The 49432-nt window shown below is 72.7% G+C and carries 42 protein-coding genes and 2 pseudogenes (1 of these 44 cut by a window edge); 18 read left to right on the top strand and 26 right to left on the bottom strand.

What is annotated here, in order from left to right; genetic code table 11:
• Window positions 1-153: 153 nt before the first annotated feature.
• Window positions 154-918: a hypothetical protein gene (locus AB0C59_RS20165; RefSeq protein WP_363006368.1), complete on the bottom strand. Its 765-nt coding sequence runs from the start codon at window positions 916-918 to the stop codon at window positions 154-156.
• A gap of 209 nt (window positions 919-1127) precedes the next feature.
• Between AB0C59_RS20165 and AB0C59_RS20160 the strand changes: the two genes are divergently transcribed.
• Window positions 1128-1940: a class I SAM-dependent methyltransferase gene (locus AB0C59_RS20160; protein ID WP_363006386.1), complete on the top strand. Its 813-nt coding sequence runs from the start codon at window positions 1128-1130 to the stop codon at window positions 1938-1940.
• A 101-nt stretch (window positions 1941-2041) separates the two neighbouring features.
• Here the strand turns inward: AB0C59_RS20160 and AB0C59_RS20155 are convergent, their stop codons facing one another.
• The 4 genes from AB0C59_RS20155 to AB0C59_RS20140 form a co-directional block, all read right to left on the bottom strand.
• Window positions 2042-2707, bottom strand: a complete 666-nt coding sequence (locus AB0C59_RS20155; RefSeq protein WP_363006366.1) for a response regulator transcription factor — start codon at window positions 2705-2707, stop codon at window positions 2042-2044.
• A complete protein-coding gene (locus tag AB0C59_RS20150; protein ID WP_363006364.1) occupies window positions 2704-3915 on the bottom strand; it encodes a histidine kinase in 1212 nt (403 codons plus the stop codon). The genes AB0C59_RS20155 and AB0C59_RS20150 overlap by 4 nt, the downstream gene beginning before the upstream one ends.
• A 2-nt stretch (window positions 3916-3917) precedes the next feature.
• The gene (locus AB0C59_RS20145; protein WP_363006362.1) at window positions 3918-4460 is read right to left on the bottom strand and encodes a hypothetical protein; all 543 of its coding nucleotides are present in this window, start codon (window positions 4458-4460) and stop codon (window positions 3918-3920) included.
• 141 nt (window positions 4461-4601) lie between these two features.
• Window positions 4602-5795: a sulfotransferase gene (locus AB0C59_RS20140; protein ID WP_363006360.1), complete on the bottom strand. Its 1194-nt coding sequence runs from the start codon at window positions 5793-5795 to the stop codon at window positions 4602-4604.
• Between the two features lie 204 nt (window positions 5796-5999).
• Here AB0C59_RS20140 and AB0C59_RS20135 point away from each other — a divergent pair, with 204 nt between their 5' ends.
• The 4 genes and pseudogenes from AB0C59_RS20135 to AB0C59_RS20120 all read left to right on the top strand — a co-directional run bounded on the left by AB0C59_RS20135 (window position 6000) and on the right by AB0C59_RS20120 (window position 8280).
• Window positions 6000-6986, top strand: coding sequence for a helix-turn-helix domain-containing protein (locus tag AB0C59_RS20135; protein WP_363006358.1), 987 nt, complete (start codon window positions 6000-6002; stop codon window positions 6984-6986).
• 57 nt (window positions 6987-7043) lie between these two features.
• Window positions 7044-7307 (top strand): annotated as a pseudogene (locus AB0C59_RS20130) (hypothetical protein); the annotation flags it as partial.
• A 46-nt stretch (window positions 7308-7353) separates the two neighbouring features.
• The gene (locus AB0C59_RS20125; protein ID WP_363006356.1) at window positions 7354-7596 is read left to right on the top strand and encodes a hypothetical protein; all 243 of its coding nucleotides are present in this window, start codon (window positions 7354-7356) and stop codon (window positions 7594-7596) included.
• A gap of 57 nt (window positions 7597-7653) precedes the next feature.
• On the top strand, window positions 7654-8280 hold the full coding sequence (locus tag AB0C59_RS20120) for a hypothetical protein (protein WP_363006354.1): 627 nt from the start codon (window positions 7654-7656) through the stop codon (window positions 8278-8280).
• Between the two features lie 102 nt (window positions 8281-8382).
• Here AB0C59_RS20120 and rox read toward each other — a convergent pair whose 3' ends face one another.
• Together rox and AB0C59_RS20110 are read right to left on the bottom strand one after the other, a co-directional pair.
• Window positions 8383-9807 (bottom strand): rifampin monooxygenase, encoded by a 1425-nt coding sequence (gene rox, locus AB0C59_RS20115; protein ID WP_363006352.1) that lies wholly within the window; start codon window positions 9805-9807, stop codon window positions 8383-8385.
• Between the two features lie 535 nt (window positions 9808-10342).
• Window positions 10343-10828 carry a transcriptional regulator gene (locus AB0C59_RS20110; protein WP_363006350.1) on the bottom strand — a complete coding sequence of 162 codons (486 nt, stop codon included), beginning with the start codon at window positions 10826-10828 and terminating at the stop codon, window positions 10343-10345.
• Between the two features lie 236 nt (window positions 10829-11064).
• Between AB0C59_RS20110 and AB0C59_RS20105 the strand changes: the two genes are divergently transcribed.
• From AB0C59_RS20105 to AB0C59_RS20095, 3 genes are all read left to right on the top strand, one after another.
• Window positions 11065-11298, top strand: a complete 234-nt coding sequence (locus AB0C59_RS20105) for a helix-turn-helix transcriptional regulator (RefSeq protein ID WP_363006348.1) — start codon at window positions 11065-11067, stop codon at window positions 11296-11298.
• A 156-nt stretch (window positions 11299-11454) separates the two neighbouring features.
• On the top strand, window positions 11455-12051 hold the full coding sequence (locus tag AB0C59_RS20100) for a sigma-70 family RNA polymerase sigma factor (protein ID WP_363006346.1): 597 nt from the start codon (window positions 11455-11457) through the stop codon (window positions 12049-12051).
• Window positions 12048-12608, top strand: a complete 561-nt coding sequence (locus AB0C59_RS20095; RefSeq protein ID WP_363006344.1) for a BN159_2729 family protein — start codon at window positions 12048-12050, stop codon at window positions 12606-12608. The genes AB0C59_RS20100 and AB0C59_RS20095 overlap by 4 nt, the downstream gene beginning before the upstream one ends.
• A gap of 231 nt (window positions 12609-12839) precedes the next feature.
• Here AB0C59_RS20095 and AB0C59_RS20090 read toward each other — a convergent pair whose 3' ends face one another.
• Window positions 12840-13349, bottom strand: coding sequence for a DinB family protein (locus AB0C59_RS20090; protein ID WP_363006342.1), 510 nt, complete (start codon window positions 13347-13349; stop codon window positions 12840-12842).
• 235 nt (window positions 13350-13584) lie between these two features.
• Here AB0C59_RS20090 and AB0C59_RS20085 point away from each other — a divergent pair, with 235 nt between their 5' ends.
• Window positions 13585-14499 carry an MBL fold metallo-hydrolase gene (locus tag AB0C59_RS20085; RefSeq protein ID WP_363006340.1) on the top strand — a complete coding sequence of 305 codons (915 nt, stop codon included), beginning with the start codon at window positions 13585-13587 and terminating at the stop codon, window positions 14497-14499.
• A gap of 57 nt (window positions 14500-14556) precedes the next feature.
• Here the strand turns inward: AB0C59_RS20085 and AB0C59_RS20080 are convergent, their stop codons facing one another.
• Window positions 14557-15171, bottom strand: a complete 615-nt coding sequence (locus tag AB0C59_RS20080; protein WP_363006338.1) for a TetR/AcrR family transcriptional regulator — start codon at window positions 15169-15171, stop codon at window positions 14557-14559.
• Window positions 15172-15254: 83 nt separating this feature from the next.
• Here AB0C59_RS20080 and AB0C59_RS20075 point away from each other — a divergent pair, with 83 nt between their 5' ends.
• Window positions 15255-15635: a DUF4440 domain-containing protein gene (locus tag AB0C59_RS20075; protein ID WP_363006336.1), complete on the top strand. Its 381-nt coding sequence runs from the start codon at window positions 15255-15257 to the stop codon at window positions 15633-15635.
• Window positions 15636-15678: 43 nt separating this feature from the next.
• Here AB0C59_RS20075 and AB0C59_RS20070 read toward each other — a convergent pair.
• The 6 genes and pseudogenes from AB0C59_RS20070 to AB0C59_RS20045 all read right to left on the bottom strand — a co-directional run.
• Window positions 15679-16227, bottom strand: a pseudogene (locus AB0C59_RS20070) (GNAT family N-acetyltransferase); the annotation flags it as partial.
• A 116-nt stretch (window positions 16228-16343) separates the two neighbouring features.
• Window positions 16344-17771: an alkaline phosphatase family protein gene (locus AB0C59_RS20065; protein WP_363006334.1), complete on the bottom strand. Its 1428-nt coding sequence runs from the start codon at window positions 17769-17771 to the stop codon at window positions 16344-16346.
• A gap of 263 nt (window positions 17772-18034) precedes the next feature.
• Window positions 18035-20242, bottom strand: a complete 2208-nt coding sequence (locus tag AB0C59_RS20060; protein ID WP_363006332.1) for a xanthine dehydrogenase family protein molybdopterin-binding subunit — start codon at window positions 20240-20242, stop codon at window positions 18035-18037.
• Window positions 20243-20246: 4 nt separating this feature from the next.
• A complete protein-coding gene (locus tag AB0C59_RS20055) occupies window positions 20247-21236 on the bottom strand; it encodes a xanthine dehydrogenase family protein subunit M (protein ID WP_363006330.1) in 990 nt (329 codons plus the stop codon).
• Window positions 21223-21771 (bottom strand): (2Fe-2S)-binding protein, encoded by a 549-nt coding sequence (locus AB0C59_RS20050; protein ID WP_363006328.1) that lies wholly within the window; start codon window positions 21769-21771, stop codon window positions 21223-21225. Before AB0C59_RS20050 ends, AB0C59_RS20055 begins: the two co-directional genes overlap by 14 nt.
• A 168-nt stretch (window positions 21772-21939) precedes the next feature.
• Window positions 21940-22611 carry a lysophospholipid acyltransferase family protein gene (locus tag AB0C59_RS20045; protein WP_363006326.1) on the bottom strand — a complete coding sequence of 224 codons (672 nt, stop codon included), beginning with the start codon at window positions 22609-22611 and terminating at the stop codon, window positions 21940-21942.
• A 167-nt stretch (window positions 22612-22778) separates the two neighbouring features.
• On the opposite strand from AB0C59_RS20045, the gene msrA reads away from it, so the two are divergent.
• Both msrA and AB0C59_RS20035 read left to right on the top strand, forming a co-directional pair.
• On the top strand, window positions 22779-23297 hold the full coding sequence (gene msrA / locus AB0C59_RS20040) for a peptide-methionine (S)-S-oxide reductase MsrA (protein WP_363006324.1): 519 nt from the start codon (window positions 22779-22781) through the stop codon (window positions 23295-23297).
• 101 nt (window positions 23298-23398) lie between these two features.
• A complete protein-coding gene (locus tag AB0C59_RS20035; RefSeq protein WP_363006322.1) occupies window positions 23399-23617 on the top strand; it encodes a hypothetical protein in 219 nt (72 codons plus the stop codon).
• A 135-nt stretch (window positions 23618-23752) separates the two neighbouring features.
• Here AB0C59_RS20035 and AB0C59_RS20030 read toward each other — a convergent pair whose 3' ends face one another.
• The 3 genes from AB0C59_RS20030 to AB0C59_RS20020 all read right to left on the bottom strand — a co-directional run bounded on the left by AB0C59_RS20030 (window position 23753) and on the right by AB0C59_RS20020 (window position 27659).
• A complete protein-coding gene (locus tag AB0C59_RS20030; RefSeq protein WP_363006320.1) occupies window positions 23753-24943 on the bottom strand; it encodes an anhydro-N-acetylmuramic acid kinase in 1191 nt (396 codons plus the stop codon).
• Window positions 24944-25071: 128 nt separating this feature from the next.
• The gene (locus tag AB0C59_RS20025) at window positions 25072-26646 is read right to left on the bottom strand and encodes a sodium:solute symporter (RefSeq protein WP_363006318.1); all 1575 of its coding nucleotides are present in this window, start codon (window positions 26644-26646) and stop codon (window positions 25072-25074) included.
• A gap of 2 nt (window positions 26647-26648) precedes the next feature.
• A complete protein-coding gene (locus AB0C59_RS20020; protein ID WP_363006316.1) occupies window positions 26649-27659 on the bottom strand; it encodes a BadF/BadG/BcrA/BcrD ATPase family protein in 1011 nt (336 codons plus the stop codon).
• A gap of 201 nt (window positions 27660-27860) precedes the next feature.
• Between AB0C59_RS20020 and AB0C59_RS20015 the strand changes: the two genes are divergently transcribed.
• The 6 genes from AB0C59_RS20015 (at window position 27861) to meaB (ending at window position 36407) form a co-directional block, all read left to right on the top strand.
• A complete protein-coding gene (locus AB0C59_RS20015; protein WP_363006314.1) occupies window positions 27861-28808 on the top strand; it encodes a MurR/RpiR family transcriptional regulator in 948 nt (315 codons plus the stop codon).
• Window positions 28809-28871: 63 nt separating this feature from the next.
• Complete coding sequence (gene murQ / locus AB0C59_RS20010) at window positions 28872-29768, top strand: N-acetylmuramic acid 6-phosphate etherase (RefSeq protein ID WP_363006312.1); 897 nt, start codon at window positions 28872-28874, stop codon at window positions 29766-29768.
• A 166-nt stretch (window positions 29769-29934) separates the two neighbouring features.
• On the top strand, window positions 29935-31293 hold the full coding sequence (locus AB0C59_RS20005) for a mycothione reductase (RefSeq protein ID WP_363006310.1): 1359 nt from the start codon (window positions 29935-29937) through the stop codon (window positions 31291-31293).
• A gap of 129 nt (window positions 31294-31422) precedes the next feature.
• Window positions 31423-33231, top strand: a complete 1809-nt coding sequence (locus tag AB0C59_RS20000; protein ID WP_363006308.1) for a methylmalonyl-CoA mutase family protein — start codon at window positions 31423-31425, stop codon at window positions 33229-33231.
• A complete protein-coding gene (gene scpA / locus AB0C59_RS19995; protein WP_363006306.1) occupies window positions 33231-35408 on the top strand; it encodes a methylmalonyl-CoA mutase in 2178 nt (725 codons plus the stop codon). The genes AB0C59_RS20000 and scpA overlap by 1 nt, the downstream gene beginning before the upstream one ends.
• A 12-nt stretch (window positions 35409-35420) precedes the next feature.
• Complete coding sequence (meaB, locus tag AB0C59_RS19990) at window positions 35421-36407, top strand: methylmalonyl Co-A mutase-associated GTPase MeaB (protein WP_363006304.1); 987 nt, start codon at window positions 35421-35423, stop codon at window positions 36405-36407.
• A gap of 30 nt (window positions 36408-36437) precedes the next feature.
• Here the strand turns inward: meaB and AB0C59_RS19985 are convergent, their stop codons facing one another.
• From AB0C59_RS19985 to AB0C59_RS19950, 8 genes are all read right to left on the bottom strand, one after another.
• Window positions 36438-37814, bottom strand: a complete 1377-nt coding sequence (locus AB0C59_RS19985; RefSeq protein ID WP_363006302.1) for an NAD(P)/FAD-dependent oxidoreductase — start codon at window positions 37812-37814, stop codon at window positions 36438-36440.
• Between the two features lie 182 nt (window positions 37815-37996).
• Complete coding sequence (locus AB0C59_RS19980; RefSeq protein WP_363006300.1) at window positions 37997-44440, bottom strand: type I polyketide synthase; 6444 nt, start codon at window positions 44438-44440, stop codon at window positions 37997-37999.
• 55 nt (window positions 44441-44495) lie between these two features.
• Window positions 44496-45809 carry a beta-ketoacyl synthase N-terminal-like domain-containing protein gene (locus tag AB0C59_RS19975; RefSeq protein ID WP_363006298.1) on the bottom strand — a complete coding sequence of 438 codons (1314 nt, stop codon included), beginning with the start codon at window positions 45807-45809 and terminating at the stop codon, window positions 44496-44498.
• Window positions 45810-45848: 39 nt separating this feature from the next.
• A complete protein-coding gene (locus AB0C59_RS19970) occupies window positions 45849-46058 on the bottom strand; it encodes a DUF5988 family protein (protein WP_363006296.1) in 210 nt (69 codons plus the stop codon).
• A gap of 403 nt (window positions 46059-46461) precedes the next feature.
• Window positions 46462-47508 (bottom strand): Gfo/Idh/MocA family oxidoreductase, encoded by a 1047-nt coding sequence (locus AB0C59_RS19965; protein ID WP_363006294.1) that lies wholly within the window; start codon window positions 47506-47508, stop codon window positions 46462-46464.
• Window positions 47509-47550: 42 nt separating this feature from the next.
• On the bottom strand, window positions 47551-47874 hold the full coding sequence (locus AB0C59_RS19960; protein ID WP_363006292.1) for a plasmid stabilization protein: 324 nt from the start codon (window positions 47872-47874) through the stop codon (window positions 47551-47553).
• 176 nt (window positions 47875-48050) lie between these two features.
• Window positions 48051-49049: a type I glyceraldehyde-3-phosphate dehydrogenase gene (gene gap / locus AB0C59_RS19955; protein ID WP_363006290.1), complete on the bottom strand. Its 999-nt coding sequence runs from the start codon at window positions 49047-49049 to the stop codon at window positions 48051-48053.
• A gap of 129 nt (window positions 49050-49178) precedes the next feature.
• Window positions 49179-49432: the 3' portion of a helix-turn-helix domain-containing protein gene (locus tag AB0C59_RS19950; protein WP_363006288.1), read on the bottom strand. Its footprint extends 715 nt past the window's final position; the window shows 254 of its 969 coding nt (coding positions 716-969); its start codon lies beyond the right edge, outside the window; the stop codon is at window positions 49179-49181.

The raw sequence follows: 49432 nt of genomic DNA, 5'->3' as shown, positions 1-49432 counted from the left end.
CGCTAACCCCACCCACCACCCCTCCAGCGCACCCCTAACAACACGCTGACACAGGGACAACGAGCCCCGGACCACACATCCGGGGCTCGTTCACGTAGCTACTCAGTGGAGGTCGCCGCGCGAGCCAGGCGGGAGTCGCTGCGGGGAAGCCGCTCAGTAGCGGCGGTTGGGCCAGTGCGGATCCTCCCAGCGGGCGGGGCCGGTGAGTCCGATGAGCCGTATGCGGTGGAGCAGTTCCTCGGGAACGTCGAGTGCTCGAAGCCGCGTGGGGGGCGTGACGGACCAACCAGGTCGCGAGCTCGGTGCGCAGGGCATCTGCGTTGTCCCATGCCTCCCAGGGGAGTTGGTCACCCAGCAGGTCGTACTCCCAGTGAGCAGCCGCTTCGGCCACATGCCGCTCGGCGATGCGGTGTTCGAGGGCCTCCCAGGCAGCGAGCCAGGGGCTGAGTGTGCCTGACGCCTCGGCGCACAGCGCGAGGAGCGCACGGGTACGGCGGGATCGGGTGTGTCGAGGGTGTGGGCCCACCAGGCGTGCAGAAACTCCCGCACGGCCGCGCTCTGGGGTGTGGGCCACCGGCGCCAGTGGCCGCGAGCGAACGACCGTCCGACCTCTTCCATGCCGGACGTGGGCTCCACGAGACCACCGACCAGGGCCCTGGCGAACTGGGGCAGGACACGGCGCAGTACCGCGCCGTGGTCGTCCCAGTCGGGGGCGTTCCAGGTGCGTCGCAGAAGGTCCGGGTCGAGCGCCACGTCCGGGATCTTCAGCTGTGCGAGTTCTTCTTCGTCGCCCCAGTGGCAGACACACTGGGTCTCGTCGCTTCGGGCGGTCATTCCGCGGAAGGTGACTTCCAGGCGGTCCAGAGCACGGTGGAGCCTGAGTCGGGCGGGAGTGTCGTCGACGGTCATCGTGGGCACAGCCTCAGGGGACTCCGGGTGGCTTCCGCCAACCGAAGACCACGACTTTACTGGCTCCCTCCACGGTCGTCACTGCGGTCACCCTGCGCCCGCGCCACCCCAGCCACGCTCCGTCGCGCATCACGCCACCGGCTTCGCGAACCGCGCCTCGGACAACCGTCTAGGCTGGCGCGGTGACTGATGAGCGGGGGCCGGTGCGGCCGTCAGGGGTGTGGGCCACGGCGGTGGGGGTGGCCAGGGTGCGGGCGCTGGAGAGCCGGCGGGAGAACGCGCTGTTCCGCGACCCACTGGCCCGGGCCTTCGCCACCGCGGGCGGCCTGTGGCCGTCTTCGCCTCCGCCCGGGGACGAGGCCGCGCGCCTCCGCCGACTGGCCGTGTCGTTCTCCATCGTCATCAGGACGAGGTTCCTCGACGACCTGTTGCAGCGGGCCTCCGCGTCCGGGATCCGGCAGGTCGTGCTGCTCGGCGCCGGCATGGACAGCCGGGCCTTCCGGATGGACTGGCCCGAGGGCACCCGGCTGTTCGAGGTCGACACCGCCGCGCCACTGGACTTCAAGGCTTCGGTGCTGCGCCAGGAGCGGGCTGTCGCACGCTGCGAGCGGGTCACCGTCGCGGTGGATCTGCGGGAGGACTGGCCGGCCGCGTTGACCGCCGCGGGGCACGACCCGGCCGTGCCGACCGTGTGGATCGCCGAAGGACTGCTGATCTATCTGCCCGAGGACGCGGTGGAGCTGCTGCTGGCCCGGATCAGCACGCAGTCGGCGGCGGGCAGTCGGCTGGGGCTGACCTTGGGCTCGCGTGGCGTGATCGAGCGCTTCGGCGCGGACGCCGCGCCGGGAACGGCGGCGTCCCTGTGGGTCTCGGAAACGCCCGACGACCCGGTGGGCTGGCTCGCCGGGCACGGCTGGGAGGCCGACAGCCACACCCTGCGCGAGCGTGCCGCCGCCTACGGCCGCCCGATCGTCACCCCGCCGCAGCGCGAGGAGCGCCCCGGCGGACTGGTCTCGGCGGTCCGCCGGTAGAGCGGCTCCCGGTTCCACGGTCCCTGCCGGGACGGGCGGACGGCTTTTGGGGTCAACGCCTCACACGGCGGGGCCGGCGTCGTCCGCCCCGCCAGCAGCCGTCAGGCCAGGCCTGCCGCGAGGGCTCGGCGGACGGCGTCGGCGCGGTCGCGGATGTCGGCCTTGGCGAAGAGGTTGTTGATGTGGGTCTTGACCGTGGCCTCGCTGATGAAGAGTTTTTCGGCGATGGCCCGGTTGGGCAGGCCCTGGCCGATGAGGGTGAGCACTTCGCGTTCGCGGGGTGTGAGGTCGGCGGGCAGTGTCTGTCCGCCCTCCTGTGGGCGGGTGCGGACGGTGGCAAGGAGGCGGTCCTGGACCTCGTGGTCGAGGACGGCCTGTCCGGCGGCGGCCGCGCGGATCGCGCGGATGATGTCCTGGCGTCCCGCGTTCTTCGTCAGGTAGCCGCGGGCGCCGGCGCTCAGCGCGGCGAGGATCGAGTCGTCGTCGGCGAAGGTGGTCAGGACGACGACGGCGGTGGCCGGGTGGTCCTCGCTCAGCCGGCGGGTCGCCTCGATGCCGTCCATGACGGGCATGCGCAGATCCATCAGCACGACGTCGACCGGTGCGGCGGCGACGGCGGCGAGCACCTCGACGCCGTTGGCCGCGGCGGCGACGACGTCGATGTCGTCGGACATGCCGAGCACCGCGGCCAGGGGTTCGCGTACGGCGGCCTGGTCGTCGGCCACGATCACTCGCAACCGCTGCGGGTTGCCGGTCGGTTCGCTCATCCGGGGATCACTGCCTCCACCTGCCAGCCGCCTCGGTCCGGTCCTTCGGTGACCGGACCCGCGTTGATGGTGCCGCCCAGCAGGGCGACGCGTTCGCGCATTCCTATCAGTCCCATGCCGCTGCCGACGCCCGCGGCCCCGGGACGGGTGGCGGGCCCGTTGCGGACCAGCAGGGTCGTGGAGTCGGCGTCGAACACGAGCCCCACCCTCACGGTGCCGCCGGGTGCGTGCCGGGCCGCGTTGGTCAGCGATTCCTGGGCGATGCGCAGCAGGTTCTGGGTGGCCCGAGCGGGCAGCACACGGACCGTCCCGGTGACGGTGAGGGCGTCGCGGTGGCCGGAGGACTCGATCATCGCGGTCAGGCTCTCGACGAGCGGCAGCGAGTCCTCGCGTAGCGCGTGGACGGTCCACTGGGCCTGCTTGAGGCTCTCCCTGACCATGCCGTGCGCCTTGTCATTGGCCTCACGGACCCTGTCGAGGTCGCCGGTGTCGATCAGGGCGTCGACCAGTTCCAGTTGCATGTTGATCCCGGCCAGCGAATGCGCGAGCACGTCGTGGACGTCTCGGGCGATGCGGCTGCGTTCGGTGAGCACGGCGGTCCGTGCCTCGGCTCGCGCGGCCCGCTCCGCGGACTCGGCGGACTGGACCATCGCCTCCACCGCGCGCTGCCTGCTGCGGCTGAGGATCCCGGCCACCACCGGGACGCCGGTGCTGGCACCGACGATCCACGGCAGCAGTTCGTAGCCGGGGCCGAGACGGAAGTACAGGACCGACCCGCACAGCAGGCTGCAGGACGCCGCGAGCGACAGTGCCTGTCGCAGGGGAAGCCGGTAGCCGATGTGGCCGACGAGGAAGTACGCGAACAGGTAGCTGGAGCCGCTGCGGCTGACGGCGATCAGAGCGGCGGCCGCCGGCACCCCGGCGGCCAGCCAGAGCAGGGCCACGCGCGGCGTGAGCCTGGTCTCGGGAAGATGCCGGGCCAGCAGGGCGACGGAGTTGACCACCAGCAGGACGGTCACCGCGAGGCCCCGGCCGCTGACGCCCACCGGCTTCACGGTCACCGCCGAGATGACGATGACCGCCAGGGTGACGGCCCAGTGCAGCCGGGGGTCCTGGCGGGGCACGACCCGTGGGCCGGGCTCCCTCTCGGGAGCCGGCCCGTGGTCGGGGGCACTCTCGGATGCGTGCACGGCGCGACCATAGCCCATGCTCAGAGGCTACGGCCGAGGACCTGTGCGGGGCTCGCGTCCGCAGGCGACTCCTGCCGGCGGACGACCAGCCGGCCGCGGACGAAGATCGTGCCCAGGCGGGTGACCACCTCGGTGAGCGCCATGAGGACGAACGCCGCGACCCAGGCCTGCTGGGTGGTGATGTCGTGGGAGAGGCTGAATCGGGCCACGTCGTCGGAGCCGCCGTGGTCGACCCAGATCTGGAATCCCATGCGGGCGCCCATGCCCAGCACCCACAGGATCGCCGAGACCGCGCCCGCCTTGATGAAGAGGTGGCCGCCCGTGCTGCGGATCCGTGTGTACACGCCGCCCGCGATGCCGAGTGCCGCGCCGGCGGCGACCAGCGCGCCGATCAGGACGAGGTCGTTGCCCGCGGTCGGCACGGTGTCCAGGTAGTGGGAGGCCACGAAGGCCACGATCCCCAGGGGGATCAGGTAGGACCTGAGGTCCAGGCGGCCTTCGCGCAGCTGGCGGAAGACGACGAGGACGAGGGCGATGTCGGTGATCCAGTCAGTCGTGGTCATGTCCTCCAGAGTGCTGTCGTCGCCTCTCTCACGCCTGGACCCATGGGTGGACGTGAGGGTGGAGATCCGTACGCCGGCCCCGTGGCGGGGCGGTGGTGGCGGGGTGCGGCGGCCTTCGCCGCAGGCTCATGCGGTCGGGCGTCACGGCCGGGATCGGTCGACGTTCGCGCGCAGGGTGTTGTAGTCCGCGAACGCCGACTCCACGTCGTCGTGGGTGAGGCCGTAGCGGGCCAGGTCGTAGCGGTGCGGGCGGCTGCCGTGGGGGCGGGCGGCGATGTCGGTGAGGCGGGCCGCGTCGCGTTCGGTCCAGCGGGCGCCGATGGCCGCGTAGAGCTTCGGGGCGCCCGCGGCGGGTTCGGTGCCGAGCCAGGAGTAGGGGACGTCCACCAGCGACCGCGGGGGGATCGCCGGGCGGGCGGCGAGGCCGCGGGAGACGGAGCGGCTCAGCAGTTCCAGCCAGGTCGCGCCGATGCCGTGCAGGTCCACGGGACGGGTGCTCACGCCCATGCCGTGCTCGACCAGGCTGCAGAACGAGGCCACCGCGACGGCCGGGTCGCGGTGCGTCCACACGATCGTGGCGTCCGGGAAGACCGCCCGGAGCGCGTCCAGGTTCTCCAGGTGCAGGGGGGACTTCAGCACCCAGCGGCGGCGCGGGCGGCCGTACTGGAGCACTTGGTACACCTGCTTGAGGTGGCTGTAGTCGGGCACGAAGTCCCGACCGTCGTGCCAGGGCAGGTACTGCGGGATGCGTGCTTGCGACAGCGGCATCACGGTGTGCGGCAGCGCGAAGGTGCACTCCTCGGGGCCTTCGGGCCGCAGCGGGTGGATGTCCCGGAAGCGCGGCGAGAAGCGGTCGATCGAGCCGGTCAGCGTCCGGGCGGTCCGGATCGACTTCGCGCGGCCGGCCGGGCCCGTGTCGAGGTCGGGGGTGAGCAGCTCCCAGAGCAGCGGGCAGCGGTGCTCCGGGGACAGCGACAGCACACCGTGGGTGAGTGTGGTGGCGGTGCGCGGCAGTCCCACCACGAACACCGGGCGCTCGACCTGCTCCGCCGCGATCTCGGGATGCTCGGCCATCAGCCGCCGTATCCGGGCGCGGTTGGCCAGATGTCGGGTCACATGTCCGCGGGCGGACACCCAGCCCAGCGGGGTGAGGTCCTGTGCGCCGGCCCACCAGCGCAGCACGGTGCGGAAGTCGTCCGCGAACCGTTCGTCGCCTTCGCCGTACCCGGCGTCCGTGAGCAGCCGGTCGAACGCCTGGTCGGGAGTGCGGCGGGAACGGAAGTCCGGTCGGAGCAGCAGGTTGGCCAGCGTGAAGGAAAGAGAGCCGAAGGACACGGGGGAAGTCCCTTCTGCGGACGGCGGGGGACGGAAACTACCGCGCGCACCCCGCCTGACTGACCGTCCATACCGGCCAGTTGCGGGGGCTCGGTCGGTTGCGTTCCCGCAGGCCGGGCGAGACGGTTGCACCCAGGGCTCGGCAATCGCGAGCAGTCAAGGGGCCGTTGGGGGCTTGCCCTGGTGGCCGGGGTTACAGAAACGGTGAATCGACTGTTGTTGGACGAGATGGTGTTCCGGAGCGAGGATCTGCCCGCGGCGGACCGGTTCGACTACTGGACCGAGTTGCTGGGCCGTACCCATGCGCCGATGGAGCTGCGCAGCGATCACGTCGACGACTTCCGGGCCTCCCAGCGCGTGTTGGGCCTCGGTGGCGTCACCGTGTGGTCCGCCACGTTCCAGTCGCTGGTGTTCCGGCGTACGCCCAAGCTGATCCGGCAGTCCGACCCCGAGACGTACCACCTCTCGCTCGTCGTCCGAGGGAACGGGGCGGGCCTGTGGCGGCATCGGGAGACCGCCTACGAGCCGGACGACCTGTTCATCAACTCCTCCTCGCTGCCGAACGACGTCCACAGTGCCGGAGACCCGGTCCAGACCGTGGCGTTGGAGATGCCCAAGGCGCTGCTGCCGCTGCCTCGCGACATGGCCGACCGGATCGTCGGCACGCGGGTGTCGGCCCGGGACGGCATGGGGGCCCTGCTGTCGCAGTTCCTGACCCGGCTGATCGCGGACCCGGCCGCGTACCGGCCGTCCGACCGGCCGCGGCTGGCGGGCGTCGTGACGCCTCTGGTCGCCGCGCTCTTCGCCCAGATGCTCGAAGCCGAGGACTGCCTGCCCCCGGAGACCCGGCAGCGGGCACTCACCCTGCGTGTCCGGGCGTTCATCCGGGAGCACCTGCACGACCCGCATCTGACCCCGAGCACGATCGCCGCGGCGCACCACATCTCCCCCAGCTATCTGCACCGCCTCTTCCGGGACGAGGACGCCACGGTCGCCGCGTGGATACGCCGCCTGCGCCTGGAGGCGGCCCGCCGCGACCTCGCCGACCCGGCGCTGCGCGCCCTCCCCATCCACGCCGTCGCCGCCCGCTGGGGATTCGCCCGCGCGACCGACTTCAGCCGCGCCCACCGTGCGTTGTACGGCACGACGGCCAAGGAGCACCGGCACCAGGCTCTCCACCGCGGCACCTGACCCGCCGCCGACGTGGCCCCTTGGTCAGTGCGGGACGCCGTTTGTGGCAGGCGGGCGATGAGCGGTGGGAGGTCCACTCATTGCCAAGGGGAGTGTGCACCGATCGCTGATGACTCCTCGGCTCGGGCGCGACATGCTTCTCTCGTACGGGATGTCGACGAAGGATCTGTCGAGTCCGGCGGCCGGTGCTTCACGGGGGACAGCACCGGCCGTCCCCCGGCACCGTCCCCCGGCACCGTCCTCCTGGTGGCGGGCGCGCCCGGGCTGCACCCCGACGGCACGCTCGCCGACGACGTCACGGGCCGGGCCACGCAGGCCTGGCGGAACGTGAAGGCCATCCTGGAACAGGCGGGCGCGACCCTCGCCGATGTCGTTGACGTCGGACCGCGATCAGGAGCGGGCCACCCTCCTGTCCCTGCACGGTGTCCGCCCCTGGACGGCCGACTACATCCGCATGCGGGCCATGAAGGACCCCGACATCCTGCTGACGACCGATCTCGGCGTCGTACGGTCGGCACGGCGGCACGGGTTCGCCCTCACGGACGGGCGGCCCGACCTCGCGCCGTGGCGTTCGTACGTCTCTCACCACCTGTGGGCCGCGGCGCACTGACGCCGGATCCGCCCCGGGCCACCCACCCCTACGGAACGAGGCACCTGAAGGAGGGCCATGCCGTACCGCAATCGCGTCACCCCCCTGGGAGACATCGTCGCCATACCCTTGCGCGGTGCCTGGACCGGCAACCGCGGGATCGTCCACTCAGGACACGAGATCGTGCGTCCCCAGGCGGGCGACCACTGGATCACCTGCGCGTTGCGGTTCAAGGACCGCTACGAGGAGCAGTGGAAGCCGCGGCGGCTGACGTGGCTCTTCTTCCATGACGAGGCGGTGTCGTTCGCGGCGGGCCACCGGCCGTGCGGCGAGTGCCGCCACCGCGACTACACCGCGTACCGGGACGCTTGGGCGGCGTCCCGAGGGGAGGTGCCCCATGCTCGGCAGATGAGCAGGCAACTGCACCGTGAACGCCCGATCGCCCGCACCCGGCACCGCCGCCTGCACGAGGTGGAGTGGAACTCCCTGCCCGACGGTGCCTTCGTGCTCGACGAGGGCGCCCCCGCTCTGGTTCTCGACTCGGAGCTGGTGCGCTGGGGCCCGGCGGGCTACGGGGCGCGGAGTCGGCGCCCCCGTCATGGAAACGCACGGGTCATCACGCCGCCCTCGACGCTGGACGTCCTGCGCGCCGGCTACCCGGTGCAGATCGACGCCTCCGCACGTCGGGCCGCCGACGCCGTCTGACCCGCCCGGCCCGCCGAGGGGCATCGCGGACTCGGACGGACCGCCCCGTCCCGGGGAGGGCGGGCGCGCCCGAGACCGGTCCGTCCGGGTGTGTCCGCGGTGTCAGCGCTCGGCGCCGAACCACCTCGGCAGGTGCTCCCGCAGATCTGCCTGCTCCTCCCCCACCCAGGCCACATGGCCGTCCGGCCGCAGCAGCACGGCGGGCACGTCCAGTTCCTCGCTGGTGTCGACGACGTGGTCGACGCGGTCCGCCCAGCCGGCGACGGAGAGCCGACCGGTCCGGTCGAGCAGCAGTCCGCGGCCGGCGTGCGTCAGGGAGTAGAGGCGCCCCCGCTTCAGCTCCATGTCGCGCAGCCTGCGGCCGAGCAGCGGATGCCCCTCGCCGAAGTCGTACCTGATCGCGATCGCGATGATCTTCTCGGTCAGGTGGCGGTTCACCTCCTCGAAGTCCATCAGTTCCGAGACCAGGCGGCGTACGGCCCGAGGTCCTGGTTCGAGCGAGGCGAGCTGCATCTGCGCGCGGGTGTTCTCCAGCACGTCGGCGGCCACCGGTCGCCGTTCGGTCGCATAGCTGTCGAGCAGCCCCTCGGGCGCCCAGCCGGCGATCTCGGCGGCGAGCTTCCAACCGAGGTTGAACGCGTCCTGGACGCCGAGGTTGAGCCCTTGCCCGCCCATCGGCGGGTGGACGTGCGCGGCGTCGCCGGCGAGCAGCACCCGGCCGTCCCGGTAGCGTTCGGCCAGCCGGGTGCCGTCGCCGAAGCGGGAGAGCCAGCGCGGCGAGTGCACGCCGAAGTCGGTGCCGCCGACCGCCCGCAGCTGCTGCCTGAACTCGTCGAGGGTCGGCGGGGCCGAGCGGTCCTCGGTGACGCGTCCGGCCGGTACGACCACGCGGTGGACCCCGTCGCCCAGGGGCATGGCGCCGAACCGGATCTGGGTCTTGCGGACTTCGGCCGTCACGGCGGCCAACTCCTCGGGGGTCGCGGTCAGCTCGACCTCGCCGAGCAGCGTGTCGACCCTGCTGGGCTCACCGGGAAATCCGATGCCGAGCAGTTTGCGCACGGTGCTGCGGCCGCCGTCGCAGCCGACCAGATAGCGCGAGCGCAGCCGCGTGCCGTCGGCCAACTCGCAGGTCACGCCCTCCTCGTCCTGGCTCAGACCGACGAGCGCGCGACCTCGGCGGATCTCGGCGCCGAGGTCGGCGGCGCGCTCGGCGAGAAGGCGGTCGATGGTCGGCTGCGGGATGCCGAGGACGTACGCGTGCGCGCTGTCCAGGCCGCGCGGTGCCGGCTTGCTGATGCCCGCGAAGAAGCCGCCCAGCGGGTACTTCGTGCCGAGTGCGAGGAAGCGGTCCAGCAGGCCCCGTTGGTCCATCACCTCGATGCTGCGCGCGTGCAGGCCGAGCGCGCGGACGATCCTGGTCGGCTCCGTCTCCTTCTCCAGGACGACCGCGTGCACACCGTGCAGCCGCAGTTCCGCGGCCAGCATCAGGCCGGTCGGGCCGCCGCCGACGATGATGACGTCAATCATGAGAATTCCCCACTCCAGCGCATCGTGCCTCCGCCGGTCGTTCCGCGCCGTCCGGCGTCCGGGCGCTCCGCCCGCACGCCGGGCGCCCTTGACAGGAGCGTGATTCTGCACGGCGAAGGGGGCCTTGCCGCAAGGCCCCCTGTGCGCTATAAGTTGAGAAGGGCGAGGAGAGGGATCTCCTTGCCCTTTCGTGTGCTCGGACGCATCGGTTCGCCGTGCCGGGACGGCGCGGTCGTCCTCACCGCCGGGGCGGCCCCTCCGCTCTCGCCCTGGCCGTCTTCCGCGCCGCCCCCGGAGGACCGGGGCGCACGCTGCGAGGTGGCCTGCCGCGGCGCGTGCCGGCCGGGCCGCGTCCACGTCCGCGTGCTCAGAGGGACGGCGCACCGCGCCGAGGAGGCCGGTCGCGCACAGGAGGCCGGTCGCGCCGGTGCGGCGCGGGGGTCGGCCCCGCCCACGCCTGTGTCCCTCCTGCGATGGCCGACACCGAACGGGAGGGCTGAGGGCGCCCGCCGAAGCCGGCGCCGACCGGCCGCGTTCAGGTCCGCGCGGGGTCCCCCCGCCCGTCGGCCTCGTCGATCTCCTCCTGGATCCTGATCGCGTGGACGATGCTCCCGTTCAGCGTCCTGCGGATGATGGGATCGGTGATCCCCCACGCGTTCATGGCCTCGTCCGGCGACAAGGACGCGGCCACCGGCGCCGGCTCCGCCCGGCAGGCCGGTCCGGAGCCGCGCTGCTCGGGAATGAGTCCGCTCTCCATCAGCATCACCCGGGGATCGAGGTCCAGTACCGCCGCCCAGGTCGCCAACTGGGAAGGCAGCGGCGAGGTCTTGCCGTCCAGCGTCCGGCTGACCGTGGTCAGGCTCAGACCGGTCACCGCGGCCAACTGGGCACGCCCGCCCTGCCGCCGGCGCACGTCGTACCCCGCGGCCGTCGCAACCGCCGTGAGATACGCGCCGATCCGGCGTGCCTGCACCTGTCGTCCGCCCCGGATCTCGTGCAGGGAATCGTCCATACTCCGCATGCCCGGAGGGTAGCGCGCGTGCAAGCCATGACACGAAAGTTGCACGCGTGCACCTTCGCAGGTCACAGGCCTAGATCCACATTCTCGCAGGCCAACTCGGTCTTCTCGCATGTGTGTGCGAATCGAAATACCCTTGCATCGCCGCATTCCTACAACTTGCATACGTTGCGTGCGTGCGAGTCAGCCGCACGGATGAACGTCCGCAAGGGGGTCAATCGGCCATGCTTCGCCTTCACATGACCACACTCCTGGCCAGCGCCGGCGAACTCGGCGACCGGACCGTCGCCGACATGGCGCAGCGCACCGGTATCAGCAGGTCGACGCTGCACCGGCTCGCCGCCGGCACCAAGCAGCCCAGTCTGACGACCCTGTGGACGCTGCGCGACACCTACCACGTCGGTCTGGACACGCTCGTCTACCGCGACCCCACACCCCCTCCCCCCTCCGTGCCGCCGTCGGCGGCACGGTGACCGGTCGCCCCGCCTGACCCGGGCAGCACCTCAGTGCCTCGGCCCACGCCAGGACCGCGCCGCGAAGGGCGGTTCCGCACGGCGGCCCGGGCCCAGCACACCGCCCTTCCCCGTCCACCCCACTCCTTGCCACCACTCATGATCGGGAGCAACGCCTTGACCGCAGAAGCCGCCACCGGCTCCACCCGAACCACCCCGAGGGAACCACTCCTCATCGCGCGCGCCCAGCAAGGCGACCCCGAAGCGTTCGGCGAGCTCTACCGGATGCACCACGACAGCATCGCGGGCTACATCACCCACCGCGCCAAGGCCAACCCCCAACTCGCCGAGGACCTCACCGCCGACGTCTTCCTCAAGGCCTGGAGCAACATCGCCACCTTCCACTGGACCGGCACCCCCATCCGCGCCTGGCTGTGCACCATCGCCCGCAACCTCATCGCCGACTACTACAAGACGGCGGCCACCCGGCGGCTCACCTACACCGATCACATCACCCCCCTGCACGACGCGCTCGCCGCTCCCACGACCACGACCGAGGACACCGCCCTCACCACGCTCACCCACAGCGATCTCCACCAGGCGATCAACCAGATCACCCCGCGCCAGCAGGCCGTGATCCACCTGCGCTTCCTCAACGAGCTCACCGTCAGCGAGACCGCCCGCACCCTCGGCACGACCAACGCCGCCGTCAAGACCCTTCAGTGGCGCGCGCTCGACTCCCTGCGCAAGGCCTACGCCCAGGCGGCGGCATGACCACGACGCCCAACCACCCAGGCCCCCTGCCTCCGGCCCGCGGTCTCCCGCTCACCGCCGGCGACATCGAGCACGAGCTCGCACAGCGCCTCGCGCAACTCGCTCACGCCTTCATCACCGATCTACGGGACCGGGGCCACCTCACCACCCCCGAAGCGGCCCCGCGGGTACCCGCGCCCAGCGCACCCACCACCACGGTCACCGCCACCGCCCAGCCGCCCACCCCCCGCTGGGAACGCGTGAGCGACGTCCCGCACCGTCCCGCCCCTCGGTCGGACCTCTTCGCCACCACCCTGGCCCAGCTCCAGGAGCACACCATGCACCGGCTCGAGGTCACCCGGATCGGCGCCGACCACCAGCAGATCCACATCCACATCACCCCGTTGACGCCCGGCGACTGGGACTACTGGCTCGCCCAGATCAACACCTCCCGCGACGCTCCGACACTGCGCGACGGAGTCACCCGGTCGACCACCGGTCACATCAACGGCGTCCCCACCACGCTCACGGCGCACATGGGCAGCGTGCAGCCGTGGCCCAGCCCGGCGACCGGGTGACAGACCCCTGGCGCGACAGCACTGCCACGCGGGAACGGATGCGGCCGTTCCTGCCGGTCGGCGGACCCGTCGCAAGCTGATCTCCGCCCACGAGAGACTTCGTCGACCGCTCGCGCGACAACCGCGGCGCACGGTACGGCGTCAAGGTCCGCGATCCGCGACGACGCAGGGACCCCGCGGGCCTGTCGAGCCCGGTGGACGCGCCCGGAGCGCGGCGCAGGCGGCCACCGCTCAGGCGCCCACGGTCCCGTCGACGCCCTCGCGCAGCAGGTCCGCGTGCCCGTTGTGGCGGCCGTACTCCAGGAGCACATGCGTCATCACCATCCGCAGGGACACCTCCTCGTCCCACCGCGGTTGGTATCCGATCCGGTCCAGGGACTCGGCCTCCCGTTCGATCCGGCGCGAGTTCTCCACCTCCGACTCCCAGGCGGAGAACGCCTCCTTCCTGGTCGACTCGCTCGCGTCGTACGCCGCCTGGAAGTCGATCGTGTCGGACCAGACCAGCGGGGCGTCGTTGTCCTCGAACACCCGGCGGAACCACGTGCGCTCCACCTCTGCCATGTGCCGCACCAGGCCGAGCAGCGACAGCGTCGACGGCGGCATCGACCGCCGGCGCAGTTCCTCGTCACCGAGCCCCGCGCACTTCATCGCGAGGGTCGCCCGGTGGTAGTCGAGGAAGGCCCGCAGGGTGTCTCGTTCGCTTCCGGAACTCGGCGGTCCTATGCGATCGTCGCCGCTCACTGGGTACACCTCTCGATCATCGACGTGTTCGAAGGCAGTATGCCGTCCTCCGTGCCCTTCCCGGCATGCCGTCGCGGGGTGAAGACGCCGGCGGGCGGGCCACATGCGGTGACCGGCCGGCGCGCAGGACCCCGGCGCGTCCGCGGACCGGAGCCAGGCCACCCCTCCCCCATTGCCTCCCGGGCGCTCGAGGTGTAAAACTGAAATGAACCTTCATTTTAGGGAGACTCGTCCGATGAGCGTCACACGTGTCCACCACCTGAACTGCGCGTCCATCCAGGGACTGTCGATCCTGGGCCGGCACCTGGTCTGCCATGTGCTGCTGCTGGAGACCGAGCGCAGCGGTCTGGTGCTGGTCGACACCGGGCTGGGAAGCGCCGACTACGCCGACCCGACGTCCCGCCTCGGCGCGGAGTTCGTGCACGGCTACGCGCGGCCGAGGATCGACCCCTCGCTGGCCGCCGTCCACCAGATCCGCGGCCTCGGCCTCGACCCGAAGGACGTACGGCACATCGTCCAGACCCATCTCGACCTGGACCATGTCGGCGGGCTGTCGGACTTCCCCCACGCCACCGTGCACGTGCACGAGACCGAACGGGAGATGGCCGTGCGCCGCCCGTCCTTCAAGGCACGCCGCCGATACCGTCCGCGCATGTGGGAGCACGACCCCGACTGGCGCACCTACCGGCACGGCGGCCAGGAGTGGTTCGGCTTCGACGCGGTACGGGGGCTGGACGGGCTGCCCGAGGACATCCTGCTGGTGCCGCTGTTCGGGCACACCCACGGGCACTGCGGGGTCGCGGTCGCGTGCGGCGGCGAGTGGCTGCTCGCCGCCGGGGACGCCTACTTCGACGCCCGCGAGATCAAACTCCCCAGCCGCCGGTGCGCGCCGGGGCCGGCGCTGTTCCAGATGGTGGTCACCACGGAGTTCCAGGGCCGCCGCCGCAACCAGGACCGCCTCCGCGCCCTGCACACGGACCACCCGGAGATCGAGATCTTCGCGGCGCACAACCCCTTCGAGTACCTCGACCTGGTCGACGCCACCGGCGGCGCGGCCCACGGCGTGTCCCCGACCCGGCGCTGGAAGCCGCGCAACCACGCCGTCGGCGCCGCCCGCCCGGGGCGGCCGCACGCGGCGTCGGAAAGGTGAACGTCAGGTCCCTCGAGAGCGGAGTTCATCGATGTGCCGAGCCGTCTCCGTGGCGGTTCACGCCCTCGGGGAGGCTCCGGAGACGAACAGGGCGGCGTAGCCGCGGGCCTGCTGTGCGGCCGAGGTGTCCGGGAGAAGCGCCTGCTGGGCCACGTGGCCCATGAGCATGGACAGCAGGCAGGCCGCCACATCGTCCGGGTCGGCGTCCCCGGGCAGCGCACCGTCTTCCTTCCAGGTGACCGCGGCATCGCGCAGCAGATCGCGGAAGCCGCGGTAGACCGGGGCGGTCCGCTCCAGGAGTGCGGGGTTGCTCAGGGCGGCGCTCCAGCCGTGGACGGCCACCCGGAGCAGTGAGTACGTCTCGCGTCGGGCGAACGTCTCCACCGTCCGGACCAGTTGCCCCATCACCTCGGCGGGCGGAGGCAGCGGATCCGCCGTCAGGTACGGCAGCAACGCCGTGGTGAGACCGTCCAGCGCACCGCCCATGGCGGCCTCGACGCCCTCGTCCTTGCCGCGGATGTACTTGTACACCGTCCCCGTGGACAGCCCGCTGAGGCCGATGATCCCTTCCATGGTGGCGCCCTGCAGGCCGTCGCGGTCGACACAGGCGCGCACGGCGTCGAGGACCTGGTTGCGGCGGGCGGCGAGGTAGGCATCGGTGACGCGTGGCATGCGGACAAAGTAGAGAGCACCTTATTGTTTTGGCAAGGCGAGGCCGTACAGCGTGGCATCGGCAGGGCGGTAGGGTGCGCCGGATGGACGACGAGCGTGGGCGGGGCGCGGTGGATGCCGCCATCGATGCGGAACTGCGGCTACTCGATCCCGAGGTGCGGGCCTCCCCGGCCGCCGTCAGGGAGCTTCTGGACCCGGAGTTCGTCGAGTTCGGTGCGTCGGGGCGCCGGTGGGACGCGGAGAGCATCCTCACGGTCACCGGCTCGGGATCGGTGTCGTCCCACTCCCCGGTGAGCGTCGACGCGATGACCGGGACCGTGCTCGCCCCGGGGGTCGTGCACCTCACCTACCTCCTGGACCACGACGGGCGCCGGGCGTGGCGAAGCTCCCTGTGGCGGTGGTCGGAGACGGGCTGGCGGCTGTACTTCCACCAGGCGACCCCGACCGACCGCCCTCGACCGTAGCCGTCGCCGCTCGGGCGCGGTCGGCCGGCGGCTGTGCGCGCCGCTCCCAGTCGGCCGCGGTGAGGCCGTACTCGACCTCACCGTGCTCGGAGCCTTCGATCGCCTCGGGCCAGGACCCGGTGAAGTTCCGGACGAACAGCAGGCCCGCCTTCTCCATCACCCTGCGGGAACGGGTGTTGACCGCCATGGTGTTCGCGGTGACCCGCCGCACCCCGAGATCGGTGAAGCCGGCCCGGATCAGCGCCCGGGATCCCTCGGTGGCGTAGCCCCGGCCCCAGGCCGCCCTGTTCAGCCGGTAGCCGAGTTCGACGACGTCGGCGCTGTCCTCGTCGAGGGGACGGAACTCGAACCAGCCGAGGAACACGCCGGTGGCCTTCTCCTCGGCGGCCCAGAAGCCGGGGGCGCCGAGGCACGGACAGCGGCGCATGAGGCGCGGCAGGGTCCGCTGCCGGATCGTTTCCGGGGCGACCGGCCTGCCGCCGTTGATGAAACGCATGACCTCCGGATCGTTGTCCAGGGCGTGCACGTCGTCGGCGTCGGCGTCGGTGAAGGGCCGCAGGAGGAGCCGTTCGGTCTCGAGGAGGGCGCGCATGCCGCCATCCTCGCCGCCGCGTCCGGAGGTCCGCCACCGCATTTCGCGGGGGCAGGGCCGTGCGGGCCCGAAGGCCCGGGCTGCCGGTGCCTTCGGGCCCGCACGGCCGGCGGGGATCACACGTGCGGGCGGCGGCCCCGTTCCTGGTGCGGGAAGGTCTGGTCGGCTCCCGGGAGGGTCGGCTTCGGCAGCGTCGCCACCTCCTGCTTCGCCTTCTCCAGTTGCTCCGCGGTGTCGTCGGGGAGCCGGGGCGGACGCGGTCGGGCGTCGGAGAAGCGGAAGGCGGAGGTGAGGTCGCCGAACGTGCCGCGCCGCCAGGCGCTGATGTTGGGTTCCCGGACGCCCGTGAACCGTTCGAGGAACTGGAGCGCGGAGGTGTGGTCGAAGGCCTCGGACGCCACCCAGCCACCCACGGTCCACGGGGAGACGACGATGGCCGGGACCCGGAAGCCGCCGCCGATGGGCAGGCCCTGGATGTACTCGCCGGGGGTGCCGGCGGGTGCGGTCGGCGGTGCCACGTGGTCGAACAGGCCGTCGTTCTCGTCGTAGTTGAGGATGAAGGCCGTCTTGCGCCACACCTTGGGGTTCGACGCGATGGCCTCGATCTTCGAGGCGACGAAGTCGGCGCCGGCCGCGGGCAGGTAGTCCGGGTGCTCCGACTGGTAGCTCGTCGGCATGATCCACGACACGGCCGGAAGGCGGTCGTTGCGGGCGTCGTCCTCGAAGGTGCCCTCGGGCTGCGGACGCACGCCCCGCTCGTACAGGTCCGAGCCCGGTGCGGCGTTCCTGAACGCGGCGAACTGCTCCAGCATGTTGCAGCCGTAGTCGTCGTCCTGCTGGTACACCTTCCAGCTGACTCCCGCCGCCTGCAGGCGTTCCGCGTACGTCGTCCAGCGGTACGGCTTCGGCGCGACGTTGCTGATGACCGGGCCGCCCTGGGTGCCGCCCGGGTCGATGGTGCCGGTCATCCACATCAGCCGGTTGGGCCAGGTGGGCCCGAACACCGAGCAGAAGTAGTGGTCGCAGACCGTGAAGGTCTCGGCGAGGGCGAACTGGAACGGGATGTCCTCACGCGTGTAGTACCCCATCACATAGGGGCCGTTGGCGCCGTCGGCCTTGCGGTGGGCGGGCAGCCACTGGTCCATCCTGCCGCCGTTCCAGGCGGCGTGCTGCACGGACCAGGCGTGGCTCGTGGACGGGATGGCCTGGGCGCTCGTCGTACGGGTGTCGAGGTGGAAGGGCAGGAGGTAGCCCTTCGGGTTCACGGTATCGGGCTGGTAGAAGACGGAGCGCCCGCCCGGGAGGGTGAGGGCGTGCGGGTCGGCGAAGCCCCGGACGCCCGACAGGGTGCCGAAGTAGTGGTCGAAGGACCGGTTCTCCTGCATCAGCATGACGACGTGTTCGATGTCGTCCAGCGAGCTGTGCCTAGGCGGTCCGGCGGCGACGGCCTTCTGGACGCTCGGCGGGAGGAGGGAGAGGGACGCGGCGCCGCCCAGCGCGGCCGCAGCCGAGCCCAGGAGTCTCCGTCGTGTCAACTCGGCCATTTGTTGCCCCTTCTTGAGCGGGAGAAGCTCTTCGAGGTGACGTCGGCCCGCGAGGAGGTCGCGGTGCGGGCCGCTCACGACTCTCCGCCCGCGTCGGCGGGGCGCGGCAGGGGGGCGCGATGAACATGCGGACAACGCACGGGAAGGGGTTGGCCAAGCCGTGACCGGGGACATCCGTTGCTTGCCGGGGCGTTGCCCGGCGTTGCTCTCGTACACCGGATCGCCGCGCCCGGCGGGGGGCGCGGCGATCCGGTGTCGGTGGGTCAGAGGAGGGCGTCGAGGGTGATCGGCAGGTCGCGCAGGCGCTTTCCGGTGGCGTGGTGCACGGCGTTGGAGATCGCGGGGGCTATGCCGACCAGACCCACCTCGCCCACGCCCTTGGTGCCGGTGGCGGTGCCCCGGTCGGGCTCGCCGACGAAGATCACGTCGATGTCGGGGACGTCGGCGTTCACGGCGACGAGGTAGTCGGCGAACGTCCCGTTGGCGATGCGGCCCGTGCGCGGGTCGGTCACGGTGTCCTCGTACAGGGCCAGGCCGATGCCGCCGACGGTGCCGCCGACGATCTGGCTCCGGGCCGTCTTCGCGTTCAGGATCCTTCCGCCGTCGATGGCGGAGACCACCCGGGCGACGCGGATCAGGCCGAGGTCGGCGTCGACGCGTACCTCCACGAACTTCGCGCCGTACGCGCCGGAGGGGGACATGCCGAGTTCGGTGGGGACCGGCGGGGTGCTGCTGCCGTACGCCGTGAGCTCGGAGCGCTCGTGCCGGGAGAGGATGTCGGCGTAGGACTCGCCGCGATCCGGGCGGCCGGCGAGGTGGACCCGCCCCGCGCCGCACTCGACGTCGTCCGGGGACGCGCCCCGCAGCGGCGAGTCGGCGTCGTCGCGGACGAGTTCCGCGAACGCGCGGACCAGCCGCCGGCAGGCGTCGTGCACGGCGTTGCCGAGCGCGCCGGTGAGGCCGGAGCCGCCCGCCATCATCGAGTTGGGCATGTCGGAGTCGCCGAGGTCGAAGCGGACCACGGCCAGGGGCAGGCCGAGTTCCTCGGCGGCCAGTTGGGCCATCACGGTGTAGGTGCCGGTGCCGATGTCGGTCGCCGCGCTGCGCACCAGCGCGCTGCCGTCGCTGTTGATCGTGGCCTGCGCCGAGCAGGGTTGGGCGAAGTAGGGGAACAGCGCGCTCGCCATGCCGTAGCCGACGAGCCAGTCGCCGTCCCGCATCGAGCGCGGCTCGGGGGTGCGGTCGTACCAGCCGAAGTGACGGGCGCCGGCCTCGTAGCACTCCAGAAGCGCCTTGCCCGACCAGGGCAGTCCGTTGCGCGGGTCGACGTCGGTGTGGTTGCGCACCCGCAGGTCCAGAGGGTCCATGCCGAGGGTGCAGGCCAGTTCGTCCAGTGCCGACTCCAGCGCGAAGTTGCCCTGCGCCTCGGCGGGCGCGCGCATGGACGTCGGCACGGCGATGTTGAGCCGCGCCTGCTGGTCCCGGGTGATCACGTTGGGGCAGCGGTAGGAGAACGCGGTTCCCGAGGCGAAGGGTTCGAAGTCGTTGTCCTCCATGCTCAGGGAGGTGAGGCTGCGGTGGTCGAGGGCCACCAGCTCGCCCTCGCGGGTGGCGCCGACGCTCAGCCACTGCACCCCGCTCGGGCGGTGTCCGACGGAGGTGAACATCTGCGGCCTGGTCAGGACCAGTTTGACGGGGCGGCCCAGGGTGCGGGCGGCCATGGCGGTCAGGATCACATGGGGCCACACCCGCAGCCCGGCGCCGAATCCCCCGCCCACGTAGGGCGCGAGGACCCGCACGGAGCTCTCGGGGATCCCGAAGACCATGGCGAGCGTGGTGCGGGCCATCGACGGCCACTGGCTGGTGTCGTGGACGGTGAGGGTGTCGCCCTCCCACACGGCGAGGGTGGCGAACAGGCCGAGCGGGTTGTTGGTGTTGTCGGCGGTGGTGTAGGTGGCGGTGAGGGTCACCTCGGCGCCGCGCAGGGCCGCCGCCGGGTCGCCGCGCGAACTGTCCATGTCCCAGGGGTCGGTCAGGTGCTCGGCGCGGGGGTCCTGGAGGTCCAGCAGGGGTTCGGCGGGCTCGTACTCGGCCCGCACCAGGCGGGCGGCGGCGGTGGCCTGCTCCGGGGTGTCGGCCACCACGAACGCGATGTGCTGTCCATGGTGGACGACCCGGTCGTCGCGCAGCGGCGCGGGCGGTGACGCGCCGAGCACCGTCATCGGGCCGGTGCCGACCCGGGGGGCGTTCTCGTGGGTGAGGACGGACAGCACTCCCGGCATGCCCTCGGCGGCCTCGGTGTCCATGCGCAGGATGCGGCCCGCGGCGATGGTGCTCTGCACCAGGGCGCCGTAGACCTGGCCGGGGACGCTGAAGTCCATCGGGTAGGGGGCGGTGCCGGTGACCTTGCGTGGGCCGTCGACGCGGCTGACGCCCGTTCCGATCAGCGGTCTGCTCTCGACGGTGCTCATCTGGTCACTCCCGCACTCCTGACACGGTCCGCAGCTCGCGCACGAGGGTGCGCCGGGCGAGCGGCACCTTGAACGCCGTACCCGGGACGGTCCAGGCGTCGCGCATCGTCGCCTCGGCCGCGTCCCGGAACGTGGCCGTCGTGGCCGGCGCGCCGGTCAGCACGTGCTCGGCCTCGTACGCCCGCCAGGGTTTGGACCCGACCCCGCCGAGCCCGACCCGGGCCTGGCGGACGGTGCCGCCGTCGACGAGGAGCAGGACGGCCGCCGAGGTGAGGGCGAACTCGTACGACACCCGGTCGCGGACCTTGAGGTAGCCCGAGCGGGCGGCCGGTGCGGGCAGCGGGATCTCGACCTCGGTGATCAACTCGGCGTGCTCCAGCACGTTCTCGCGTTCGGGACTGTCCTCGGCCGTCACGTAGAACTCCGTCAGCGGCACGGTGCGCCGACCCGTCGCCGACTGGATGTGCACCACGGCGTCGAGCGCCACCAGGGCGACGGCGAGGTCGGACGCGTGCAGCGCGATGCAGCGCTCGCTGACACCGAGCACGGCGTGCATCCGGGCCACGCCCTCGACGGCGGCGCAACCGGAGCCGGGCGCGCGCTTGTTGCACTCGGCGACCGCGGGATCGCGGAAGTAGCGGCAGCGGGTGCGCTGGAGGAGGTTGCCGCCGATGGTGGCCATGTTGCGCAGCTGCACCGAAGCTCCGAGCAGCAGGGACTCCCGCACCACGGGCAGCCGTTCGGCCACCGTGGCGTCGGCGGCGAGTTCCTCCATGGTGGCGAGCGCTCCGACGTGGAGGGCTTCGCCTCTGCGCTCGATGCCGTGCAGCGGGAGGCGGGTGATGTCGATCAGCCGCGGTGGTTCGAGGATCCCGTCCTTCATCAGGTCCAGCTGCGTCGTGCCGCCCGCCAGGCAGGACGCCTCGGGGTCGTCGGCCAGCAGCCGTACCGCTTCCTGCGTGTCGGTGGCCCGTACGTAGTCAAAGGTACGCATCGCCACCGCCTCCTGCCCGGCCGGACGCCGCCTCGCGGATCGCGGCGACGATGTTGGGGTAGGCGCCGCAGCGGCACAGGTTGCCGCTCATGAACTCCCGGATGTCCGCGTCGGTCCCGGCCCGCCCCTCGGCCATCAGCGCCACCGCGGACATGATCTGACCCGGGGTGCAGAATCCGCACTGGAAGCCGTCGTGCTCCATGAACGCCCGCTGCACCGCGTGCGGTTCGTCCGCGTCGTCCCCGGCGGACAGTCCCTCGATGGTGGTGACGGACCTGCCCTCGGCCTGGGCGGCCAGGGTCAGGCAGGACAGCACCCGCCGCCCGTCCACGTGGACCGTGCACGCGCCGCAGGCGCCCTGGTCGCAGCCCTTCTTGGTGCCGACGAGGCCGAGGCGGTCCCGCAGGGCGTCCAGCAGGGTGACCCGGGTGTCCAGGCGCAGCGTGTACGGCCGGCCGTTCACCGTGAGGGTCACGACCCGCTCGATGACGGCGGGACGGTCGTCCAGGTCCCGCTTGCTCGCCACGTCCCTCATCGCGTGCTCCTCCTCCGGACGGGGTGGATGCGGTGGTGTGGGTTTCGTCGGGCGCCACGAAAGGCGGGAATCGACCACTATGGGGCAACACGTCCGCCTTTCCACTCAATATACGCCGAACGGGTGGCCCGGCGCGGGGAGGCGCACGGCCGCCGGGGAGGCCTGCGGCTACGCGGCCAGGGGCGGGTCGTTGTACGCGCCGGACAGCTCCTGGCCGGAGAGCTCCTGGATGGCCTTCATGATCTCGTCGGTCGCCTCGCGTCGCGCCCGCGCGCCGCGGGCGGCCGGATCGTCGGGCGCGAACCGCAGCGGCCGACCGAAGCGGACCGTGACCCTTCGCGGGCGGGGCAGCCGGGCCCCGACCGGCTGGACACGGTCCGTGCCGAGGAGGGCGACGGGTACCACGGGGGCACCCGAGGCGAAGGCGAGCCAGGCCACCCCCGTGCGGCCGCGGTGGAGCCGCCCGTCGCGCGAGCGGCTGCCCTCCGGGTAGATCCCGAAGGCCTTGCCCTGTGCCAGCACCTGACGAGCCGTCTCCAGCGCCTGCCGGGCCGCGCGGTGGCCTCCGCGCTCGACCGGGACGGCCCCGAGCGCCGTGAACGCCGCGCGCAGCAGACGGCCCTTCAGTCCGCGCCGCCGGAAGTACTCGTCCTTGGCCAGGAAGGCGACGGGACGCGGCGCCACCAGGGGGATGACGACACTGTCGATGAACGACAGGTGGTTGGCGGCGAGGATGACCGGACCGTCCGGCGGGACGTTCTCCCGCCCCTCGATCACGGGACGGTAGAGCAGGCGGGCCAGGGGGGCGGCCAGCAGCCTCACAGCGGCGGGGAGCAGCACGGGGATTCCTCCGGTACGGCCGGGCGCGGGCGCCCGGGAAGCAGGTGGACACTGTCCACCACGTGAGTAGACACTGTCTACCGACTGGGTGGAATTGTTTCGGGTCCTCGGACGCTGAGGAAGGCGCAAGGACCGACCGAGGCGAGAGAAAGTACGAGGGGCCGACCATGGCAGCGCAGACGCAGAGGGCCGTGCTCGCGGGCGGATGCTTCTGGGGGATGCAGGACCTCATCCGTCGGCTCCCGGGCGTGACCGGGACCCGGGTCGGGTACACCGGGGGCGATGTCGCGAACGCGACGTACCGCAACCACGGGACCCACGCGGAGGCCATCGAGATCGCCTTCGACCCGGAGCGGACCGACTACCGGGCGCTTCTGGAGTTCTTCTTCCAGATCCACGACCCGAGCACCAGGAACCGCCAGGGCAACGACATCGGCCTGAGCTACCGTTCCGCGATCTACTACGTGGACGACGAGCAGAAGCGGATCGCCGAGGACACCATCGCGGACGTGGACGCCTCCGGGCTGTGGCCGGGCAAGGTCGTCACCGAGGTGGAGCCGGTCGGCCCCTTCTGGGAGGCCGAGCCCGAGCACCAGGACTACCTGGAGCGCTACCCCGACGGCTACACCTGCCACTTCCCGCGTCCGGGATGGCGGCTGCCCTCCCGCACGGAAAGCCGCCCGTGACACGGCGGACGGCCGCGCCGGACGTGAGGAGCGCGCGCGTGCTCCTCACGCCCGACGTGTTTCGAGGTGCTCAGCCGCTCGGGGCGAGAGACGCTGTTGCCATGGGCGAACACCGGGTCATCGTCGACGCGCCCGCCGAGAGCGGCGGCCGGCGGGTCCGGGTCGACGACGAGGTGCTCGGAGTGGCGTACGGCCTGCGCGACCTGAGCGAGTTCCTCCAGGCCGCCGGCGCGGAGGACCTCGACGAGGTCGACGTCGCGGACTCGCCCGTGATCGAGTGGTACGGCGGCGGCCCCGAGGTGTGGCCGCGCTACCGCTGAGGAATTTCCGGCGTCGTCCGTCCGTCCGCTGTGCGGGAGGGGTTCGGGGGGCGTAGCGTCGGGACAGCCCGCGAGGGGCGCCCCCCGGGGCGCCCGGCCCGCCGGACACCGCCTGCGGTGGCCGGCGGGCCGTTCTCATGGGCGACGGGGGTGGGCGGGGCCCGTGACCCGCAGCAGGCGCGGGGGCCGGGCGGCGGGCTCGGGCAGGCGCAGGGGCTTCGAGCCGGGGGTGATGCTGCCGAGCAGGGTGGCGCGGCGGGCGCCGGTGCCCGAGGGGAGCGCGCCGGGCAGTCCGTGGACCGTGAGGAAGCCGAGCACCGCGAAGGCGAGGGCCTCCTTGGCGTCGGAGGCGATTCCCAAGGCGTCGCTGGGGCGCAGCGGCACGTCGGGCAGCTCCTCGGCGATCATGCGCATGAGCACGGGGTTGCGGGTGCCGCCGCCGGAGACGAGGAGCTCGGTGACCCCGTGGGCACGGCAGGCGTCGGCGACGGTGACGGCGGTCAGCCGGGTGAGGGTGGAAAGGACGTCGTCGGCGTCGGGGGTGGGCGCGGCGTCCAGCGCGCGGAGCAGGTAGGGCAGGTGGAAGAGTTCCTTGCCGGTGCTCTTCGGGGCGGGCCTGCGGTAGTACGCGTCGTCCAGGAGGACACGGAGCAGTTCCGGGCTGGTGCGGCCGGCGGCGGCCCGGCGGCCGTCCTCGTCGAAGGCGGCCGCGCCGTCGGTGAAGTGGCGTACCGCCGCGTCCAGCAGGGCGTTGGCGGGGCCGGTGTCGAAGGCCAGCGGCTCGGCGCCGGGTGGGAGCACGGTGACGTTGGCGATGCCGCCCAGGTTCAGCGCGGCGGGCGTGCCGGGCAGCCCGCGCAGCAGGAGGGTGTCGGGCAGGGCGACCAGCGGGGCGCCCTGCCCGCCCGCGGCCACGTCCCTGCCGCGCAGGTCGGAGACGACCGGAAGGCCGGTCCTCTCGGCGATCCAGGCCGGTTGGCCGAGCTGGAGCGTGCCGCGGACGGTGCCGTCCTCGACCCAGTGGTGCAGGGTCTGCCCGTGCGAGACGACCCACTCGGCGTCCCCGTCGCACAGCTCCCGCAGTGCGCGCCCGGCCGCCTCGGCGAAGGCCTGGCCGATGCCGGTGTCCAGGGCGCAGACGGCCTCGGCGGTGGTGGCGGCCGGCGGCAGGGCGCCGGCGACACGGTCCCGCAGCTCGTCCGGGTAGGGGACGGAGAGGTGCCCGAGCGGCTCCAGGAGCAGGGTGTCGCCGTCGAGGGCGAGGTCCGCGGCGGCGGCCTCGATCGCGTCGTAAGAGGTGCCCGACATCAGTCCGATCACGCGCACGGCGTCCCCCAGCGGGTGTGGCGCGGCGCGGGCGGTGTCGGGATCGGGTGCGGCATGCCTTCTCCTGGGTGTCGGGCGGGGGGTGCGGGGGCGGCCGGGGTGGGCCCCGCACCAGGGCGGTCACGCGGTCATCGGTCCTGGCCGGCGCCCGCGGCGGCGACGGAGCCGGAGGTTGCCCGCTCGCCGTCGGCCGCCGGGAGTTCGGTGATCTCGGGGGCGCGGTGGAACAGGCTCGTCGCACCGCCGACGAGCAGGGTGATCACCACGCCGACGGGTACGAGCCACTGCGCGGCGATCGCCGTGGGCACGGTCGCGCCGGCCACGGTGACGTCGATCTTCACGCCGCGCACGAGGTACGTCATCACGCCGACGGTCACCAGGAACGCCACGACGGAGTCGGCCTCGTTGGCGCGCCGCACGAGCCGGCCGAGCAGGAACGCGCCGAGGAGGGCGCCGTAGGTGTAGCCGGCGATGGTCAGGCCGGTCAGGTACACGTTGCCCGTGCTGGCGCTGAAGACGCAGGCGAAGACCGCCATGAGCGCCGCCCACACCAGGGTCATCACCCGGGCGAGCCTCAGCAGCGACTCCTCGGAGGGGGTGGCGCGGAAGAAGCTGTGGATGATGTCGGCGACCGTCGAGTTCGACATGGAGTTCAGCGCGGAGGACAGCGAGCCCATCGCGGCGCCGAGGATGCCGGCCACGAGGAGTCCGGAGACCACCACGGGCAGCCCGTGCAGGATGAAGTTCGGGTAGAGGTTGTCGGAGCTGGCCAGGCCGAGCTGCTGGAAGTCCTTGCCCTGGTTGTAGGACCACAGCAGCGCGCCGACGAGGGAGAACGCGGCGAACTGGAGGGTGACGAACACACCGGAGGCGATCATGGCCTTCTGGCCGTCGCGCAGGGAGCGGGTGGCCAGGACGCGCTGGACGATCAGCTGGTCGGAGCCGTGGCTGGCCATCGCGAAGACGGCGCCGCCGATGACGGCGGTCGGCAGGGCGAACGGGCTGGTGAGGATGTGCGCCAGACCGAAGTCGGTGTCGAAGAGCCTGAAGTGGCCCGAGTGCACGGCGCGGGAGAGGCCGTCGCCGCCGACATGGCCGAGGAGCACGGCGATGGCGAGGAGCGCGCCGCCGAGGTAGAGGCCCATCTGGATGGCGTCGGTCCAGATGACGGCCTTGATGCCGCCGAGGTAGGTGTAGACGACGGTGATCAGCGTGAGCACGATGATGATGACGCGGTATCCCGCGTGCACGCCGAACTCGTCGAGCAGCAGCTTGATCGGGATCGCGGAGGCGAACAGCCGTACGCCTTCGGCGAGGAGGCGGGTGAAGACGAAGGTCACCGAGGCGAGCCCCTGGAGCCTCAGCCCGAATCTGCTCCCCAGGTACTGGTAGGCGCTGACGAAGCCGCCTCTCTTGTACAGGGGGATCAGCACGGTGGCGACGACGACGCGGCCGATGACGTAGCCGAGGGCCAGCTCGACGTTGCCGAAGCCCGCCCCGCTGTAGGCGGCACCGGGCACGCTGATCACGGTGAGCACACTGGTCTCGGTGGCCACCACGGAGAAGGAGACGGTCCACCACGGCATGTGGCCTTCACCGACGAAGTAGTCCTTCGCCGTCTTCTGCCGTCCGGCCAGCCTGAGTCCGATCAGGGCGATCGCCACGAGATAGACGACGATCACCACGAGGTCGAGTTGACGCACGCTCACTCCTGGGCGAGGGCCGACGGGTCCGCCGGCGGGGTGGGGACGGACGGGGAAGGGGTCGTCCGGCGCACCCGGACGACGTGGGGTTCGTGCGGTGCCGTGGCGTCGAGCGCCAGCAGGCGTGCGCCCTCCAGCGGGTCCCCGAGCGGGGGCCGCGGGCTCAGCGGGCGCGGGGAGGCGGCGAGGGCCCGCCGCAGGGGTGCCAGGAGCGGTTCGCCGAGGCCGGTGAGGCCGCCGGTGAGGGTGACGGGCAGGGGCTCGTCGCCGCCGATCCGGCTCGCCGCGGCCAGCACGGCCTCGCCGAGGGCGGTTGCGGCGTCCCCCAGGACCGCGCGGGCCACGGGATCGCCCTCGCCGGCGGCGCGGGCCACGTCCGGGGCGAAGGAGGCGGCGGTGCGCGCGGGGTTGCCCTCCCGGCCGAGGGCCGCGGGCAGCAGGTCGAGGTCGCCGAAGCGTGCGACGGCGGCGTCCAGCAGGGCGGTGACCGCGCCGCGGCCGTCGTGGGCGCGCAGCGCGGCCCGCAGTCCGGCGGCGCCGATCCAGGCGCCGCCGCCCTCGTCACCGAGCCAGGGGCCCCAGCCGTCGACGCGGGCGTACGCGCCGTCGGCGCCGATCCCGATGGCCACCGACCCGGTGCCGATGGCGAGCACCACGCCGGTACCGCCGCCGAGGGCGCCGGCGTGGGCGGTGACGGCGTCGCTGGTGACGGCCACCTCGTCCGCCGGCAGGTCGTCCAGGAGCAGGGCGGCCAGCTCGCGGGCCGCCGCCGGGGCCGCGGCCGCGCCGGCGGCGCCCACGCACACGCTCGCGAGTCCCGGCACGCCCCGCCGCTGAAGAAGCGGGAGGACCGCGGCGCGTACGGCGGCGCGGGCCGCGGCCACTCCGTCGGCGGCTGCGAGACCGGGCGCGCCGGGCACCTCGTGAACCTCCTGGGCCGGGCCGGCGGCGCCGTCCCACAGCACGGCACGGCAGCCGGTCTTGCCCAGGTCCACCGCCACTGCTGCTGTCATGCGGCACGCCTTCGTGTCGTCGGGGATCCGCCGGGCGGTCACGGCGTCGCCGGTGACCGGGGCGGATCGCGGTGCAGCGAGTATCGGAAGGCAGGACTCCGTATGTCAATAAGTAACCTCGCGTAATTCACCACGTAAATTTTTGACGTGCCGAGGAGGCCGTGACTACGCTGGGGCCATCCACGCAGGAGGTATCGACCCATGGCGCACCAGGAACCACCGCGCTCCCCGGACGCCGCGGCGCAGGACACCTCCCCCGCGGGGACGCTGGCGCGGATCCGCGCGGCGCAGCCGTCCCTGGCCCCCTCCGAGCGACGGGTGGCCGAGGCCGTGCTCGGCGATCCCGCGCAGGCCGCCGAGCTGTCCATCAGCGCGCTGGCCGGCCGGGCGGACACCTCGGTGGCCACGGTGATGCGTTTCTGCCGCGCGATAGGCATCTCCAACTACCCCCAGCTGCGCATCGCGCTGGCCGCGGCCGCCGCGCGCGAGCACGCCCTGGGCGGGGAGCGGCCGGCACCGGGCACCGACATCAGCGCCACCGACTCGCTGGACGAGGTCGTCAAGAAGATCGTCTACAACGAGGTGCGGGCCCTGGAGGACTCGGGGGCGGGGCTGGACATCGAGGCGCTCGGGCGGGCCGTCGACGCCGTGGCCGCAGCCCGCCGGATCGACGTCCTCGGCGTCGGCGCCAGCGGGTTCGTGGGCCAGGACCTGCACCAGAAGCTGCACCGCATCGGCCGTACGGCGTTCATCTGGACCGACCGGCACGCCGCGCTCACCGCCGCCGCGCTCCTCGGTCCGGGCGACGTCGTCGTGGCCATCTCCCACTCCGGGGAGACCGAGGACACCGTGGAGCCCCTCCAGGCGGCGGCCGAACAGGGCGCCACCACGATCGCCCTGACCAACGTGCCCCGCTCGACGCTCGCGCGCAGTGCGGACCTCGTGCTGACGACCTGCGCCCGCGAGACCCCGTTCCGCTCCGGCGCGACCGTCAGCCGTATCGCTCAACTCGCCGTCGTTGACTGCCTGTTCGTCGGAGTCGCACAGCGCTCCTTCGACGCGACGACGGCGGCGCTCCAGAAGACCTACGGTGCCGTGCGGCGGCGCGGGCGCCCGCAGCCGCCGCGCCGCCCCCCGGCCGCCCGCTGAAGGCCGCGCAAGCCCCTCCCCCGGCACCGCCCCCGAGCACCTCCCCGAAAGGACGACTCCGCCGTGGACCTCAGCACACTCGGCACCGAGACCCGCAACGAGCGGACCGCCGACCTGGACCGCATGCCGGTCCTCGACCTGCTCTCGGTCATGAACGCCGAGGACCAGACCGTCGCCCTGGCGGTGCGCGACGCCCTCCCCCAGATCGGCGCGGCCGTGGAGGCCATCACCGAGTCGCTGCGCCGGGGCGGACGCCTGATCTACCTCGGCGCGGGCACCAGCGGCCGTATCGGACTGCTCGACGCCGTCGAGTGCCCGCCGACCTTCGGCACCTCCCACGACCAGGTCGTGGGCCTGCTCTCCGGCGGCCCCGGCGCCTTCGTCGTGGCCGTCGAGGGGGCGGAGGACCAGCCGGAGCGGGCGGTCGCCGACCTGGAGGGGATCGGTGTGGGCGAACGGGACACGGTCGTCGGCCTCGCGGCCAGCGGCCGCACCCCCTACGTCGTCGGCGGCCTCGAACACGCCGCCGCCAAGGGCGCTGCCACGGTCTCGGTGGCGTGCAACCGGGACGCCGTCATCAGCCGCCACGCCGACGTCGCGATCGAGGTGCCGACCGGCCCCGAGGTGCTGACGGGATCCACCCGGCTCAAGGGCGGCACGGCCGAGAAGATGGTCTGCAACATGCTCTCGACCGCGTCGATGGTCCGCGTGGGCAAGGTGTACGGCAATCTGATGGTCGACGTGCGGGCGAGCAACGACAAGCTGGTCGACCGCGCCCGCCGCATGGTCGTCCAGGCCACCGGGGCCGACTCCGAGGCCGCCGCCGAGGCGCTGCGGGAGGCCGGAGGGCACGCGAAGACCGCGATCGTCATGCTGCTGGCCAGGTGCACCGCCCAGGAGGCCTCCCGACGCCTCGAGGACGCCCAGGGCGACACGCGGACGGCCATCGGCCTGGCCTGAACCGGCTCTCCCGGGAGCCGGCGGAGCGGACCGGCACCGTCACCCTGGACGGGGCCCCGTCGAGCGTCGACGGGCCGTTCGGGGGTACCAGGCGAGCGGGATCGCCGCGACCACCGGCACTCTGTGCTGGAGGACGCGGGGCACGCCGGGCGGAAGGTGGACGGGCATGCGGCACTACGATCTGGTGGTCCTGGGCGCGGGCAGCGGCAACATGCTGCTCGACGAGCGACTCGCGCACCTGCGCACCGCGATCGTCGAACCCGGCCGGTTCGGCGGTACGTGCCTCAACCGCGGCTGCATCCCGAGCAAGATGTTCGTGGTGGCCGCCGAGGCCGCCGAGAACGCGCGGGCCGCCGCGCGGCTCGGGGTGCGTGCGAGCGTGGACCGGGTCGACTGGAAGGCCATCCGGGACCGGGTGTTCCACCGGATCGACCCCCTGCACCCCAGCGCCCTGAGCTATCGCCGGGACAACGGTGTCGACGTGTTCACCGACGAGGCGCGGTTCGTCGCGCCGAAGGTGCTCCAGGTCGGCGACGAACGCGTCACCGCCGACATGTTCGTCGTCGCCGTCGGCTCACGGCCCGTGGTGCCGGACATCCCCGGACTCGACACCGTGCCGTACCACACCTCGGACACCATCATGCGGATCGACGACCTCCCCCCGTCGATGGCGGTCCTCGGGGGCGGTTACATCGCGGCCGAGTTCAGTCATGTGTTCGGGGCGTTCGGCACGGACGTCACCCTCGTGCAGCGGAGCTCGCGCCTGCTCACCGCGGAGGACGAGCAGGTGTCGGCGCGGTTCACCGAACTGGCCTCCCAGCGGCACCGTGTCCTGCTCGACGCCTCCGTCACCTCCGTGGAGCCGTACGGGGACGGGGTGGCGCTGTCCGTCTCCCACCCCGGGGGCGAACAGGTCGTCACGGCGGCGACCCTGCTGGTGGCGGTCGGCCGCCGCCCCAACACCGACCGGCTCGACGCGGCCGCCGGCGGGCTGGAACTCGACCCGCACGGCCACGTCGTGACCGACAGCGCCTACCGCACCTCGGTGCCGGGCATCTGGGCGCTGGGCGACGCCGCCAACCACTTCCAGCTCAAGCACATGGCGAACGCCGAGTCGCGGGTCGTGCAGCACAACCTGCTGCACCCCGAGGACCCGCAGACCCTCGCGAGCACGATCGCCCCGCACGCGGTCTTCACCCATCCGCAGATCGCGAGCGTCGGACTGACCGAACAGCGGGCGCGCGAGGAGGGCGTCGCGTACGTGGTGAGCGTGCGCGACTTCGCGGACACGGCGTACGGGTGGGCGCTGGAGGACACCACCAGCTTCGTGAAGGTGCTGGCGAGCCCGCACGACCGCACGATCCTCGGCGCGCACATCATCGGCCCCCAGGCCGCGACCCTCATCCAGCCCCTGATCCAGGCCATGACGCTGGGCCAGAGCGCGGATCTGGTCGCCCGTGACGTGCGGTACATCCACCCCGCCCTGACCGAGGCCGTCGAGCAGGCCCTCCTCGGCCTGGGATGAGTTCATCGGCTATGACCCTTTCGTGCGCCCCTCGACGCTCCGTTGAGTGCTCCGTCACACGTCGGAAGAGAACAAGGTCACAACCGCGCCCTCTGCTGCTCGTCTGCCTGCCTGTCCTAACATCCGAGCATGACGGTCTTGCCTGACGACGGGCTCTCCCTGGCCGCCGAGTTCCCTGACGCGACGCGTGAGCAGTGGCAGCACCTGGTGGCGGGTGTCCTGCGCAAGTCGGGCAAGGAGGTCGCGGGTACCGAGGCGGAGCACGCCCTGTCCACCCCACTGGAGGACGGGCTGCGTATCCAGCCCTTGTACACCGCGCGCGACGCCGCGCCCGATCCCGGCCTGCCCGGCTTTCCGCCGTTCGTGCGTGGCTCACGCGCCGAGGGCAACACGGCCGGCGGCTGGGACGTGCGGCAGCGGCACTCGGTCGCCGACGCGAGCGTGGTCCTCGCCGATCTCGAGAACGGCGTCACCTCGCTGTGGCTGGCGGTGGGCGAGGACGCCATCCCGGTCGAGCGGCTCGGCGACGCCCTCGAAGGGGTCTATCTGGACCTGGCCCCGGTCGTCCTGGACGCCGGTGCGGACACCGAGCGGGCCGCGCGGAGCCTGCTGCGCCTGTACGAGGAGCGGGGCGTCCCTGCCGAGGCGGTGCGCGGAAGCCTGGGCGCCGACCCGCTGGGCCACGAGGCCCGCACCGCGGGCTCGTACGACCTCGCGCCCCTGGCGGAGCTGGCCCGCACGTGCGCCGAACGCCACCCCGGTCTGCGGGCGTTCGTCGTGGACGCGCTGCCGTACCACGAGGCCGGCGGCTCGGCGGCCGAGGAGCTCGGCTGCTCGCTCGCGACCGCGGTCGCCTACCTCCGGGAGCTGACGGGTGCCGGGCTGAGCGTCGAACAGGCCTGCGCGCAGATCGAGTTCCGCTATGCCGCGACGGGCGACCAGTTCCTGACCATCGCCAAGCTGCGGGCGGCCCGGCGTCTGTGGGCGCGGGTCGCCGAGGTCTGCGGGGCGGCGCGGTCGGGCGCGCAGATCCAGCACGCGGTGACCTCGTCGGTGATGATGACGCGGCGGGACCCGTGGGTGAACATGCTGCGCGCCACGATCGCCACGCTGGCCGCCGGAGTGGGCGGCGCGGACTCCGTCACGGTGCTGCCCTTCGACGACGCGCTCGGGGTGCCGGACGCGTTCGCGCGCCGCGTCGCCCGCAACACCTCCACGATCCTGATCGAGGAGTCCCATCTGTCGCGGGTGATCGACCCGGCGGGCGGCTCGTACTACGTGGAACGGCTCACCGACGAACTCGCCGGGGCCGCCTGGGAGTTCTTCCAGGAGATCGAGCGTGCGGGCGGCCAGGCGGCGGCCCTTCGCTCCGGGATGCTGGGCGAGCGGCTGGCGCGGACGTGGGCCGCGCGGAGCGCGAAGCTCGCCCGGCGCGAGGAACCGGTCACGGGCGTCAGCGAGTTCCCACACCTGGCGGAGAAGCCGGTGGTCCGCGCCGCCGCGCCCGCGCCGCCGTCCGGGGGGCTGCCCCGGGTGCGGCGGGACGAGGCCTTCGAGGCGCTGCGTGCCCGTTCCGACGCCCATCTGGCCGCGACCGGTGCCCGGCCCCGCATCCATCTGGCCGCGCTCGGCCCGGCCGCCGCGCACACCGCCCGGCTCACCTTCGCCGCCAACCTGTTCCAGGCAGGCGGCATCGAGCCGGTCACCGAGGGCGCGTTCGAGGAGAGCGGTGCGCGGATCGCGTGCCTGTGCTCCAGCGACGCGCTGTACGAGGAGCAGGCCGAGGCCAAGGCCGCCGAGCTGCGCGCGGCGGGCGCCGAGCAGGTGTTCGTCGCGGGCCGTCCGGGCTCGTACCCGGGCGTGGACACCTATGTCTTCGCCGGCTGCGACGCCGTGTCCGTGCTCTCCGCCACGCTCGACAGCATGGGAGTGTCCTGATGTCCATCCCCGACTTCTCGGCGATCGAGCTGGGCGCCCCGGCCGGTGACGCGGGCCCCGACGACTGGCGCAGGGCCGTCAAGAAGGCCGCCGGCGGCGACGACCTTGTGTGGGAGACGCCGGAGGGCATCGCGGTCAAGCCGCTGTACACCGGGCAGGACCTGGAGGGTCTGGACTTCCTGGACACCTTCCCGGGCATGGCGCCGTATTTGCGCGGCCCGTACCCCACGATGTACGTGAACCAGCCGTGGACCATCCGCCAGTACGCGGGTTTCTCCACGGCCGAGGAGTCCAACGCCTTCTACCGCCGCAATCTGGCCGCCGGTCAGAAGGGTCTGTCGGTCGCCTTCGACCTGCCCACCCACCGCGGCTACGACAGCGACCACCCGCGGGTGACCGGTGACGTCGGCATGGCGGGCGTGGCGATCGACTCGATCTACGACATGCGGCAGCTGTTCGACGGCATCCCCCTGGACAGGATGACCGTCTCGATGACGATGAACGGCGCCGTGCTGCCGGTGCTGGCGCTGTACATCGTGGCGGCGGAGGAACAGGGCGTACCGCCCGAGAAGTTGGCCGGGACCATCCAGAACGACATCCTCAAGGAGTTCATGGTCCGCAACACCTACATCTATCCGCCGAAGCCGTCGATGCGGATCATCTCCGACATCTTCGCCTACACCTCGCAGCGGATGCCCCGCTACAACTCCATCTCCATCTCCGGGTACCACATCCAGGAGGCGGGCGCGACGGCCGACCTGGAGCTGGCGTACACCCTGGCGGACGGGGTGGAGTACATCCGCGCCGGGCGCGAGGCGGGGCTCGACGTGGACGCCTTCGCGCCGCGCCTGTCGTTCTTCTGGGCGATCGGCATGAACTTCTTCATGGAGGTCGCCAAGCTGCGGGCGGCACGGCTGCTGTGGGCGAAGCTGGTCAGGCAGTTCGATCCGCAGAACTCCAAGTCGCTGTCCCTGCGCACGCATTCACAGACCTCCGGCTGGTCGCTGACCGCCCAGGACGTGTTCAACAACGTCACGCGCACGTGCGTGGAGGCGATGGCGGCGACGCAGGGCCACACCCAGTCGCTGCACACCAACGCCCTGGACGAGGCGCTCGCGCTGCCGACCGACTTCTCCGCGCGGATCGCCCGCAACACCCAGCTGCTGCTCCAGCAGGAGTCCGGCACCACGCGGGTGATCGACCCGTGGGGCGGCAGCGCCTACGTGGAGCGGCTGACCTACGACCTCGCCCGCCGCGCCTGGCAGCACATCCAGGAGGTCGAGCAGGCGGGCGGCATGGCACAGGCCATCGACGCGGGCATCCCGAAGCTCCGGGTGGAGGAGGCCGCGGCCCGTACGCAGGCCCGTATCGACTCCGGGCGCCAGCCGGTGATCGGCGTGAACAAGTACCGGGTGAACGCCGACGAGGAGATCGAGGTGCTCAAGGTCGACAACTCCTCGGTGCGCGCCCAGCAGATCGCCAAGCTGCTGCGGCTGCGCGAGGAGCGGGACGAGGTCGCCTGCCGCGACGCGCTGGACGCCCTGACCCGGGCGGCGGGCGGCAGCGGCAACCTGCTGGAGCTGGCGGTGAACGCGGCCCGCGCCAAGGCGACCGTCGGGGAGATCTCGTACGCCCTGGAGAAGGTGTACGGGCGGCACGCCGGTCAGATCCGTACGATCTCGGGCGTGTACCGCAACGAAGCAGGCGAGTCCCCGTCCGTGGACCGCACCCGCGCTCTGGTCGACGCCTTCGCCGAGGCCGAGGGGCGCCGTCCGCGCATCCTGGTCGCGAAGATGGGCCAGGACGGGCACGACCGGGGCCAGAAGGTGATCGCGACGGCGTTCGCCGACCTCGGCTTCGACGTCGACGTCGGCCCGCTGTTCCAGACCCCGGCCGAGGTGGCCCGTCAGGCCGTGGAGGCGGACGTGCACATCGTCGGGGTGTCCTCGCTCGCCGCCGGGCACCTCACCCTCGTGCCGGCGCTGCGCGAGCAGCTCGCCGAGGAGGGCCGCGAGGACATCATGATCGTGGTGGGCGGGGTCATCCCGCCGCAGGACGTGCCGACCCTGCTGGAGATGGGCGCGGCGGCCGTCTTCCCGCCCGGCACGGTGATCCCGGACGCCGCCCACGACCTGGTCACCCGGCTGGCGGCCTCGCTCGGACACGGCGAACTGTGAGGCCATGACGCCATGGCCATCGATCTCGACACCTATGTCAAGGGCGTGCTCGACGGCAAGCGGGCGGTGATCGCGCGGGCGATCACCCTCGTGGAGTCCACCCGGCCCCAGCACCGCGCGGCCGCACAGGAGTTGCTGACCGAGCTGCTGCCGCACAGCGGCAGGGCCCGGCGCATCGGCGTCAGCGGCGTGCCGGGGGTGGGCAAGTCGACGTTCATCGACGCCTTCGGCACGATGCTGACCGACCTCGGGCACCGGGTCGCCGTGCTCGCCGTGGACCCCTCCTCCACCCGTACGGGCGGCTCCATCCTCGGCGACAAGACCCGGATGGAGCGGCTCGCCGTCGACCCGGCGGCGTTCGTGCGGCCCTCCCCCTCCGCCGGGACCCTCGGCGGTGTCGCCAAGGCGACCCGCGAGTCCATGGTGGTGATGGAGGCCGCCGGGTACGACGTGGTGCTGGTGGAGACGGTCGGTGTCGGCCAGTCGGAGACGGCCGTGGCGAACATGGTCGACACCTTCCTGCTGCTCACGCTGGCCCGTACCGGTGACCAGCTGCAGGGCATCAAGAAGGGTGTCCTGGAGCTGGCCGACGTGGTCGCCGTCAACAAGGCCGACGGACCGCACGAGCGCGACGCGCAGGCCGCGGCCCGTGAACTGGCGGGCGCGCTGAGGTTGATGCACGGCAAGGACGCCTTCTGGACTCCTCCGGTGCTCAGTTGCAGCGCGCGCGAGTCGGCCGGCCTCGACACCGTCTGGCAGCAACTGGAGCGGCATCGCGGCCTGCTGGACTCCACCGGCCGGCTGGCGAAGAGGCGCCGGGACCAGCAGGTGGACTGGACGTGGTCCATGGTGCGGGACGAGCTGCTGGGCCGCCTGCACGCCGACCCGGCCGTTCGCGCTCTCACGCCCGAGCTGGAACAGCGTGTCAGGGAAGGCGAGTTGACGGCCACGTTGGCCGCCGAACGCATCCTGGACGCGTTCGGCGGGCAACGGGACTGATCGCCGCGCGGGACCCGCGCGGCGGGTGGGTCACCCCTGGGGTGCCCCGGTCCTTTCGGAGCGTTCACGCATCTGCTCCGCCGTCAGGTACGCGTCGGTGTACTCGAAGTCCTTCAACTGGGCCGGTTTGCGCGACTGGAAGCCGGTGCGGACGAAGTCGTCCCCGGCGAAGGCGTTCAGCAGCCAGTTGGTCATGACCCGGGTCTTCGCGACCCCGGTGCGCAGCGCCGACCAGTGGTAGCCGCGGGCCACCGCCTGGGCGGGCAGGCCGCGCAGCTCGATGCCGAGCGGCTTCGCGACGGCGTCCGTACCGCCGAGGTCGACCACCAGGCCGAGGTCCTTGTGGACGTAGGGGCGCATCGCCCTGCCGCGCAGCGTCGCGATGACGTTGTCCGCGACCGCCTTGCCCTGCCGCATGGCGTGCTGGGCGGTCGGCGGGCACACCGCGCCCTCCTCGCCCTTGGCCACGTCGGGTACGGCCGCCGAGTCGCCGAGCGCGAACACCCCGTCGTGTCCGGGGAGGTTCATCTCGGCGGCCACGGCGAGCCGTCCCTTCACCGTCTCGGCGCCGAGCGTCGCCACGAGCGGGCTCGCCGCCACTCCGGCGGTCCAGATCAGGGTGCGCGTGGGCACCACCCGGCCGTCGGTGAAGGTGACCTCCTCGGGGCCGGCCTTCGCGATGGAGACGCCGAGGGAGATCTCGATACCGCGCCGCCGCAGGATCTCCTGGGCGCTGCGGCCCAGCTTCTCGCCGAGCTCGGGCATCAGCGTGGGCGCGATGTCTATGAGATGCCACTTGATCAGGCCCGGGTCGAGGCGGGGGTAGCGGCGGACGGCGGCGTGCGTCAGGCGCTGCAGGCAGGCGGCGGTCTCGGTGCCCGCGTATCCCCCGCCGACCACGACGAACTGGAGCCGCGAGGCCCGCTCGTCGGGGTCCTCGCTGGCGTCGGCCAGGTCCAGCTGGGAGATGACGTGGTCGCGGACGTAGGCGGCCTCGGCGAGGGTCTTCATGCCGAAGGCCTGCTCGGTGAGCCCGGGGATGTCGAAGGTGCGGGTCACGCTGCCGGGCGCCAGCACGATGTAGTCGTAGGGCACGTCGAGGGTCCGGTCGGCGATGGTGCGCACGACGCAGACCTTGGCGCGGGTGTCCACCCCGATCGCGCCGCCGGGGATGATGCGGGTGCGGTACTTCCTGCTGCGGCGCAGCGAGACGGCGGTCGACTGGGGTGTCAGGACGCCGGAGGCCACCTGGGGCAGCAGCGGCAGATAGAGCTGATAGTCGAACGGCGTCACCAAGGTGACGTCGGCCTCGCCCGGGGCGAGTGCGCGTTCCAGTCGGCGTACGCACTCCACTCCGGCGAAGCCCGCGCCGACCACCAGGATCCTGGGTCGTGTCACGTGGTCCATCCCTTCCGCGGCTCCGCGATCTGTCTCGACGCCATGCGCCTGCCCAGGATTCGCCGCGGCGCACCTGGTTCCTCGCGTGCTTCCTGGCATCCGGGACACGGCCCGGCGCGGGGCGCGCGGTGCCGGGGCGGGAGGGGCGGGTGTCGTGCCAGGTCACGGCGGGTCGGGCCGTGCGCGGGAGGTCAGACGTCCAGTCCCATCTTCTGGGCCAGGCTGGTGGCCAGCGCGGCGATGGTGGGGTGTTTCCAGACGAAGTCGCCCGGGAGCCTGATGCCGAGCCCCGCCTGGAGCCGGGTGCTCAGCTCCATGGACAGCAGCGAGTCGAACCCGAGGCTGCGCAGGGTCGTCTGCGGATCCAGGCGTGTCCTGCCGGACTGCAGCACGGTGGCCATCTCCTCGGCGAGATAGCCCTCCAGGGCCGATCGCCTGGTGTTCGGCGAGTCCAGCGCCGTGAGACGGTCGCGGATCCCGGCCCCGGGGCCGGCGGCCTCGCCGTCGGCGGGTGCGGGTTCCCCGGTGTCCTGTCCGGCCAGCAGCCCGGAGAAGAACGGGCTGGTGCGGACGTGGGGCAGGATCCAGCTCGCCGGAGGCCCGGGCAGCACGCCGGTGACCGTGCGCCGGTGGCTGAGCAGTGCCTCCAGCGCGCGCAGCCCGTCCTCGGTGGGGATGGTCTCGTAGCCGCGTCCGGCGAAGTCGGTGGCGACGCCGGTCTGGCCCCAGGGCCCCCAGTCGACGGCCAGGGTCGGCAGCCCCTGGGCGGTACGCCAGGCGGCGAAGGCGTCCAGCCAGGCGTTGGCGGCGGCGTAGGCGCCCTGGCCCGGGTTGCCCAGCAGCGAGGCCATGGAGGAGTAGAACACCAGCCAGTCGGGGGTGTGCTGCCCGGCCAGGGCCTCGTGCAGCCGCCAGGCCGCGGTGACCTTGGGCCGCCAGACGCGTTCGAGCTGATCGTCGGTGATGTTCGTGACGACGGCGTCGTCCAGGACCATGGCCGAGTGGATCACGCCCCGCAGCGGCAGTCCGTCGGCCGTGGCCGCCGCCACGAGGCGTTCGGCCACGCCCGGCTGGGACACGTCGCCCAGTTCGACGGTGATGTGGGCGCCGGCGGCCCGCAGCCGGTCCAGTCGGGCTCGGGCGCTTCCGCTCGGTGGTCTGCGGCCGTTGAGCACGAGATGTCCCGCGCCCTGTTCGGCGAGGCGGACCGCGGTGGCCAGGCCGACGCCCCGCAGGCCGCCGGTGACGACGTAGGCGCCGTCGGGGTGGAACGGCGACGGGGGCCTGGCGTGCGCGGCGGCCTCGCGGCCCGTGTCGGGCACGGTCAGGACGAGTTTGCCGATGTGCCCGGCCCCCGCCATCAGCCGGAAGGCCTCCGTGGCCCGGACGAGAGGGAACTCCCTGACCGGCAGCGGCGGCAGACGGCCCGCCGTGAACAGGTCCATGACCTCGCCCAGCAGGTCCCGGAAGACCGTCGGGCGCCCCAGCCGCAGTTCCCTGAGGTCGACCGCGCTGAAGGTGACGTTGTGGCGGAACGGGGCGAGCCCCAGGGGCATGTCGGCGATGATGTCGCGGACGCCGAGCTCGACGAACCGCCCGAAGGGGCCGAGCGCCTCGATCCCGACCCGGATCGCCGCACCGGAGAGCGAGTTGAGCACGACGTCGACACCTCGGCCTCCCGTCGCCTCCCGCACCTGGTCACCGAAGTCGAGGGAGCGGGAGTCCATGACGTGCTCGATGCCCATGCCGCGCAGGTAGCCGCGCTTCTCCTCGTTCCCGGCCGTGGCCAGCACCTCGGCTCCCAGGTACCGGGCGACGGCGACGGCGGCCAGCCCCGTGCCGCCGGTCGCGGAGTGGATGAGGACGCGTTCGCCCTCGGTGATGTGGGCGACGTGGCGCAGCGCGTACCAGGCGGTGAGGTACGCCGTCGGTATCCCCGCGGCGGCGGTCGCGTCCAGGCCCGGCGGAAGGGGCACGACGGTGTCCGCGGCGACCGTGGTGAAGGAGGCGAAGGCGCCGCCTTCGAGATCCGCGGCCACGACGGTGTCCCCCACGCGCACGTGCCCGACGCCCGGGCCGACGGCGGTCACTACTCCCGTGCACTCGAAGCCGATGCGGTCGGTGGAGCCGAGGAGCCCCATGACGGTGAGGACGTCGCGGAAGTTCACCCCGGCCGCGCCCACGCGCACCTCCACCTCGTCGCGGCCGGGAGGTCTGCGCTCGCCCGCCACCAGGTGCAGGGAGCCGAGGTCTCCGCCGCGGGCCGCGCGCAGCTGGAAGCGGTCCACGCCGTAGCGCACGGTACGGGCCGTGGCGGCGGCGCGTTCGGTGTCCGTGAGCGGCGCGCCGACCAGCCGTGCCCGGCGCAGGTCCGTGCCTCTGACGGCCAGCTCGTCCCCGGTGTCCGGGCCGAGCAGCAGTCGTGCGCCGCGCCGCAGTTCGTCCTCGGACGGTCCCACGTCGATGAGCACCGGGCGGAGGGCGGGGTGTTCGTGGGCGAGGACGCGGACCAGGCCCCGGACCGGTCCCTGGCCCGGGTCCTCGCTCTCGCCGGGTCCGGCGGCGCGGGCGCCGCGGGTCAGGACGAACAGGCGGGGCACGTCGTCGCGGGCCGCGAGGGTCTGCACGACGCCCAGCAGCCGCCGGGTGCGCGCCAGGGCGGATCCGGAGGGGTCATTGCCCAGGGTGCCGGGTCCGGCCGCCGGGTCGGGGGGCTCGTCGTGGGTGGTGGGGCGTGTCGGGGGCCGGCCGGGGGCGCACAGATAGGCCACCGCGTCCAACGGCCCGGCCAGTTCCTCTCGCGACGACAGCCGGGAGCGCAGCTCGGCGAGGCCGGGCCGGCCTTCGGGAAGCACCAGGGTCCGGGCGCGGGCGCCCGCCGCGCTCAGCGCCCCGGCGAGTGTCTCCGGGTGCGCGCCGGGCTCGGCCACCACCAGGATGTCGCCGGGCGCCGCCCGGGCGGTCCTCGGGGCGGGCAGGACGGGGGGCTGCGCGGTCTGCCAGTCGACGGCGTAGAACCAGCGGTCCACCTCGGTGGCGCTGTCGGCCTCACGCCAGACGAGGCGCAGGCCGCGGACCGCGAGGACCGTCCGTCCGTCCTCGGTCAGCAGCCGGACGTCGGCGGTGGCGCCGCCCGGCCCGTCCCGGGTGATCTCGGCGTGCCCGTGGGTGGCGTCGGCCGGGTCGCCGTACAGTCGCAGCGACCGCATCCCGGTGGGCAGGACGGCACCGCCCGACGCGCCGTCACGGACGAGCGAGGCCACCGCGAGCTGGGCGCACAGGTCCACGAGGACGGGATGGACGCACAGGGCGCCGGGGGTGGGCCCGGCCGCGTCGGGCAGGACCGTCCGGCCCCAGACGCTGTCCCCTTCGGGTGTCAGGTGCAGGTCGGTGATGCCCGCGAACGCGGCTCCGTGGTGCAGGCCGCGTGCGCGCAGGCGCTCGTACAGGGTGGCGGCGGGCAGGGGTACGGGGTGGCGCAGCGCCAGGGTGGCCGGCAGCTCGGGGGCGGGCTCGGGCGCGGGCGCGCCGGATCGCAGGGTGGCGCCGGCGTGCAGTACCCACCGGCCGGCGTCGTCGTCGCCCTCGTCGCCGGTGGGCGCGAAGACCTGGCAGCGGGCGCGGTCCGGTGCGACGGGGTCGGCGCTCGTGGTGATCTCGGTGCGGTCGCCCAGGCAGAGCAGTTCGTCGAAGGCCACGTCGGTGACCTCGACCTCGTTCGGCGGTACCTGGTACAGCTCGCAGGCCGCGGTCAGGGCGAGGGCGCAGTAGGCGGCTCCGGGCAGCACCACCGTGTCGTTGACCCTGTGGTCGGCCAGCCAGGGCTGGGTGCCCGTCCCCGTCTCGCCGCTCCAGGTGTGCCGCACGGGGCGGCCCGGTACCGTGCCGCGCGTTCCCGGCAGGGACGTGTGCGGGCCGCTCGCGTGCGCCGCGGGGCGGCTCGTGCAGGGCGCCGTGTCCTCGCCCACGGGCTCCTCGTCCGGTTCGGTCCAGTGGTGGCGGCGGTCGAACAGGGTGGTGGGCACGTCCACGAGGTGCCCGTCCGGGTACAGCGCGGCCCAGTGCACGTCGACGCCCGCGCAGTGCAGGGCGGCCAACTGGGTCCGGAAGGTGGCCTGTTCGTCCTCCCCTCGGCGCAGCGTGGGCAGCACGACGGGTGCCTCGGCGAGCGGGCCGAGGCAGGCGGTGAGGGGCCGGGTGACGACCGGGTTCGGGGACACCTCGACGAAGACGGTGTGCCGGTCCTCGGCCGCCGCGCGGACGGCGCCCGCGAACCGCACGGGGCGGCGCAGGTTGTCGCACCAGTAGGCGGCGTCGAAGCCGGGCACGGCGCGGGGGTCCTCCAGCACCGTGGTGTAGAACGGCAGGGTCGGCTGGCGGGGCGTCAACTCGGTCAGGGAGGCGGCCAGTTCGCCCAGCAGGGGGTCCATCTGGGGCGAGTGCGAGGCGACGTCCACGGCGATCATCCGGGCGGGCACACCGCGTGCCTCCCACCGCGCGACCAGGCCTTCCACCAGGTTCGGGGTTCCGGAGACCACGGTGGACCCGGGAGCGGCGAGGACCGCGACGGAGACCGAACCGGTGGCGCCGGCGGCCTCGACGTCCGCCTCCGCCTCGTCCCGGCCCAGGGCCACGCTCGCCATGGCGCCCGCACCCGCTGTCCGGGCCAGCAGCGCGGAGCGCCGGCAGATCACCCGTACCGCGTCGTGCGGGGACAGCGCGCCGGCCACGACGGCGGCGGCGACCTCTCCCATCGAGTGGCCGACGACCCCGGCGGGTTCGACCCCGTAGGCGCGCCAGGTGGCCGCCAGGGCGCTCTGCACGGCGAACAGCACGGGCTGCACATACGCGCAGTCGGTCACCTCGCGGCCCTCGCGCACGATGTCCAGTACGGAGAATCCGGCCTCGGCGGCGATCAGTTGGTCGATCTCGGACAGGGCCGCGGCGAAGGCGGGCTCCTTGGCGAGGAACTCGCGGGCCATTCCCGGCCATTGGGAGCCCTGTCCGGAGAACACCCACACGGGGCGCCGGTCGGCCCCGGCGGGTACCGCGCCGGCCGTCACCTGCGGCGAGGCCTGCCCCTCGGCGTAGGACCGCAGCGCGCCGACGAGGGCCGGGCGTGAGGAGGCCACGACGCCGAGGCGTCCTCGTCCGGCCGGGCGGCGCAGCGCGAGGGTGTGGGCGACATCGCCGAGCGCCGCGTTCGCGCCGTCGTCCTCCAGCCAGTCGGCGAGCCGCCGGGCCGCCGCGGGCAGCGCCTCGGCGGAGCCCGCCGGTATCAGCAGGACGTGCGGCTGGGGGCGTCCCGTGGAGCGTTCCCCGCGGGTGCGGCGGGGCAGCCGCAGGAGCGGCGCCTGCTCCAGCAGCACATGGGCGTTGGTGCCCGAGAAGCCGAACGAGGAGACGGCCGCGAGCCGTGTCGCGGACCGTGTGGGCCAGTCGGTGAGCCGGTCCGGCACGAACAGGCGCGTCCGGTCGGCGTCGATGGCCGGATTCCAGCGGGTGAAGTGCAGACTGGGCGGGACGACGCCCTGGCGGAGGCTGAGCACCGCCTTGATGAGCCCGGTGACTCCGGCGGCGGGTTCCAGGTGGCCGAGGTTGGTCTTGACCGAGCCCAGCGCGCAGCGGTCACGGCCCGTGCCGTAGACGTCGGCGAGGCTGCTGAACTCCACCGGGTCGCCGACCGGGGTGCCCGTGCCGTGCGCCTCGATCATGCCCACGTCGCCGGGGTCGACCCCGGCGTGGTCGAGGGCCCGGCGCAGCAGCGCCCGCTGGGCGGCCGCGGACGGTGCGGCCAGGCCGTCCGAGCGGCCGTCCTGGTTGACGGCGGATCCTCTGACCACGGCGAGCACCCGGTCGCCGTCGCGGACGGCGTCGGTGAGGCGCTTGAGGACGACGACGGCGCATCCCTCACCGCGCACGAAGCCGTCGGCCGCCGCGTCGAACGCGTGGCAGCGTGCCGTCGGCGACAGCATGCCCATCCGCTGGAACGAGCGTGTCGTGCGGGAGGCGAGCATCAGCGTGACACCGCCGGCGAGGGCGAGGTCGCACTCCTGGCTGCGGAGAGCCTGCGCGGCCAGGTGCAGGGCGACCAGGGAGGACGAGCAGGCCGTGTCGAGGGCCACCGAAGGCCCCTGGAGTCCGAGCAGGTAGGAGATGCGTCCGGGCGCCACGCAGTGGCCGTTCGTCAGGACCGCCCCTTCCAGTTCCTTGGGGTGCCCGGCCAGGCGGTCCATGTAGTCGGTGTAGCTCAGTCCGGTGAACACTCCCGTCGGCGTGCCCGCGAGGCCGTCCGGGGGCAGGCCGGCGTGCTCCAGTGCCTCCCAGGACACCTCGAGGAGCAGTCGGTGCTGCGGGTCGAGGATGTCCGCCTCACGTCCCGACACCCCGAAGAAATCGGCGTCGAATCCGGCGATGTCTCTCAGCCAGCCGCCCTGCCGGGGCGGCGCCGCCCCCTTCGACCGCCCGGTGTCCCGGCGGCCGGGAGGTGGGTCCGTGACCGCGTCACGCCCCGCGGCCAGCAACCGCCACAGGGCGGCGGGCGAGTCGGTGTCGCCGGGCAGCCGGCAGCCCATGCCGATGACGGCGACGCTCTCGCGGCCCGGACGCGTGGTCCCGCGCATGTTCTGTTCCACGGTTCTCTCCTCTTCCTGACGTCGTTGTGCGTGCGTTCCCGGCGGTGCGCGGAGGTCAGACGGCGTCCGGACTGCCCACGAGGATCACGCTCTTCGTTCCACCGATCTGGTAGTTGCAGGTCAGCGCGTAGTCGAAGTCGAGCGGGCGGCCGCTCGTCCCCGGGACGGGGTCGAAGGGGAGTCCTTCGGCGGGCTCCTCGCAGTTCGCCGTCGGGCAGACCAGGTGCCGCTGCATCATGAGCAGACTGAGCGCCACGCCGACGCAGCCCGCGGGGGCGCCGTTGTGGCCGAAGCAGGCCTCCTGCGAGGTCACCAACACGCCGCTGTCGGGTCCGTACAGTCGCCGGATCGCGTTCGCCTCGAAGGCGGTGACGACCACGTCGCCGTCGCTGCCACCGTGCACGTAGGGCACCTGCGCGAGGTCCCAGCGGTCCCCCAGGGACAGCCGTACGGCGTCCACCAGGGAGGATCCGCTGTCGTCGCTGGCCAGGGGGTTGGTCAGGCCGTCGCGGGTCATGGCGTGGGCCAGTACCCGCCCATGGGCGCGCGCGCCGCGCGCGTCGGCGTGTGCGCGGGACTCCAGGATGAGCGTGGCCGCGCCCTCGCCGTGGTTGACGCAGTCCGCGCGGCGGTCGTAGGGGCGCATCAACCGGTCGAATGACGGCAGGAGTTCCGGCATCCCCTCGACCCTGACGGTGTCGTACGCCCCCTGGGCGGAGCGCAGCAACCGCTGGACGTTGAGGATGACGTCCAGGCCGAAGAGGTCCACGCCGGACACGACGGCCAGGTCGACCACACCGTCGCTGACGAGTCGGCGGGCGTTGCCCAACTGCACGGCGGAGGAGGCGCATCCGCAGGACACGGTGAAGCAGGGGCCGGTGGACCGCAGGAGGGCTCCCTGCACCAGGGAGACGTCGGACGGGGTCAGCCCCTGCTGCCCCCGCACGAAGATCTCCATGGCCTCCTCGGGGCTGGTGGTCAGCGGATCCGCCGTCAGGACCGCCATGTACGGCTCGACGTTGGCGTCCACGCCGCCGCGCCCGGCCAGCACGGCTGCCCGGGTCAGGTCGCCCGCGCGGAAGTCGAGTCCGGCGTCCGCGCACGCCTCCACCAGGGACACCAGGCCGAATCTGTGGGCGTTGGTGTAGTGCCGGGAGAAGGTGGGCGGAACATCCGGCAGGCGTGTGTCGAACATGCTCCGCGACAGATCGACGGCACCGTAGTAGACATCGTCGTGGGCGAGGCAGGATCTCCCCTGCGACGCCACTTCCCAGACGTCGTCCGCGGTGAACACGGGTCGGCTGCCGCCCGGCAGGCAGAAGCCCATTCCGGTCACCATGACGTCCGTCGGGGACACTCCTGTGCGCATACTTCCTCCTTCTTGTGTCGTGTGCTTGAATCCACGGGGTCATTCCGCGTAGCGGGTGTGACAGGACCACTGGTAGACCGGCATGGGACCCGCTCCGATGTCGCTGAACTCGCCGGTGAATTCGTAGTGGTCATAGCCGTCGCGGTATTCGAGTTTGACCGGAGCGCCCACTCCCCCGGGTGGCGCGAACACCACCTGCGGAGCATCACTCGGGCCGCCTTTGAGCAGCACGAGGCCGACGGAGGACATGGGTGCACCACCTCTCACTCACCGAGGGGCCGGACAAACCGGCCAGGATATCCACGGTTTGAGGAATCCGAAGGGCGCAACAAAGCTATCCGCCGTAAAGGGCCGAAAGAAACGGGGCACTGGGGCACGAAAAGAGCGCGCGCTCGTCGAGCAATTCTCTGACGCTAATCGGCGCACAGTGGGGCGACCCTCGGGACGGGGGGTACTCCGGCGCGCGCCCCAGGTCGGCGGCGCCCGGCGGGAAGGAGATACGATTCAGCCGCCCTTGGCGGGAGAATTCGCAGTCGCCAAATCGTTTCCTCGAAGACCTGCCCGACGGGCCAGTTGTCTTTTCACCGGGAATGCCGGACGGAAAACGCCGGTGCCCCTGCGGGCCGGCGGGCCGTTCCCGGGCGGACCGCCCTCATCGGGCGGGGCCCTGGTTTCCCTTCCCGCCACGTGGCGGCAACCCGCAGGCGCGGTAGATGTCGTCGAGGACGCCCATCGTCGCGACGGCGTCCCGGGCGGAGGTGAGCACCGGTGCGCCGTCGAGTGCCGCCGCGGCGAACGCCGCCAACTGGCACGCGTAGCTCGACGGCCTGCGCGGGACCCGCTCGGCGCGCACCGAGCGTCTTCCTGGGCCCCGGAGCGTACGAACCGTCAACCGGTGGTGGAACTGGGGCATCACGAAGTTGGTCACCTTCATCTCGCCCTCCGTCCCCACCACACGGGCCCGGACGGACAGCAGTCGGCGCGACCACATCGAGGCACGGACGCGCCCCGTCGCGCCGCCCGGGAAGGCGAGTTCGGCGGACATGGCACGGTCGACGCGCGGATCCCGGCGCAGCGTCAGCATCGTCGCCGAGGTCACCGACGGCTCTCCGGGGCCCAGCAGCCGGGCGACGTGCACCGCGTAGCAGCCGGCGTCCATCGTCGCGCCGCCCGCCAGCCCGTAGTCGTAGCGGATGTCGCCGAATCGGGGCAGGGGGAAGCACAGGTCGGCCTCGACGCGGCGCGGTTCGCCCAGCTCCCCGCTCGTGGCGATCTCGCGCATGCGCTCGGCGAGGGGGTGGTGGCGGTAGTGGAACGCCTCCATCGCGACCAGTCCGTCGCGTGCGAGGGCGGCGTCGGCGGCGTCCGCCACCCGCTCGGCCTCGGCCCGGTTGGCGGTGAACGGCTTCTCGCACAGGACGTGTTTGCCGGCCGCGAGGGCCTTCAGCGTCCACTCGGCGTGCAGCCCGTTGGGCAGCGGCACGTACACGGCGTCCACCCGGGGGTCGGCGAGCAGCGCGTCATAGCCGGTGTGCACGACGGGAATGCCGTGGGTGCGTGCGAACGCCTGCGCGCGCGTACGGTCGCGGGCCGCGACGGCGGTCACGGCGACGCGCGGGGTCCGCCGCGCCGGTCCGATCAGCGCGGCCGGTGCGACGCCGGCCGCACCGAGCAGCCCGATCCTGAGCTCTGAGGGCACGGGCAGCAGTGTGCCAGGCGTGCCCCCGGCGCAGAAGCCGTGTCAGCGTTCCAGTGCCCTCTTGAGGTCGGCCTTGTTCATGTGCGAGCGGCCTTCGACGTGGCGCCGCCGGGCCTCGGCGTAGAGCTGGTCGTACGTCGGCCCCTGGGCGCCCTCGCCCGAGCGCCTGCCGCCGCGCTCGCCGGAGGACATGTCGTCCAGGGAGCTGCGGCTCGCCGTCCTCGACTCGCCCGCGCGGGCGCGTTCCTTGTTGACCGTGCGCGCGGCGATCTCCTCCGCCCGCTGCTCGCTCTCGCCGCGCTCCAGGGCGCTGTCCTTGATGTGCTCGTACTGCCGCTCGCGTTTGCGGCTGAACCCCGCGGGCATCGGGCTCACCTCACTTCGTGCCGGACCCCTGCCGTGTACCCCGCGCGCCGGGAACATCACGGCGCGGCGGTGCGGGCAGGACGGCCATCGACATGCTCACCGTGCGGTACGCCAAGGAGCCCGACGGCATCCGGATCGATGCCGCCGGGCTCCTGCCCTGGTGGGAGGGTCGGTGCTCAGCCCGCGGCGAGGAGCTCCAGCGTGTCGATCACCCGGTTGGAGAAGCCCCACTCGTTGTCGTACCAGGCGACCACCTTCACATGGCGCCCGTCGACCCGGGTGAGGTCGGAGTCGAAGATGGAGGACGCCGGGTTGCCGGTGATGTCGGAGGACACGAGCGGGTCCTCCGAGTACTCCAGGACACCGGCCAGGGGCCCCTCGGCGGCCGCGCGGTACGCCGCGAGCACGTCCTCGCGGGTCACCTCGCGGGCGACGGTCGTGTTGAGCTCGACGATCGAGCCGACCGGGACCGGTACCCGGATCGAGTCGCCGGACAGCTTGCCGTCCAGGCCCGGCAGCACGAGGCCGATCGCCTTGGCCGCGCCGGTCGTGGTCGGGACGATGTTGACACCGGCGGCGCGGGCGCGGCGGGCGTCGCGGTGCGGGCCGTCCTGGAGGTTCTGCTCCTGGGTGTAGGCGTGCACCGTCGTCATGAAGCCGTGCTCGATGCCGGCGAGTTCGTCCAGCACCGCGGCCAGCGGCGCGAGGGCGTTGGTGGTGCAGGAGGCGTTCGAGACCACGGTGTGCACGGCCGGGTCGTACGCGTCGGTGTTGACACCGAACGCGAGGGTGACGTCCGCGCCGTCCGACGGGGCGCTGACCAGCACCTTCCTGGCGCCCGCGTCCAGGTGCGCGCGGGCCGCCTTCGCCGAGGTGAAGCGGCCGGTGGACTCGAGCACGATGTCGACGCCGAGGTCGGCCCAGGGCAGCTGGGACGGCTCACGCTCGGCGAGCACCTTGATGCGCCGGCCGTCGACCACGAGGGTGTCCCCGTCGACGGTCACCGGGCGGCCGAGGCGGCCCGCCGTCGAGTCGTAGGCGAGCAGGCGCGCGAGTCCGGCGGGCTCGGTGAGGTCGTTGACCGCGACCACCTCGAGATCGCTGTCGCGTTCGAGGAGCGCGCGCAGCACATTGCGTCCGATGCGGCCGAATCCGTTGATGGCGATGCGAGTCATGAAGAGCGTCCTTTCGGTTCGCCACCAAGATTCACCGGTGCCGCGGGGGCGGGGCAGTGGCGCGAGCGCCACGGTTCGCAAGGATCACGCCACGGGGTGCGTCGCACGGCCCCGGACGCCGCGCGGGGGCTATTCGCCCTGGGTGAAGGTGCGCCGGTAGTCGCTGGGGCTGGTGCCGAGGATGCGCTGGAAGTGCAGTCGGAGATTGGCGCCGGTGCCCAGCCCGACATCGGCGGCGATCTGCTCCACGCTGCGCTCGGAGCGCTCCAGGAGTGCGCGCGCGAGGTCGATGCGGGCGCGCATGACCCACTGCATCGGCGTGTAGCCGGTGTCCTCCACGAACCGCCGGGAGAACGTGCGGGGCGACACCGCCGCGTGCCGGG

The organism is Streptomyces sp. NPDC048664, assembly GCF_040650555.1.
In the GTDB taxonomy this organism is placed as follows: Bacteria; Actinomycetota; Actinomycetes; order Streptomycetales; family Streptomycetaceae; genus Streptomyces.
Note: the sequence above shows the minus strand (reverse complement) of the source record. Positions and strands in the feature narration are given on the sequence as shown.

Bases quoted from the DNA above. Each gene is read 5' to 3' on its own strand.
- AB0C59_RS20155 (WP_363006366.1), bottom strand. From the start codon at position 2,707: ATGAGCGAACCGACCGGCAACCCGCAGCGGTTGCGAGTGATCGTGGCC.
- AB0C59_RS20150 (WP_363006364.1), bottom strand. From the start codon at position 3,915: ATGGGCTATGGTCGCGCCGTGCACGCATCCGAGAGTGCCCCCGACCAC.
- AB0C59_RS20145 (WP_363006362.1), bottom strand. From the start codon at position 4,460: ATGACCACGACTGACTGGATCACCGACATCGCCCTCGTCCTCGTCGTC.
- AB0C59_RS20125 (WP_363006356.1), top strand. From the start codon at position 7,354: ATGTCGTTGACGTCGGACCGCGATCAGGAGCGGGCCACCCTCCTGTCC.
- AB0C59_RS20120 (WP_363006354.1), top strand. From the start codon at position 7,654: ATGCCGTACCGCAATCGCGTCACCCCCCTGGGAGACATCGTCGCCATA.
- rox (WP_363006352.1), bottom strand. From the start codon at position 9,807: ATGATTGACGTCATCATCGTCGGCGGCGGCCCGACCGGCCTGATGCTG.
- AB0C59_RS20110 (WP_363006350.1), bottom strand. From the start codon at position 10,828: ATGCGGAGTATGGACGATTCCCTGCACGAGATCCGGGGCGGACGACAG.
- AB0C59_RS20105 (WP_363006348.1), top strand. From the start codon at position 11,065: ATGACCACACTCCTGGCCAGCGCCGGCGAACTCGGCGACCGGACCGTC.
- AB0C59_RS20095 (WP_363006344.1), top strand. From the start codon at position 12,048: ATGACCACGACGCCCAACCACCCAGGCCCCCTGCCTCCGGCCCGCGGT.
- AB0C59_RS20085 (WP_363006340.1), top strand. From the start codon at position 13,585: ATGAGCGTCACACGTGTCCACCACCTGAACTGCGCGTCCATCCAGGGA.
- AB0C59_RS20080 (WP_363006338.1), bottom strand. From the start codon at position 15,171: ATGCCACGCGTCACCGATGCCTACCTCGCCGCCCGCCGCAACCAGGTC.
- AB0C59_RS20075 (WP_363006336.1), top strand. From the start codon at position 15,255: ATGGACGACGAGCGTGGGCGGGGCGCGGTGGATGCCGCCATCGATGCG.
- AB0C59_RS20065 (WP_363006334.1), bottom strand. From the start codon at position 17,771: ATGGCCGAGTTGACACGACGGAGACTCCTGGGCTCGGCTGCGGCCGCG.
- AB0C59_RS20060 (WP_363006332.1), bottom strand. From the start codon at position 20,242: ATGAGCACCGTCGAGAGCAGACCGCTGATCGGAACGGGCGTCAGCCGC.
- AB0C59_RS20055 (WP_363006330.1), bottom strand. From the start codon at position 21,236: ATGCGTACCTTTGACTACGTACGGGCCACCGACACGCAGGAAGCGGTA.
- AB0C59_RS20050 (WP_363006328.1), bottom strand. From the start codon at position 21,771: ATGAGGGACGTGGCGAGCAAGCGGGACCTGGACGACCGTCCCGCCGTC.
- msrA (WP_363006324.1), top strand. From the start codon at position 22,779: ATGGCAGCGCAGACGCAGAGGGCCGTGCTCGCGGGCGGATGCTTCTGG.
- AB0C59_RS20035 (WP_363006322.1), top strand. From the start codon at position 23,399: ATGGGCGAACACCGGGTCATCGTCGACGCGCCCGCCGAGAGCGGCGGC.
- AB0C59_RS20020 (WP_363006316.1), bottom strand. From the start codon at position 27,659: ATGACAGCAGCAGTGGCGGTGGACCTGGGCAAGACCGGCTGCCGTGCC.
- AB0C59_RS20015 (WP_363006314.1), top strand. From the start codon at position 27,861: ATGGCGCACCAGGAACCACCGCGCTCCCCGGACGCCGCGGCGCAGGAC.
- AB0C59_RS20005 (WP_363006310.1), top strand. From the start codon at position 29,935: ATGCGGCACTACGATCTGGTGGTCCTGGGCGCGGGCAGCGGCAACATG.
- AB0C59_RS20000 (WP_363006308.1), top strand. From the start codon at position 31,423: ATGACGGTCTTGCCTGACGACGGGCTCTCCCTGGCCGCCGAGTTCCCT.
- scpA (WP_363006306.1), top strand. From the start codon at position 33,231: ATGTCCATCCCCGACTTCTCGGCGATCGAGCTGGGCGCCCCGGCCGGT.
- meaB (WP_363006304.1), top strand. From the start codon at position 35,421: ATGGCCATCGATCTCGACACCTATGTCAAGGGCGTGCTCGACGGCAAG.
- AB0C59_RS19985 (WP_363006302.1), bottom strand. From the start codon at position 37,814: ATGGACCACGTGACACGACCCAGGATCCTGGTGGTCGGCGCGGGCTTC.
- AB0C59_RS19975 (WP_363006298.1), bottom strand. From the start codon at position 45,809: ATGCGCACAGGAGTGTCCCCGACGGACGTCATGGTGACCGGAATGGGC.
- AB0C59_RS19970 (WP_363006296.1), bottom strand. From the start codon at position 46,058: ATGTCCTCCGTCGGCCTCGTGCTGCTCAAAGGCGGCCCGAGTGATGCT.
- AB0C59_RS19960 (WP_363006292.1), bottom strand. From the start codon at position 47,874: ATGCCCGCGGGGTTCAGCCGCAAACGCGAGCGGCAGTACGAGCACATC.
- gap (WP_363006290.1), bottom strand. From the start codon at position 49,049: ATGACTCGCATCGCCATCAACGGATTCGGCCGCATCGGACGCAATGTG.